The sequence below is a fragment of the Pseudomonas sp. NFACC46-3 genome (assembly GCF_900114515.1).
Classification (GTDB): domain Bacteria; phylum Pseudomonadota; class Gammaproteobacteria; order Pseudomonadales; family Pseudomonadaceae; genus Aquipseudomonas; species Aquipseudomonas fluorescens_Q.
The window spans coordinates 1-57,671 of record NZ_FOTH01000021.1 but is presented as its reverse complement, the minus strand read 5'-3'; the positions used below and the strand labels follow the sequence as shown (position 1 = coordinate 57,671).

50 protein-coding genes are annotated in these 57,671 nt (G+C 61.5%); 30 read left to right on the top strand and 20 right to left on the bottom strand.

Features of this window, described 5'->3' with window-relative positions:
• Positions 1-2: 2 nt before the first annotated feature.
• Both pgl and zwf read right to left on the bottom strand, forming a co-directional pair.
• Complete coding sequence (gene pgl, locus BM300_RS20055) at positions 3-716, bottom strand: 6-phosphogluconolactonase (RefSeq protein ID WP_092346775.1); 714 nt, start codon at positions 714-716, stop codon at positions 3-5.
• Positions 703-2,172, bottom strand: coding sequence for a glucose-6-phosphate dehydrogenase (gene zwf, locus BM300_RS20050; RefSeq protein ID WP_060738865.1), 1,470 nt, complete (start codon positions 2,170-2,172; stop codon positions 703-705). The genes pgl and zwf overlap by 14 nt, the downstream gene beginning before the upstream one ends.
• A 196-nt stretch (positions 2,173-2,368) precedes the next feature.
• On the opposite strand from zwf, the gene BM300_RS20045 reads away from it, so the two are divergent.
• Positions 2,369-3,229 (top strand): MurR/RpiR family transcriptional regulator, encoded by an 861-nt coding sequence (locus tag BM300_RS20045; protein WP_170842276.1) that lies wholly within the window; start codon positions 2,369-2,371, stop codon positions 3,227-3,229.
• 58 nt (positions 3,230-3,287) lie between these two features.
• On the opposite strand, the gene BM300_RS20040 is transcribed toward BM300_RS20045, so the two are convergent.
• The 11 genes from BM300_RS20040 to edd all read right to left on the bottom strand — a co-directional run bounded on the left by BM300_RS20040 (position 3,288) and on the right by edd (position 17,060).
• On the bottom strand, positions 3,288-4,142 hold the full coding sequence (locus BM300_RS20040) for a D-hexose-6-phosphate mutarotase (RefSeq protein ID WP_092223144.1): 855 nt from the start codon (positions 4,140-4,142) through the stop codon (positions 3,288-3,290).
• 278 nt (positions 4,143-4,420) lie between these two features.
• A complete protein-coding gene (locus BM300_RS20035; RefSeq protein WP_092144244.1) occupies positions 4,421-5,767 on the bottom strand; it encodes a carbohydrate porin in 1,347 nt (448 codons plus the stop codon).
• Positions 5,768-5,897: 130 nt separating this feature from the next.
• A complete protein-coding gene (locus tag BM300_RS20030) occupies positions 5,898-7,058 on the bottom strand; it encodes an ABC transporter ATP-binding protein (protein ID WP_072348860.1) in 1,161 nt (386 codons plus the stop codon).
• Positions 7,059-7,060: 2 nt separating this feature from the next.
• Entirely contained in the window at positions 7,061-7,906 is an 846-nt protein-coding gene (locus BM300_RS20025; protein ID WP_003198539.1) for a carbohydrate ABC transporter permease, read from the bottom strand.
• Positions 7,899-8,807, bottom strand: coding sequence for a carbohydrate ABC transporter permease (locus BM300_RS20020; RefSeq protein WP_003198535.1), 909 nt, complete (start codon positions 8,805-8,807; stop codon positions 7,899-7,901). Before BM300_RS20020 ends, BM300_RS20025 begins: the two co-directional genes overlap by 8 nt.
• Positions 8,808-9,014: 207 nt before the next feature.
• A complete protein-coding gene (locus BM300_RS20015) occupies positions 9,015-10,316 on the bottom strand; it encodes an ABC transporter substrate-binding protein (protein ID WP_092223146.1) in 1,302 nt (433 codons plus the stop codon).
• A gap of 116 nt (positions 10,317-10,432) precedes the next feature.
• Positions 10,433-11,692 carry a D-mannose isomerase gene (locus BM300_RS20010; protein WP_092463771.1) on the bottom strand — a complete coding sequence of 420 codons (1,260 nt, stop codon included), beginning with the start codon at positions 11,690-11,692 and terminating at the stop codon, positions 10,433-10,435.
• 210 nt (positions 11,693-11,902) lie between these two features.
• Positions 11,903-13,372: an ATP-binding protein gene (locus tag BM300_RS20005; RefSeq protein WP_092144238.1), complete on the bottom strand. Its 1,470-nt coding sequence runs from the start codon at positions 13,370-13,372 to the stop codon at positions 11,903-11,905.
• A complete protein-coding gene (locus BM300_RS20000) occupies positions 13,362-14,093 on the bottom strand; it encodes a response regulator (RefSeq protein WP_003184616.1) in 732 nt (243 codons plus the stop codon). Before BM300_RS20000 ends, BM300_RS20005 begins: the two co-directional genes overlap by 11 nt.
• A 184-nt stretch (positions 14,094-14,277) precedes the next feature.
• Entirely contained in the window at positions 14,278-15,237 is a 960-nt protein-coding gene (locus tag BM300_RS19995) for a glucokinase (RefSeq protein ID WP_092144235.1), read from the bottom strand.
• Positions 15,234-17,060: a phosphogluconate dehydratase gene (gene edd / locus BM300_RS19990; protein WP_092463768.1), complete on the bottom strand. Its 1,827-nt coding sequence runs from the start codon at positions 17,058-17,060 to the stop codon at positions 15,234-15,236. The genes BM300_RS19995 and edd overlap by 4 nt, the downstream gene beginning before the upstream one ends.
• 218 nt (positions 17,061-17,278) lie before the next feature.
• Here edd and gap point away from each other — a divergent pair, with 218 nt between their 5' ends.
• From gap to BM300_RS19955, 7 genes are all read left to right on the top strand, one after another.
• Positions 17,279-18,280 carry a type I glyceraldehyde-3-phosphate dehydrogenase gene (gene gap, locus BM300_RS19985; protein ID WP_092346763.1) on the top strand — a complete coding sequence of 334 codons (1,002 nt, stop codon included), beginning with the start codon at positions 17,279-17,281 and terminating at the stop codon, positions 18,278-18,280.
• A gap of 247 nt (positions 18,281-18,527) precedes the next feature.
• The gene (locus tag BM300_RS19980) at positions 18,528-19,049 is read left to right on the top strand and encodes an RNA polymerase sigma factor (RefSeq protein ID WP_092223156.1); all 522 of its coding nucleotides are present in this window, start codon (positions 18,528-18,530) and stop codon (positions 19,047-19,049) included.
• 99 nt (positions 19,050-19,148) lie between these two features.
• Positions 19,149-20,111 (top strand): FecR family protein, encoded by a 963-nt coding sequence (locus tag BM300_RS19975; protein WP_092223158.1) that lies wholly within the window; start codon positions 19,149-19,151, stop codon positions 20,109-20,111.
• A gap of 119 nt (positions 20,112-20,230) precedes the next feature.
• Positions 20,231-22,825: a TonB-dependent receptor gene (locus BM300_RS19970; RefSeq protein WP_092463765.1), complete on the top strand. Its 2,595-nt coding sequence runs from the start codon at positions 20,231-20,233 to the stop codon at positions 22,823-22,825.
• A gap of 140 nt (positions 22,826-22,965) precedes the next feature.
• Complete coding sequence (locus tag BM300_RS19965; protein ID WP_092463762.1) at positions 22,966-23,556, top strand: biliverdin-producing heme oxygenase; 591 nt, start codon at positions 22,966-22,968, stop codon at positions 23,554-23,556.
• A gap of 116 nt (positions 23,557-23,672) precedes the next feature.
• A complete protein-coding gene (locus BM300_RS19960; RefSeq protein WP_092144225.1) occupies positions 23,673-24,113 on the top strand; it encodes a YbaN family protein in 441 nt (146 codons plus the stop codon).
• A gap of 34 nt (positions 24,114-24,147) precedes the next feature.
• A complete protein-coding gene (locus tag BM300_RS19955) occupies positions 24,148-25,494 on the top strand; it encodes a CoA transferase (RefSeq protein ID WP_092463759.1) in 1,347 nt (448 codons plus the stop codon).
• Between the two features lie 189 nt (positions 25,495-25,683).
• Here the strand turns inward: BM300_RS19955 and arcD (BM300_RS19950) are convergent, their stop codons facing one another.
• Positions 25,684-27,111 carry an arginine-ornithine antiporter gene (gene arcD / locus BM300_RS19950; protein ID WP_092144221.1) on the bottom strand — a complete coding sequence of 476 codons (1,428 nt, stop codon included), beginning with the start codon at positions 27,109-27,111 and terminating at the stop codon, positions 25,684-25,686.
• A 395-nt stretch (positions 27,112-27,506) separates the two neighbouring features.
• Here arcD (BM300_RS19950) and arcD (BM300_RS19945) point away from each other — a divergent pair, with 395 nt between their 5' ends.
• From arcD (BM300_RS19945) to BM300_RS31070, 6 genes are all read left to right on the top strand, one after another.
• A complete protein-coding gene (gene arcD / locus BM300_RS19945; RefSeq protein ID WP_092463756.1) occupies positions 27,507-28,934 on the top strand; it encodes an arginine-ornithine antiporter in 1,428 nt (475 codons plus the stop codon).
• A gap of 31 nt (positions 28,935-28,965) precedes the next feature.
• Complete coding sequence (arcA, locus tag BM300_RS19940; protein ID WP_092346751.1) at positions 28,966-30,222, top strand: arginine deiminase; 1,257 nt, start codon at positions 28,966-28,968, stop codon at positions 30,220-30,222.
• Positions 30,223-30,293: 71 nt separating this feature from the next.
• Complete coding sequence (locus BM300_RS19935) at positions 30,294-31,304, top strand: ornithine carbamoyltransferase (RefSeq protein WP_092144215.1); 1,011 nt, start codon at positions 30,294-30,296, stop codon at positions 31,302-31,304.
• A gap of 148 nt (positions 31,305-31,452) precedes the next feature.
• Positions 31,453-32,382, top strand: a complete 930-nt coding sequence (gene arcC, locus BM300_RS19930; RefSeq protein ID WP_092463753.1) for a carbamate kinase — start codon at positions 31,453-31,455, stop codon at positions 32,380-32,382.
• Positions 32,383-32,446: 64 nt separating this feature from the next.
• Positions 32,447-32,806 carry a DUF5064 family protein gene (locus BM300_RS19925; protein WP_072349103.1) on the top strand — a complete coding sequence of 120 codons (360 nt, stop codon included), beginning with the start codon at positions 32,447-32,449 and terminating at the stop codon, positions 32,804-32,806.
• A 290-nt stretch (positions 32,807-33,096) separates the two neighbouring features.
• Positions 33,097-33,273, top strand: a complete 177-nt coding sequence (locus BM300_RS31070; RefSeq protein ID WP_162843733.1) for a hypothetical protein — start codon at positions 33,097-33,099, stop codon at positions 33,271-33,273.
• A gap of 7 nt (positions 33,274-33,280) precedes the next feature.
• Here the strand turns inward: BM300_RS31070 and BM300_RS19920 are convergent, their stop codons facing one another.
• The gene (locus BM300_RS19920; RefSeq protein WP_063322654.1) at positions 33,281-34,174 is read right to left on the bottom strand and encodes a helix-turn-helix domain-containing protein; all 894 of its coding nucleotides are present in this window, start codon (positions 34,172-34,174) and stop codon (positions 33,281-33,283) included.
• Positions 34,175-34,349: 175 nt separating this feature from the next.
• Here BM300_RS19920 and pobA point away from each other — a divergent pair, with 175 nt between their 5' ends.
• Complete coding sequence (pobA, locus tag BM300_RS19915; protein ID WP_092346748.1) at positions 34,350-35,540, top strand: 4-hydroxybenzoate 3-monooxygenase; 1,191 nt, start codon at positions 34,350-34,352, stop codon at positions 35,538-35,540.
• Between the two features lie 51 nt (positions 35,541-35,591).
• Positions 35,592-37,127 carry an MDR family MFS transporter gene (locus BM300_RS19910; RefSeq protein WP_092346745.1) on the top strand — a complete coding sequence of 512 codons (1,536 nt, stop codon included), beginning with the start codon at positions 35,592-35,594 and terminating at the stop codon, positions 37,125-37,127.
• A 200-nt stretch (positions 37,128-37,327) separates the two neighbouring features.
• Here the strand turns inward: BM300_RS19910 and BM300_RS19905 are convergent, their stop codons facing one another.
• Positions 37,328-38,677: a spinster family MFS transporter gene (locus BM300_RS19905; protein WP_092346742.1), complete on the bottom strand. Its 1,350-nt coding sequence runs from the start codon at positions 38,675-38,677 to the stop codon at positions 37,328-37,330.
• A gap of 352 nt (positions 38,678-39,029) precedes the next feature.
• Here BM300_RS19905 and BM300_RS19900 point away from each other — a divergent pair, with 352 nt between their 5' ends.
• Entirely contained in the window at positions 39,030-41,207 is a 2,178-nt protein-coding gene (locus tag BM300_RS19900) for a hypothetical protein (RefSeq protein WP_092144205.1), read from the top strand.
• A gap of 298 nt (positions 41,208-41,505) precedes the next feature.
• Here the strand turns inward: BM300_RS19900 and BM300_RS19895 are convergent, their stop codons facing one another.
• Positions 41,506-41,811, bottom strand: a complete 306-nt coding sequence (locus BM300_RS19895; RefSeq protein WP_092223176.1) for a DUF2288 domain-containing protein — start codon at positions 41,809-41,811, stop codon at positions 41,506-41,508.
• 339 nt (positions 41,812-42,150) lie between these two features.
• Between BM300_RS19895 and BM300_RS19890 the strand changes: the two genes are divergently transcribed.
• The 9 genes from BM300_RS19890 to BM300_RS19850 all read left to right on the top strand — a co-directional run bounded on the left by BM300_RS19890 (position 42,151) and on the right by BM300_RS19850 (position 49,861).
• Positions 42,151-43,278: a branched-chain amino acid ABC transporter substrate-binding protein gene (locus BM300_RS19890; protein ID WP_092223178.1), complete on the top strand. Its 1,128-nt coding sequence runs from the start codon at positions 42,151-42,153 to the stop codon at positions 43,276-43,278.
• 229 nt (positions 43,279-43,507) lie between these two features.
• The gene (livH, locus tag BM300_RS19885; protein WP_014336891.1) at positions 43,508-44,431 is read left to right on the top strand and encodes a high-affinity branched-chain amino acid ABC transporter permease LivH; all 924 of its coding nucleotides are present in this window, start codon (positions 43,508-43,510) and stop codon (positions 44,429-44,431) included.
• Entirely contained in the window at positions 44,428-45,684 is a 1,257-nt protein-coding gene (locus BM300_RS19880; RefSeq protein WP_063322661.1) for a high-affinity branched-chain amino acid ABC transporter permease LivM, read from the top strand. The genes livH and BM300_RS19880 overlap by 4 nt, the downstream gene beginning before the upstream one ends.
• Entirely contained in the window at positions 45,681-46,448 is a 768-nt protein-coding gene (gene livG, locus BM300_RS19875; RefSeq protein WP_063322662.1) for a high-affinity branched-chain amino acid ABC transporter ATP-binding protein LivG, read from the top strand. The genes BM300_RS19880 and livG overlap by 4 nt, the downstream gene beginning before the upstream one ends.
• Positions 46,449-47,150 (top strand): ABC transporter ATP-binding protein, encoded by a 702-nt coding sequence (locus BM300_RS19870; protein ID WP_063322663.1) that lies wholly within the window; start codon positions 46,449-46,451, stop codon positions 47,148-47,150.
• 277 nt (positions 47,151-47,427) lie between these two features.
• On the top strand, positions 47,428-47,733 hold the full coding sequence (locus BM300_RS19865; RefSeq protein ID WP_063322664.1) for a BufA1 family periplasmic bufferin-type metallophore: 306 nt from the start codon (positions 47,428-47,430) through the stop codon (positions 47,731-47,733).
• Between the two features lie 27 nt (positions 47,734-47,760).
• Positions 47,761-48,630 carry an MNIO family bufferin maturase gene (locus BM300_RS19860; RefSeq protein ID WP_092144203.1) on the top strand — a complete coding sequence of 290 codons (870 nt, stop codon included), beginning with the start codon at positions 47,761-47,763 and terminating at the stop codon, positions 48,628-48,630.
• Positions 48,627-49,385, top strand: a complete 759-nt coding sequence (locus BM300_RS19855; RefSeq protein ID WP_092223180.1) for an HvfC/BufC N-terminal domain-containing protein — start codon at positions 48,627-48,629, stop codon at positions 49,383-49,385. Before BM300_RS19860 ends, BM300_RS19855 begins: the two co-directional genes overlap by 4 nt.
• Entirely contained in the window at positions 49,382-49,861 is a 480-nt protein-coding gene (locus BM300_RS19850) for a DoxX family protein (RefSeq protein WP_092463751.1), read from the top strand. Before BM300_RS19855 ends, BM300_RS19850 begins: the two co-directional genes overlap by 4 nt.
• 84 nt (positions 49,862-49,945) lie before the next feature.
• Here the strand turns inward: BM300_RS19850 and BM300_RS19845 are convergent, their stop codons facing one another.
• On the bottom strand, positions 49,946-50,860 hold the full coding sequence (locus BM300_RS19845) for a LysR family transcriptional regulator (RefSeq protein WP_063322668.1): 915 nt from the start codon (positions 50,858-50,860) through the stop codon (positions 49,946-49,948).
• Positions 50,861-50,964: 104 nt separating this feature from the next.
• Here BM300_RS19845 and BM300_RS19840 point away from each other — a divergent pair, with 104 nt between their 5' ends.
• Positions 50,965-51,564, top strand: coding sequence for a short chain dehydrogenase (locus BM300_RS19840; protein ID WP_092223184.1), 600 nt, complete (start codon positions 50,965-50,967; stop codon positions 51,562-51,564).
• A gap of 32 nt (positions 51,565-51,596) precedes the next feature.
• Here BM300_RS19840 and BM300_RS19835 read toward each other — a convergent pair whose 3' ends face one another.
• Positions 51,597-51,965 carry a hypothetical protein gene (locus BM300_RS19835; protein ID WP_092144195.1) on the bottom strand — a complete coding sequence of 123 codons (369 nt, stop codon included), beginning with the start codon at positions 51,963-51,965 and terminating at the stop codon, positions 51,597-51,599.
• A 175-nt stretch (positions 51,966-52,140) separates the two neighbouring features.
• On the opposite strand from BM300_RS19835, the gene BM300_RS19830 reads away from it, so the two are divergent.
• Both BM300_RS19830 and BM300_RS19825 read left to right on the top strand, forming a co-directional pair.
• Entirely contained in the window at positions 52,141-52,815 is a 675-nt protein-coding gene (locus tag BM300_RS19830; protein ID WP_092144308.1) for a COG3650 family protein, read from the top strand.
• Between the two features lie 244 nt (positions 52,816-53,059).
• Entirely contained in the window at positions 53,060-54,673 is a 1,614-nt protein-coding gene (locus BM300_RS19825; RefSeq protein WP_092223186.1) for an NAD(P)/FAD-dependent oxidoreductase, read from the top strand.
• A gap of 166 nt (positions 54,674-54,839) precedes the next feature.
• Here the strand turns inward: BM300_RS19825 and BM300_RS19820 are convergent, their stop codons facing one another.
• Positions 54,840-55,934: a PLP-dependent cysteine synthase family protein gene (locus tag BM300_RS19820; RefSeq protein WP_092223188.1), complete on the bottom strand. Its 1,095-nt coding sequence runs from the start codon at positions 55,932-55,934 to the stop codon at positions 54,840-54,842.
• Positions 55,935-56,200: 266 nt separating this feature from the next.
• Here BM300_RS19820 and nhaA point away from each other — a divergent pair, with 266 nt between their 5' ends.
• On the top strand, positions 56,201-57,388 hold the full coding sequence (gene nhaA / locus BM300_RS19815) for a Na+/H+ antiporter NhaA (protein ID WP_092223190.1): 1,188 nt from the start codon (positions 56,201-56,203) through the stop codon (positions 57,386-57,388).
• The last annotated feature ends 283 nt before the right edge of the window (positions 57,389-57,671 follow it).

The following is a 57,671-nucleotide window of genomic DNA, read 5'->3' as shown; positions in this document are numbered from 1 at the left end:
GTTCATGGGCACCAGTAAATCTCTAACGTAGGTTGCAAGAACGCGCGGATCGGCATTTTGGCGACATCGTCACCTGCCACCGCAGCGTTCAAGGTGGTCAATTTCGACTGACCGGAAATCGACAACACTTTGTGTTGCGCCGAAGCCAGCAAGGCGCGGCTCATGGTCAAGCGCTGGTGCGGCACGGTCGGCGCCAGCATCGGCCAGCAGCGACGTGTGCCATTGGCATCCAGTGCCTGGGCCAGGTTCGGGCTGCCAGGGAACAGCGAGGCGGTGTGTCCGTCATCGCCCATGCCCAAGACCAGCACGTCGATGGGCGGCAGCTCGGCCAGCAAGCGATCCGCCTGTTCGGCAGCCGCTTCCAGGTTGCTGCTGGCGCTGTAGAGGCTCAGGAACTGGGCCTTGGCCGCCGCGCCTTGCAGCAGGTAACGCTTGAGCAGGCCGGCGTTGCTGTCGGCGTGTTCAACCGGAACCCAGCGCTCATCGGCCAGGCTGACCACCACTTTGGACCAGTCCAGCGCCTGCTTGGCCAGGTGCTGGAAAAACGCCACCGGGCTGCGGCCACCGGAGACCACCAGGGTCGCCGCACCGCGTGCGTCGATTGCATTGCGCAATTGCTCGGCCACGTTCAGCGCCAGCCCTTCGGCCAGCACCACCGGGTTCTTGAACTCATGGGCGCTAACGCCCTGCGGCAGTTTCACTTCAGATATCGCCATACCATGACCTCCCATCCCGCGTGATCAGTGCAATGGAGCTCATCGGCCCCCAGGACCCAGCCGCATACGGCTTGGGCGCATCGCCGGATTTCTTCCATCCGGCGATCAACTGGTCACACCACGTCCACGCGGCTTCAATTTCATCTTTACGGACAAACAGGTTCTGATTGCCGTTCATGACTTCCAGCAACAACCGCTCGTAGGCATCGGGTATCCGCGCGCTGCGATAGGTATCGGAGAAGTTGAGTTGCAGCGGACCGCTGCGCAATTGCATGCCCTTGTCCAGGCCTTGCTCCTTGGTCATCACGCGCAAGGAAATCCCTTCGTCCGGTTGCAGGCGGATGATCAGCTTGTTGCTGATCTGCAAGCGCTGCTCGGGCGCGAAGATGTAGTGGGACGGTTCCTTGAAGTGAATGACGATCTGCGACAGCTTTTGCGGCATGCGCTTGCCGGTACGCAGGTAAAATGGCACCCCGGCCCAGCGCCAGTTGCGGATGTCGGCGCGCAGGGCGACGAACGTCTCGGTGTCGCTCTGGGTGTTGGAGTTGGGTTCTTCGAGGTAGCCAGGCACCGACTTGCCCTCGCTGTGGCCGGCGATGTACTGGCCGCGCACCACCTGGGTGGTCAGGCCTTCCGGGCTGATCGGCGCCAGTGCCTTGAGCACCTTGACCTTCTCGTCACGGATGCTGTCGGCAGACAAGTCGGCCGGTGGGTCCATGGCGATCAGGCACAGCAACTGCAACAGGTGGTTCTGGATCATGTCCCGCAGTTGGCCAGCCTTGTCGAAATAGCCCCAGCGGCCTTCGATACCGACCTTCTCGGCCACGGTGATTTCCACGTGGGAAATGTAATTCTGGTTCCACTGGGTTTCGAACAGGCTGTTGGCAAACCGCAGCGCGATCAGGTTCTGGACCGTCTCTTTGCCCAGGTAATGGTCGATGCGATAGGTACGGTTTTCCGGGAAGAACTGCGCCACGGCGTCGTTGACCTTGCGCGAAGACTCCAGGTCCGAGCCGATGGGCTTCTCCAGCACGACACGGGTGTTTTCGCTCAAGCCAACCTTCGCCAGGTTCTCGCAGATCGCCCCATACACCGCCGCTGGGGTGGCGAAATAGGCAATGACCTGTTGGGTCGAACCGGCTGCTTCGGCCAAGGCGACGTAATCGTCGGCCTTGAGGAAATCCACGTGCAGGTAGGTCAATCGTGCCAGGAAGCGCTCGAGTACGGCTTCGTCCAGGTCTTTTTCACCGACGTAGCGACGCAGTTCGGCGGCGATGAACGCCAGGTGCTGCTGCTCGCCGCCGGGTTCACGGGCCAGCGCAATGATTCGCGTGTCCTCGTGCAACAATTGGGCGCCATCGAGCTGATACAGGGCAGGAAAGAGCTTGCGCAAGGCCAGATCGCCCAACGCGCCGAACAAGGCAAAGGTGCACGGTTCAACCGTAATCGAAGGCATGATGTTTGTTCTTTTATCAAGTTAAACTACAAATACCTTTTTTCAAGGTATCACTCAAGGAAAAATGTAGTAATAACCACAACATTTTTCGAAAACACCGATTCCGAGTGGTGGTCCGTCGGAGCCATCAGTAGGATAGGCCACCGCAAAGGGTCGTATCAAAGACCCGTCTTCCTAGGAATCTTGTATGGACCGCGTGCGAAATTTACTGGAACAGATCCAGAGTCGCCTTGAAGACCTGAACAAGGCCGAACGCAAGGTGGCCGAGATCATCCTGCTCAACCCGCAGCAGGCGACCCGCTTCAGCATCGCCGCCCTCGCCCAGGCGGCCTCGGTCAGTGAACCGACCGTCAACCGTTTCTGCCGCTCGTTCGGCGTCAGCGGTTACCCGGAACTCAAGCTGCAACTGGCCCAAAGCCTGGCCAGTGGCGCTGCTTATGTGAGCCGTGCGGTGGAAGCCGACGACAACCCGGAAGCCTATACCCGGAAAATCTTTGGCAGTGCCATTGCCTCATTGGACAGCGCCTGCCAGGCCCTTGATCCCAATTTGATCAGTCGCGCCGTGGACCTGCTGATCCAGGCCCGGCAGATCCACTTCTTCGGTCTCGGCGCCTCCGCCCCGGTAGCGTTGGATGCCCAGCACAAGTTTTTCCGCTTCAACCTGGCAGTGACCGCGCACGCCGACGTACTGATGCAGCGCATGATCGCGTCCGTGGCCCATACAGGTGAACTGTTCGTGATCATTTCCTACACCGGTCGTACCCGTGAGCTGGTGGAAGTGGCGCGCATCGCCCGGGAAAACGGCGCGTCGGTGCTGGGCCTGACCGCCGAAGGCTCGCCACTGGCCAAGGCCAGCACCTTGAGCCTGAACATCCCCCTGCCCGAAGACACTGATATCTATATGCCGATGACCTCACGGATCATCCAGCTCACCGTACTGGACGTGCTCGCCACCGGCATGACCCTGCGTCGGGGCGTGGACTTCCAGCCGCATCTGCGCAAGATCAAGGAAAGTCTGAATGCCAGCCGGTATCCGGTGGGGGATGAGTTCAACTGAACCGATCCAGAAGCCTCGCTGCCTGATCGTTCCCACTCCGCGTGGGAACGATCCAGAGTTAAGCCCCCATCCGTGCCTGCAAACTCAGGTGCGCCCGCTCCCCCGGCGCCAGGCACAGGCTGTCGGTGCCGCCACTGGCCGCTTCGACGCAGACGAATTCACTGACCTCATCCCAACTCACCCCCAGCAACGGTCGCGCGCCGGGATGCCAGACCACGGTGTCGGCGCTGTCGCCGGTGTCGATGCGCAGTTCGCGCTGCCAGGCGTGGTCCTTGAGCTGCAATTCCCCCTCATGCTGGAACACCCGCTGGCAACCGCCCTCGACCCGCAACTCGCCTTCCTGCTGGCAAACCGCACGGTTCAACTGGTCGTAGCCCTGTGCGCCCTCCAGGCCAGACAGCGCTACCTCACCGACATCACCAATACGCCAATAGGCGTGCAAGGCCTGGCTCAACTGGCATGGCAGGCTGTCCTGGTGCTCGGTGCTCAAGCGCAGTTCCATCCTTTCACCCAGATCGGCATGCAGGTCCACCTGCCAGTCGCACAGTTGCAACTGCCAATGCAGGTGTACGCCCTCGTCATCACTGCGGCTGTCGAGCAGTTTCCAATCGATCAGCCGCGCCCAACCATGGGACGGCCAGGCATTTTCGCTGGGATGCCGACCATACCAAGGCCAGCACACCGGTACCCCGCCGCGTATCGCACCGACTTGCGGCCACTTGGCCGCGCACCACAACCAGGGCTTCTGGCCTTTGGGCTGAAAATGCAGCAACTGTGCGCCCTGGCGACTGAACACCGCCTGGCACAACGGGTGATCGATCACCAACACATCGCGCTGCCGATAGCGCTCCCACGCGAACACCGGGCGTTCGCGCAAGGATCTGAAAAAGCGTTGTAGCGGATGCTCATGCATGGGCCGCGGTCCTGGAGATCATTGAATACTCAACTATGTACGACACTATTTTGTGGCGAGGGAGCTTGCTCCCGCTCGACTGCGAAGCAGTCGTAAACGAGGCAAATGCGGTCTGGCTGACGCACCGCAGTGAATGGTTTTGGGGTCGCTTCGCAACCCAGCGGGAGCAAGCTCCCTCGCCACAGGCTTCGCACTGACCCTATGCTCCCCAAAAAAAAGCGGACAGCCATGGCCGTCCGCAAATATGCGCACATAGAGAGGAGCTTATCGCAACAGCGTTAGAACACCGACTGAATTTTCAGGCCGGCCACCAGCGCGTTGTCGACTTCATCCACACCGCCCGGGTGAGTGATGTATTGCAGGTTAGGACGCACAGTCAGCCAGTTGGTAACGTGGACACCGTAGTTGAGTTCGTAGTTGTACTCAGTGCTACGCAACGGTGCGAACAGCGGATCGTTGTAATCGGTGACACCATTGGCCGCGTTGGTCAGCTCGGCGTTTTTCTTCACGTCTTCGTTGACATGGATGCGGGAAAAACCGATGCCGATGTCATCTTTTGGACGCGCATCGAAGGGCCCCTTGTACACGAACATCAGCGACTGGTAGTTGTCGACGATGTTGGTGTCCTTATCGTGGAAGGTCGCGTTGGCGGCGATGTTCAGGCCGCGGGACGCGTCACCGTTGTGCGTGGTCAGTTGTTGCTGTGCCACGAACCAGTAGCCGTGCTTGCTATCGTGGCTGCGATAGGCGTTAAGGGTGGTCGCGGCATCGTCACCGTTGTCGTCTTCACGGACGTCATTGGCATCGGCCGTGCTCTTGTAGTAACCCACACGGTACTCACCCGGCAGGTTGTTGACCTTCGGCGACCAGACCAATTCGACCGGAATCACGGTGCCCTTGGTACCACTGCCGCTGAGTTTGAAGCCGTTGCCGTGTTCCAGTTGCGAGGGGTTCTGGTTGTATGCGCCGATCTGCGCATAGAACTCAGGCGTGAGGTTGTACTTCACGCGGATCGCGGCCTGGCTGACGGGCCAGTTGTACCAGATGCCGGTCGCCCAGTTACCCACTTGGGAACCGCAGAAGGCCAGGTTCTGGAATTCACAAGGGAAGGTGTTGAAGTCTTCGCCTTCGCCGAAGTAACCGGCCTTGACGTCCAGCTTGCCGTCGAGGAACTGGTGCTTGATCCACAACTGGGTCAGACGGACCATGTGGCCACGGCCGTAGACTTCCTGGGAAGAACTCAAGGTGCCGGCACGCGGGTCGCCGACACGGTCGTTGGAAATGTTTTCACCGTTACGGTTGGTGAGCTGGATCTTGGCCTGGGTGTTATCCCAACCCCACAGCTTTTCCAGGTCCAGCGCCACGCCCAGGCCAAACTGGTCGGAATAACGCGCGGTCTTGTCGTTGTTGTAGCCGCCATGCAGGTTGCCACCGACTTCACCGACGTAGTCGGCCTTGATGTCGATACCCTGCTCGATCAGCTCGGTACGCTTACCACCCCAGTCACCCGTCATCCACGGCGAATCGGCGCTGAAGGCGTCGGCAGCCTGTGCGCTACCGGCCAGCATCATCGCCGCAACGGCTGACAACTGGCAGATAAGCTGGGCGTTATTTTTCTTCTTCATCCCTACATCCTCGTCTTTATTGTTATTAACTGTTTTTATCTAACGCGGTTTACAACGATTGCGGCGGGTGGTCCCCCACTCACCGCATACTCCTTCTTTGTGGGAGCACGTTGACTCCCTCATTTGTTCTTCATCGGCCTTTGAACTGCGCCACGTTCGCCGACCGAGCATCGGCTTGCGGCTGGCCAGCCACGCCCAGGCGTTCACCGGACTGCGCGTCGAACAGCAGCACCTTCGACGGATCGAATTGCAGCGTCAGGGTTTCCCCCGGCTGCGGTGCCACGTCCGGCGCCAGGCGGCAGCAGACCTTGGTGTCGTTGAGATTGACGAACACCAGGGTGTCCGGCCCGGTGGGCTCGGTGACCTGGACTTCGGCGCGAATGGTCGGCAAACCGTTGGGCTCGCTGCCTGCCAGCATGATCTGCTCCGGACGCATGCCCAGGATCACTTCGCGGTCTTCCAGGCCGGCGTCCTGCATACCCATTGGCAACTCGCAACGGGCCTGGCCGCTGTCGAGCAGCGCCAGCAGGCGACCGTCCTTGCGTTGCAGGCGCAGCGGGATGAAGTTCATCGGTGGCGAACCGATGAAGCTCGCCACGAACAGGTTGGCCGGGTTGGTGTAGATGTCTTTCGGCGTACCGAACTGCTGGATGATCCCGTCCTTCATCACCGCCACTTTGTCGCCCAGGGTCATGGCTTCGATCTGGTCGTGGGTCACGTAGACCGTGGTGGTCTTCAGGCGCTGGTGCATCAGTTTCATTTCGGTGCGCATCTCGACCCGCAGCTTGGCGTCGAGGTTGGACAGTGGTTCGTCGAACAGGTAGATCTTCGGCCGCCGCGCCAGCGCCCGGCCCATGGCCACGCGCTGTTGCTGGCCGCCGGAAAGCTGGCCGGGCTTGCGATTGAGCAGGTGTTCGATCTGCAGCAGCTTGGCCACGCGGGTGACTTCTTCGTCGATGGCGGCCTGGTTCATCTTGCGGATTTTCAGGCCGAACTCGATGTTCTCGCGCACGCTCATGGTCGGGTACAGCGCGTAGGACTGGAACACCATGGCGATGTCGCGATCTTTCGGGCTCATGCCGCTGACATCCTGATCGCCGATCATGATCGCGCCGCCAGTGATGGTCTCGAGGCCGGCGATGCAGTTCATCAGCGTCGACTTGCCACAGCCCGAAGGTCCGACCAGGATCAGGAACTCACCGTCCTTGATCGACAACTCGATGTTCTTCAGGGTGTCCGGCAGGCCGGCACCATAAGTCTTGTTTACGTTGCGAAGTTCAAGCGTTGCCATGATTACCCCTTGACTGCGCCGGCCGTCAGGCCGCGCACGAAATACTTGCCTGCGACCACATAGACCAGCAGGGTCGGCAGCCCGGCGATCATCGCCGCCGCCATGTCCACGTTGTATTCCTTGGCCCCGGTACTGGTGTTGACCAAGTTGTTCAGCGCTACCGTGATGGGTTGCGAATCACCGCTGGAGAACACCACGCCGAACAGGAAGTCGTTCCAGATCTGCGTGAACTGCCAGATCAGGCAGACCATGATGATCGGGGTGGACATTGGCAGGATGATCCGCCGGAAAATGGTGAAGAACCCCGCACCGTCCAACCGCGCAGCCTTGACCAGCGCGTCGGGAATGCTGACGTAGTAGTTGCGGAAGAACAGCGTGGTGAATGCCAGGCCGTAGACCACATGCACGAACACCAGGCCCGTGGTGGTGCTGGCCAGGCCCATCTTGCCGAGGGTGAACGAGGCCGGCAGCAGGACGGTCTGGAACGGCAGGAAGCACCCGAACAGCAACAGACCGAAGAACAACTGCGAACCGCGAAAACGCCACATCGACAACACGTAGCCGTTCAAGGCACCGATGGCGGTGGAGATCAGCACCGCCGGGACGGTGATCTTGATCGAGTTCCAGAAGTAGCCGTCCACCGTGGCCCAGGCCTTGACCCAGCCGATGCCGCTGACCACGGTCGGCCAGCTCAGCAGGTTGCCGGTGCTGATGTCTTCCGGCGTCTTGAAGCTGGTCAACAGCATGACCACCAACGGCACCAGGTAAAGCAATACGGCGAGGATCAGCACCGCGTAGATGGCGATGCGACTCAGGCTGATGGAAGGTTTGGCAGCGAGACTAGTCATGACGCTTGGTCCTCAGCTCGGAGTACAGGTAAGGCACGATGATTGCGAGGATCGCACCAAGCATCAGGATTGCACTGGCCGAGCCCATGCCCATCTGGCCGCGACTGAAGGTGAAGGAGTACATGAACATCGCTGGCAGGTCGGAGGAATAACCCGGGCCACCGGCCGTCATCGCGGCCACCAGGTCGAAGCTCTTGATCGCGATATGCGCCAGGATCATCACGGCACTGAAGAACACCGGGCGCAGGCTCGGTAGCACCACTTTCCAGTAGATGCGCGGCATGCTCGCGCCATCGATCTGCGCGGCACGGATGATCGATTGATCGACACCCCGCAGGCCGGCCAGGAACATCGCCATGATGAAGCCCGAGGCCTGCCACACCGCAGCGATCACCAGGCAGTACACCACGCGATCCGGGTCGATCAGCCAATCCAGGCGGAAGCCTTCCCAACCCCAGTCACGCAACAATTTGTCCAGGCCCATGCCCGGGTTGAGCAGCCATTTCCAGGCTGTACCGGTGACGATCATCGAGAGCGCCATCGGGTAAAGGTAAATCGTGCGGATAAAACCTTCGCGGCGAATGCGCTGGTCAAGGAACACCGCCAGCAACACGCCGATCACCAGGGTGATACCGATGAACAGGCCGCCGAACAATGCCAGGTTCTTGCTCGCCACCCACCAGCGATCGTTGTCCATCAGCCGGGCATATTGCGCCAGGCCTGCCCACTTGTAGTTCGGCAGGAACGTCGAAGTGGTGAACGACAGGACGAACGTCCACAAGATATAGCCATAGAAGCCCACCAGGACGATGAACATACTCGGCGCCAGCACCAGTTTTGGTAGCCAGCGCTGCAATGCATCGAACGGCGAGGCCTTGCTGAACACAGCAACAGAACTCATGGGAAGATCCAAAACAAGGTTACAAGGGCATCCCTTTGTGGGAGCGAGCTCTGTGGCGAGGGGATTTATCCCCGATCGGCTGCGAAGCAGCCGCAAAGCCATTGCATGCGGTGTTTCTGACACTCCGCCATTGCGACTTTTCGGGGCGGTGCGACGTTTCGCTAAATCCCCTCACCACAAAAGCTCCCACAAGGGAAGCGGCGCTAATTACTTCGCAGACTGAACCGCAGCGCCGAGTTTCTTGGCGGCATCGGCCGGGTCGGCTTTCGGGTCGTTGATGTAGTTGGTCACCACGTCAAAGAACGCACCCTGTACCGCCAACGTGGTCGCCATGTTGTGCGCCATGCTCGGTTGCAGGCCGCCAGACTTGGCGTCCGTCAGGAAGTCCTTGGCAGCGGTCTGGGCGCAGGAATCGAAACCGTACTTGGCCATGTCGGCCAGCATGTCGTTACGAACCGGGATCGAGCCTTTGTTGATGCTGAAAACTTTCTGGAAGTTCTCGCCCAATACGACCTTGGCGATATCCTGCTGACCGGCCGCAGTGCCTTTGTCTTTCTGCTTGAACACCGCCAGGGAGTCGATGTTGTAGGTGAAGGCCTTGTCGGTGCCCGGGAAGGCCACGCACTCGTAGTCCTTGCCGGCGACTTTCTTCGCCGCGGTCCACTCGCTCTTGGCCCAGTCACCCATGATCTGCATGCCGGCCTTGCCATTGATGACCTTGGCCGCTTCCAGGTTCCAGTCCTGGCCCTTGCCGTCGGCGTCCATGTAGGTCGCGACTTTCTTCAGCTCGGTCAGTGCCTTGATCATCTCCGGACCGGTCAGGGCCTTGTTGTCCAGGTCGACCAGGGCTTTCTTGTAGCCATCAGCGCCCATGACCGAGAGCACCACGGCTTCGAACACGGTGCTGTCCTGCCAAGGCTGGCCACCGTGGGCGAGCGGAATGAAGCCCGCGGCCTTGAGCTTGTCGCCGGCTGCATAGAATTCTTCGAGGGTGGTCGGGTTCTTGGTGATGCCGGCTTTCTTGAAGACCTCCGGGTTGATCCACAGCCAGTTGACGCGGTGGATGTTCACCGGCACGGCGACGTAGTCACCGTCGTACTTCACGGTATCGGAGACTTTCTTGTCGAGCAGGCTGTCCCACTTCTCGGCCTTGGCAACATCTTTCAGGATGTCGGTGTCGAGCAGCCCGGTGGACGCCCATTCCTGGATGTCCGGGCCCTTGATCTGGGCGACGCCAGGCGGGTTACCAGCCACGGCACGGCTCTTGAGCACGGTCATGGCAGTGGAACCGCCACCACCGGCGACAGCGCCGTCCTTCCAGGTAAAGCCGTCTTTTTCTACCTGGGCCTTGAGCACATCGACCGCGGCTTTTTCACCACCCGACGTCCACCAGTGGACGACTTCCACGGAACCTTTGGATTCGGCGGCAAGGGTGCTGACAGGGAAGGCTGCGACGGGAAGCAGGGAAGCAAGAGAAATGACAGTAGCGAGGCGAGAAATCGCATTCATCTAGAATTACCTTTCTTGTTGTTATGCATGCAAGTCTGGTGCTTGCGCTGCATGGATTCTAATCAGAGGGAATCCCTTCGCAGGTAACGAAGGGACGTGCAAATGTCACGACATGGTTACACAGGCGAAGGACTGGATAACCGCGCCAGGGCTGACGCCATGCTCGGTGCCAAGGGCAGGCGCGGAATCAACACCGCCTGCCAGGCGTGATACAGGTCCGGCTTGCCTGGCCAGATGTCGGCGCTGGGGCGGTTTTGCGGATCGAGTTCGTGATGCCAGCTGCCGTTGCAGCGGTCGATGAAATGTTTGTCACAGAACTCCCAGAAGCGCCGGTACCAGGCTTCGTACTTCGCCTCGTCGGTGCGCTTGAGCAAGGCGCTGGCAGCGGCCGCCGCTTCGGCGTGGACCCAATGCAGTCGATGGCGAACCACCGCGCGGTTGTCCCAATCCAGGGTGTAGACAATGCCCGGCGCACCGTCGACGCCCCAACCGTGGCGGCAGTTCTGATCGAAGAGTTTTTGTGCGTCCTGGGCCAGCCAACCCGGGGTCAGCATGCCGATCTGGACGCGCGCCGCCTCAAGGTGCAGCAGCAGTCGCGCCCATTCGAAACCGTGGCCAGGGGTGGTGCCGTAGGGACGGAAACCATCGGCAGGATTGTCCTGGTTATATTCGCGCAGCGGCTGCCAGTGGCGATCGAAATGCTCCACCACCAGGTAGTCGTTGGCGGCGGCATGGCCGTGGATCACCCGTTCGACGATGTGCAGGGCGCGAGCCAGCCAGCGCGGGTCGTCGGTGGCATCGGCCAGGGCCAGGAACGCTTCGGTGGCGTGCATGTTGCTGTTGGCGCCGCGATAGGCCTCTTCCTCAGTCCAGTCGCGGTTGAAGGATTCGCGCAGTGCCCCCTCTTCTTCGCTCCAGAAATGCTCATCGATGATTCGCACCGCTTCGTCCAGCAACGCCGCAGCGCCGGGCCGCTGGGCCACCACCGCGGAACTGGCCGCCAGGGCAACGAATGCATGCAAGTAGGCCGCCTTGCCCGCGCCATCTTCATCAGGCCGTGTCGTGGCAAACCAGCCACCGTGCTCGGCGTCGCGCAAGGGGCCGCTCAGCGCCTGGACACCGTGATCCACCAGCTCGGCAAACCCCGGCAGACCCTGGATGTGGGCCATGGCAAAGCTGTGGGTCATGCGCGCGGTGTTCATGGTTTCGGCCCGTGCATTGGCCGGCAGGCGCCCCAGCTCGTCCAGGTTGCCAAAGCCGTCCGGCAGCTTCGATGCCTTGGCGAACGCCAGCAGCCGCAAGCCTTCGTCGGCAAGCCATTGCTGGTGGGCAGGGGCGTTCAGCCAATTGCTGAAGGCCGGTTGGAAGGTGTCCATTGGGTGGTACCTTTTTTGTTGTTTTGACGCAGGGAGTCTAAACAAGGGATGAGGAGTGGCAGGTAACGAAAGACGCGAGTTATGTCACCGACTTGTGACATTGATGATCGTTCCCCCCGCGTGGGAATGCCGCCCGGGACGCTCTGCATCCCCTTTAAAGCCGAACGCAGAGCGTCCGTTGAGGCATCCCCACGCAGAGCGTGGGAACGATCAGTCAGTTGAACGAGGCAATTGCAGGGTCACCCGCAACCCCCCTTCACGCAGGTTCTGCAGGCTCACTTCGCCGCCATGGCTGTGGGCGATATTGCGGGCGATGCCCAGGCCCAGGCCATAGCCCTGCTGTTGCCCGGCCAGGCGAAAGTGCGGTTCGAAGACTTGCTCCAGGCGCTGTTCCGGCACGCCGGGGCCTTCATCGTCGACGTGCAGGATGAAGGCGGTTTCATCGTCATCGATGTGCAGGTGGGCGTTCTGCCCGTATTTCAAGGCATTGTCGATCAGGTTGCCGATGCAGCGCTTGAGCGCCAGTGGCTTGCCCGGATACGGCGCCAGCGCCCGGCCATCCTGGGTCACCCGACCGTTGCCGTTGGGCGCCAGGTAAGGTTCGACCAGGCAATCGAGCACATGATTGAGGTCCACCGGCTCGATGTTTTCGTGGATGTCGGTGTCCTTGACGCATTGCAGCGCGCCTTTGACCAACAACTCCAACTCATCCAGGTCACGACCAAACTTGGCCTGCAGGTTTTCGTCTTCCAACAGCTCGACCCGCAAGCGCAAGCGGGTGATCGGTGTGCGCAAGTCGTGGGAAATCGCGCTGAATAACTGGCTGCGTTCGGTCAGGTAACGGCTGATGCGTTCGCGCATGGCATTGAACGCCCGCCCCACTTCCACCACTTCGCTGCCGCCGCCCTCGGCCACCGGCTCCACTTCGGCACCCAGGGACATGTCCCGCGCGGCCCGGGCCAAACGCTTGAGCGGTCGGCTCTGCCAGTGCACCAGCAAGCCGATGAACAGCAATAACAAGCTGCTGGTAAGCACGATGAAACCCACCTGTTGCGTAGGCAGGTCCTGCTCTTCGAGGCTGGTGTAAGGTTCGGGCAGCAGCGAGGCGATGTACAACCACTCCCCCGGCGCCATCTGGATCTGCGTGACCAGCACCGGCGGGTTCACCGGTTCCAGGGTCAAGGCGTAGTGAGCCCACGAACGGGGCAGTTCATCGAGTTTGAGCCCAGCGTTGAAAATTCGCAGGTCGTCGGGGCTGACAAAATTCACCGATATGTCGGCGTTACTGCCCAACGACCGGCGCAACACATCGTCCACCGCCTTGAGCACCGCCAGTTTGCGCGGCGTGATCGGCAACACGTCCATGCCCAGGGGCTTGTCGTTGAGCGTGACGACAAATCGCGTACCGCCCATGCTGCGCAACTGATCCAGCACCAGCGGCCGGTAAGCCACCGGCAGCGAACGCAAATAACTGACGCTGGCGGTCATCGAATGGGCCAGGCTGCGGGCACTGGTGACCAGGCCTTCGAGCTGGGTGGCGCGCAACTGCGAGACCCAGATCAGGCTGGACAAGGTCTGGGCGAACAGCACCACCAGCAAGGTCAGCAGCAGCATCCGTCCCAGCAGCGAGCGCGGTACCGGCACCCGTCGGGCGACTTTTTTGATCCAGTCAATGACCATTGCTGGCAACCACACTGGCCGCCAGCTGATAACCGCTGCCACGCACCGTGCGAATCAGCCGCGGCGGCTTATCGGTGTCACGCAAGCGCTGACGCAGACGACTGACCGCCATGTCGACGATCCGGTCCAGGGGCATCAGCTCACGACCGCGGGTCGCATTGCCGATGGTGTCGCGGTCGAGGATTTCCTGGGGATGGTCGAGAAACAACTTGAGCAGGGCGAAGTCGGCGCCGGAGAGAATCACTTCTTCACCGTCGGTGTGGAACAGCCGATGGCTGACCATGTCCAGCCGCCATTCATCGAAGGCCAGCACTTCACCGCCGGAGCGTTCCTGGCCGAATTGCGCCCGGCGCAGCAGTGCCTTGATGCGCGCCTGCAATTCACGCGGGCTGAAAGGCTTGCCCAGGTAATCATCGGCGCCCAGCTCAAGGCCGATGACCCGGTCGGCTTCGTCGGAACTGGCGGTGAGCATGATGATGGGCACATGAGCCTGGCGTGGGTGTTGGCGAACCCAGCGGCAAAGGCTGAAGCCGTCTTCATCGGGCAGCATCACATCGAGGATCACCAGGTCGCTCGGCGCATCGTTCAGCGCCTGGCGAAACCCGGCGCCATCAGGCGTGGTCCGCACCTGGAACCCCGCACGGCTGAGGTAGGTGTCCAGCAGTTCGCGAATCTCCTGGTCGTCGTCGACCAACAAAATCGATTTGTTTACTGAACTCACGGGCCTCGTCCTTGTTGTTTGGATTGGGGCGATTATGCCTGATGGACAAGGCCTACAAATACACTGCAAAAACTCTGTGGGAGCGGGCTTGCTCGCGATAGCGGTGCAACAGCCAACCTCAATGGCGACTGACACTCCGTCATCGCGAGCAAGCTCGCTCCCACAGTACAGTACCTACCGAACCTTAAGCGGCGGCGGATTGCTCCAACGCCACACCCGCACCCATCAGGCCGGGGTACGGCGCGGTCACCAGCCAGACCGGAATGCCCTTGAAGTAATCGCTCATGCAGCCCTTGTCGGCGAAGCAACGGGCGAAACCGCTTTCGAGGAAGAAATCGGCAAACCGCGGGACCACGCCACCGACGATGTAGACACCGCCGCGCCCGCCCAACGTCAACACATTGTTGCCGGCCACGCGCCCCAGCCAGCGGCAGAACTGCTCGAGCACTTCCAGGGCAATGGGGTCGCCAGCCAGGCCGGCGGCGGTGATGGATTCGGGGGTGTCGAGCACCGGCACATGGCCGTCCACCGCGCAAATGGCCCGGTACACCCGAGGCAAACCGCTGCCGCTCAGGGCGGTTTCGGCGCTGACGTGGCCGATCTCGTTGTAGATGTGCTGCCACAGTTGGGTTTCCCGCGGGCTGCTCAGGGGCAGGTCGACATGGCCGCCCTCCCCCGGCAACGCGGCGAAACGGCCTTCGCCCAAGTCCAGCAACGTACCAACGCCCAGCCCGGTACCCGGGCCGATCACCACTGCCGGGCGCAACGGCTCCGGAGTGCCTTCGCATACGACCCGGTACTCATCGGGACGCAAGCAAGTCATGCCCAGGGCCATGGCCGAGAAATCGTTGACCAGCAACAGCTTCTCCACCTGCAAGGTCTGGCAGAACGCCAGGTTGCTCAGGCGCCAGTGATTGTTGGTAAAGCGAAACTCATCGCCGCTCACGGGACCGGCCACCGACAGGCACACCGAACCGATGGCGCCCGGTTTCAGGCCCAGGCCACTCAGGTACACCTGGATGGCATCTTCCGGGCAGGCATAATCCGCTGTTGCCAGCACCTGGATGTTTTCCAGGGCGTGGTTTTTCCACAGCGCAAAGCGTGCGTTGGTCCCACCGATGTCACCGACCAAAGCCAGTTTCAATTAAGCGTCTCCAGGGCAGAAGTGAAGGCGCTGGCGCCCTGCTCCGCCGAGCTGAAGGCCATGCGCATGAAACCGAACAGCTCGCGGCCGGTGCCGATGTTGTTGCCCAACAGGCCCTTGGCCGGCGTGCGCGCGGCGAATTCCTCGGCGTCCACCTTCAATTCCAAGGTGCCTTTGACGCCATCGACGCGGATGATATCGCCCTCCTGCACCCGGGCCAACGCACCACCGACATAAGCTTCGGGGCTGACATGAATGGCCGCCGGGATTTTCCCCGACGCACCGGACATGCGCCCGTCGGTCACCAGCGCCACTTTGAAGCCACGGTCCTGCAATACGCCGAGGAACGGCGTCATCTTGTGCAGCTCGGGCATGCCGTTGGAGCGCGGGCCCTGGAAGCGCATCACCGCGACGAAGTCTTTCTCCAGCAGACCGGCCTTGAATGCATCAGCCAGGTCCTGCTGATCCTGGAAGACCATGGCCGGAGCTTCGACGACCTGGTTTTCCAGGGCCACAGCCGAGACTTTCATCACGCCACGGCCCAGGTTGCCTTCCATCACCCGCAGGCCGCCTTCCGGCGAGAACGCGCGGGCCACCGGGCGCAGGATGTTTTCGTCGAGGCTTTCGATCGGGCCGTCGCGCCACACCAGCTCGCCGTCCTCGAGGAACGGCTCCTGGGTGTAACGGCTCAGGCCGTGACCGAGCACGGTGTTGACGTTTTCGTGGAGCAAACCGGCTTCCAGCAATTCACGGATCAGGAACGACATGCCGCCCGCCGCCTGGAAGTGGTTGATGTCGGCCTTGCCGTTCGGGTAGACATGACTCAGGGTCGGCACCACCTCGGAGAGGTCGGCCATGTCCTGCCAGGTCAGCTGGATACCCGCCGCCATGGCGATGGCCGGCATGTGCAGGGTGTGGTTGGTGGAGCCGCCGGTGGCGTGCAGCGCAACGATGGAGTTGACCAGCGAGCGTTCGTCGACGATCTCGCCGATGGGCATGAAGTTGCCGCTCTGCTTGGTCATGCGCGTGACCTGGAACGCCGCTTCACGGGTCAGGGCATCGCGCAGTGGAGTGTTCGGGTTGACGAACGAGGCGCCCGGCAAATGCAGGCCCATCACTTCCATCAGCAACTGGTTGGTATTGGCCGTGCCGTAGAAGGTGCAGGTGCCCGGGCTGTGGTAGGACTTCATCTCCGATTCCAGCAGCTCTTCGCGGGTGGCCTTGCCTTCGGCGTAGCGCTGGCGAACGTCGGCTTTTTCCTTGTTGGAGATGCCGGACACCATCGGTCCGCCGGGTACAAAGATCGTCGGCAAGTGACCGAAGCGCAGCGCGCCCATCATCAGGCCCGGGACGATCTTGTCGCAGATACCGAGCATCAGCGCGCCATCGAACATGTTGTGGGACAACGCCACCGCCGTGGACAGCGCGATCACTTCGCGACTCGGCAGGCTCAGTTCCATCCCCGCCTCGCCCTGGGTCACGCCGTCGCACATCGCTGGCGTGCCACCGGCGAACTGGCCGACCGAGCCGATCTCGCGCAGGGCTTTCTTGATCTGTTCCGGGAAGGTTTCGTAAGGCTGGTGGGCCGAGAGCATGTCGTTATAGGAAGACACGATGGCGATGTTGGCGGCGTTCATCATCCGCAGGTGATGCTTGTCTTCGGTGCCGCAACCGGCCACGCCGTGGGCGAAGTTGGCGCATTGCAGCTTGCCGCGCGTCGGCCCGTCGCTGGCTGCATCACGGATCAATGCAAGGTAAGCCTGACGCGTGGCGCGACTGCGGGCGATAAGCCGTTCGGTGACCTCAAGGACGCGGGGATGCATGTGTAGAACTCCAGGCTAACGGGTGTGGCGACCTGATTGTCTATGCTGGTCAAAAGCCCCCTGGCGTTGGGCGACAGGCGGTTTATTGACCATTCGGACCAGTTGATTCAGGTCACTCGTTGTAGATAAAACAAAATATTGCCACTAAAAAGGCTTGTTTTCTATTTTTATGCGAATAATCTTGTAATTCCAACAACAAATCGATGGCGGCGCCGTTAATGACTCTTCGAATCGCAATCAATGGTTTTGGCCGCATCGGCCGCAACGTTCTTCGTGCACTGTATACCCAAGGCTATCGTCGCGACCTGCAGATCGTCGCCATCAATGACCTGGGCGACAGTGCGATCAACGCTCATCTGCTCAAGTTCGACACGGTCCACGGCACCTTCGATGCCCACGTGCAACACGATCACGAAAGCCTGACGGTCAATGGCGACCGCATCTCGGTCAGCGCCATCCGCAACCCGGCCGAACTGCCTTGGGCCGCTGAAAAAATCGACGTCGTGTTCGAATGCACCGGCCTGTTCACCGACCGTGCCAAGGCAGCCGCGCATATCAGCGCCGGCGCCCGCAAGGTGATCATCTCGGCCCCGGCCAAGGGCGCCGACGCCACCGTGGTGTATGGCGTGAACCACGACATCCTGCGCCAGTCCCACCAGATCATCTCCAACGCTTCGTGCACCACCAACTGCCTGGCCCCGGTGGCCCAGGTGCTGCACCGCGAGCTGGGCATCGAAAGCGGCCTGATGACCACCATCCATGCCTACACCAACGACCAGAACCTGACCGACGTCTACCACAGCGATCCGTACCGCGCCCGCTCGGCCACCCAGAACATGATCCCGAGCAAGACCGGCGCCGCCGAAGCGGTGGGCCTGGTGCTGCCGGAACTGGCAGGCAAGCTGACCGGCATGGCGGTGCGCGTACCGGTGATCAACGTGTCCCTGGTGGACCTGACCGTGCAACTCAAGCGCGAAGCGTCGGCCGAAGAAGTCAACGAACTGCTGCGCCACGCCAGCCAGCATTCGAAGATCCTCGGCTACAACACCCTGCCGCTGGTCTCCAGCGATTTCAACCACAACCCGCTGTCGTCGATCTTCGACGCCAACCACACCAAGGCCAGCGGCAAGCTGCTCAAGGTGCTGGCCTGGTATGACAACGAATGGGGCTTCTCCAACCGTATGCTGGATAACTGCCTGGCGTTGTGTAACGCCGAGTAACTCATTGCTGGCCAATGTGGAGCGGGCCTGTAAGAGCAAACCTTGGGAGCAGGCCTGTGGGAGCAAAGCCTGCTCGCGATGACACCGTCGCATGCAGCACCTGTGCAGGCTTTGAGAACGCTATCGCGAGCAAGCTTTGCTCCCACAGGTTGCGCTCCCCGCATGGCTTGGCGTGATGAAATGAAGGCTTGACCCGCAACGTAGATGATAAGCATTATCATCAACTCGAACCGGATCGGGCCCTACCGTGAGTCAATCGCGCTTTCATCACGTTTTCCTCGCCCAACGCACACCGCTGCTGCGCACTCTCGAGCGCATGGTCAGCAACCCCAGTACCGCCGAAGACCTGCTCCAGGAAACCTACCTGCGTGTCACCCGTGCATTGGCCGAACGCACGGTCGAGCACCTCGAACCCTTTGTTTTCCAGACCGCCCGCAACCTGGCGCTGGACCATCTGCGTGCCCGGCGCATCCAGTCGCGGACCTTGCTGGATGACGTACCGCCGGAAGTCGTCCACAACGTCGTCGCCCCCCAGAGCAGTGCCGAGGACGCCGCCCATGCCCAGCAACTGCTCGAGCGCCTGAACGTCAGCCTCCAGGCCCTGACTTCGCGCCAACAGCAGATCTTCATTCTCAGCCGCCTGCATGGCCACAGTTACCAGCAGATCGCCGAACGCCTGGGCGTCTCCCTGAGCACCGTGCAAAAGGAACTGAAACTGATCATGGCGATCTGTGTGGGTGTGGCTGAACGTAGCCACGGCGAGCAGTGACCCGCCCCCACGCGTCAGGCCATAAGCTGCGTACACGCTTGCCACTTGCTGCGTACAGCTTGTAGCTTGAGCCCATGCCGCTAATACCGAGACCCCACTGTGACGGACAATCTCCGCTCTGCCGAGCCCACTGCGACGCCGGAAACCGCCCATGCCATGGAGCAGGCGCTGGACTGGCTGATCCTGCTGGACACCCCCAGCGAGGAACAGACGCGGCAGTTCCACGCCTGGCTGGCGGCCGATTCGCGCCACGGCGAGGCGTTCGCCCGAGCCCAGGCGATCTGGAACGGCCCGCAGGTGATGGAAAGTGCCCGCCAGCTTGAAGCCGCGCCCAAGGTTACCGCGCTGTCGCGCCTGCGCGCCCACTGGAAACCCCTGGCCACTGCCGCCGTGCTGTTTCTCGGTCTGTTCAACTTCAGCGACCTGCCCCTGCGCCTGCAGGCCGACCACCTGACCGTGGTCGGTGAGCGCCAGCGCCTGCAGTTGGAGGACGGCTCCAAGGTCTTGCTCAACACCGATTCGGCCTTCTCCAGCACGTTCAACGAGCAGCGACATGTGGCGCGCCTGTACAAGGGCGAGGCGTTTTTCGAAGTCCCGGGCAACCGTAACCTGCCGCTGGAAATCGATGCCGGCCCGGTCATGGCCAGCGTCAGCGACACCGCGTTCGCCGTGCGCTACCTCGACGGCGTGGCCCAGGTCCAGGTGCAGCGTGGCGACGTGGACCTGCGGGCCACCCGCAACGACACCCATGTGCGGCTGTCGGCTGGCGAAAGCATCCGCATCGGCCCCAACGGCTTCGACCGCCCGGCCCGGCTCGATGCCAACACCGACCTGGCCTGGGTCCAGGGTCGGCTGGTGTTCGAAAACCGGCCCCTGAGCCAGGTACTGGCCGAGCTGCGACGCTATTACCCCGGCTGGATCATCAACAGTAACGAACAATTGGCCAACGTGGCTGTGACCGGCAACTACCGCCTAGACCAGCCGCTGGACGTGGTCCGTTCGCTGGCCCATATCACCTCGGCGCGGCTTCAGGAGTTCCCGGCGCTGGTGATCCTGAACTAAATGAGAATTATTTTTACTCGATAGGCTCCGCTGATTCGTCTCGTTATAGCCAATGCAATTGATTCGCATCCAACGATGTGGATCTGCACCTATAACAGATGCGACACGGAGCGCTATCGATGTCCTCTCGCCTTACTTGCCGGTTTCTTGCCCCCTCTTGCACGCTGTCACTGCTCACCGCCGCCCTCCTGATGGCCGGCACAGCGCCGCTCGCCCTGGCCGCCACCGCCGTGCAACCCGCTGCACGCAACATGGGCGACTACACCTTTGCCATCGCCCGGCAGCCCCTGGTTTCGGCCCTGAATGCATTCACTGCGGTCACCGGCTGGCAAATCGGGATGCCCGCGGAACTGGCCGCAGGCGTCGCCTCGCCAGGGGTGAACGGCTCGCTGTCACCTGAAAAAGCCCTGGAGCGCCTGTTGGTGGGGACCCACCTGAGCTATCGCAAGCTGGGCGACAACAGCATCGTCCTGGAAAAACGCAGTGCCGGCGGCGCGCTGGAGTTGCAACAGGTAACCATCAGCGCCACCCGCCAGGAACAGGACATCACCAGCGTACCGAGCACGGTCACGGTCCACGACCGCCAGGAACTGGATCGCAACAACGTCAATACCCTCAAGGATCTGGTGCGCTATGAACCAGGCGTATCGGTGGGCGGCGCGGGCCAGCGCGGCGATATCAGCGGCTACAACATCCGCGGCATCGACGGCAACCGTATCCTGACCCAGGTCGACGGCGTGGAAATTCCCGGCGGCTTCTTCAATGGCCCCTACGCCAAGACCCAGCGCAACTACGTCGACCCGGAAATCATCAAGCGCGCGGAAATCCTGCGCGGTCCGGCCTCGGTGTTGTATGGCAGCAATGCCATCGGCGGTGCCGTCAGCTACTTCACCCTGGATCCGGACGACATCATCAAGCCAGGCGAGGATGTTGGCGCCCGCCTGAAGACCGGCTACAGCTCCGCCGACGAGAGCTGGCTCAAGTCCGCCACCGTCGCTGGCCGTAGCGGGCAGTTCGACGGCCTGTTGCACTACAGCCAGCGCGACGGTCATGAAACCGAATCCTACGGCAGCCACAACGGCACCGGCCTGGACCGCACCGCGGCCAACCCAGAAGACGTGCGCGCCAACAACGTGCTGGCCAAGCTCGGCTGGAACTACAGCGATGACGCACGCCTTGGCCTGGTCTACGAGAAGTACAAGGACGACCGCGACAGCGACCTGAAAAGCGCCTACGGCGGCCCCTACGCCAACGGCCAGCCGGCGATCCCCGACTTTGTACTGCCCGGCGGCATGTACCAGTGGCGCACCGGCAACGACACCATCAGCCGCGAGCGTTTCGGCCTGGAACACAGCTTCGCCCTCGACAGCCTGCTGGCCGATCACATGAAGTGGAGCCTGAATCACCAGGTTGCCAAGACCGACCAGAGCACCGCCGAATTCTACTTCCCCATCACCCGCCAGGTCCTGCGCACCCGGGAGACCCTCTATGAAGAGAAACAGTGGGTCTTCGACGCGCAACTGGAAAAGGCCTTCAGTGTCGCCGACACCGATCACGCGCTGACTTACGGCACCACCCTCAAGCAACAGAAAGTCACCGGCTCGCGCAGCGGCAATGGTGTGTGCCTGGCGGTTGGCGTCGGTTGCTCCGCGGTAGGCGCCATCAGCACCCGGGACGTGTTGGCAAAAGCCAGCGACTTCCCGGACCCGACCATCAACACCTACAGCCTGTTCGCCCAGGACCAGATCAGTTGGGACCGCTGGACCTTCATGCCAGGCCTGCGCTACGACTACACCCGGCTCAAACCGCACCTGACCGAGGAATTCCTCAACACCGTGGACCCTACCGGCGGCGGTACAGTCAGCGGCAAGAACAAGACCTGGCATCGCGTCTCACCGAAGTTCGGCCTGACCTACGCCCTGAGCGATGAGTACACCTGGTACGGCCAGTACGCCGAAGGTTTCCGCACCCCGACCGCCAAGGCCCTGTACGGTCGTTTCGAGAACACCGACGCCGGCTATAGCGTAGAACCCAACCCCGATCTGGAACCGGAAAAAAGCAAGAGCTACGAGACCGGCCTGCGCGGCCGTTTCGATTCCGGCTCGTTCGACGTGGCGGTGTTCTACAACAAGTACCGCGACTTCATCAACGAAGACGCCATCACCCCTGGCGCCGATCAGTTGACCTTCCGGAGCAACAACATCAAGCACGCCACCATCAAGGGTGCCGAGGCCAGGGGACGCTTGGAGCTGGAGGTGTTTGGCGCACCGAAGGGCTTGTACACCCAAGGCTCGGTGGCCTACGCGTACGGTCGCAACAACGACACGGGCGAGCCGCTCAACAGCATCAACCCGCTGACCGGAGTGTTCGGCCTGGGCTACGACCAGGACCGCTACGGCACTTTGCTCAGTTGGACCTTGGTCAAGAAAAAGGACCGGGTCGACGACAGCAACTTCAACTCGCCTGATGGCGTGAGCAGCCAGTTCAAGACACCAGGCTTCGGCATCCTCGACCTGAGCGGTTTCTACAAGGTGACCGACGACGTCACCGTCAGTGGCGGCCTCTACAACCTCACCGACAAGAAGTACTGGCTGTGGGACGACGTGCGCGGCTACGACAGCGTCGGCGAAGCGGCGGTATTGAGCCCCGCCAACCTCGATCGTCTGACGGCGCCGGGGCGTAACTTCGCGGTGAACCTGATCTGGGATATCTGACCCAGGCCCAAGGATTTCCCCTGTGGCGAGGGAGCTCGCTCCCGCTGGGCTGCGCAGCAGGCCCATTTTTGTGAGTGCTTCGCACTCAAGCGGGAGCAAGCTCCCTCGCCACACAATGTGCTCACTCAAAGGACTTTTTCATGAATACCCTGCGCCCCACTTCACGCTCCCAACGCCTGAACCAGATCACCCACGAGCCTCACAGCAAGCTCGACGCCCTGGTCAAGGCCCACGCCCCGTTCGAAACCCCGGCCAGCTTCGCCCGTTTCGTCGTTGCCCAGTACCTGTTCCAGTCGGAACTGGTGGCGCTGTACAACGACGCCGAACTGTCCGCCCTGATTCCCGACCTCCCGGCCCGATGCAGGGCGGAAGCGGCCAAGGCGGATCTGGCAGACCTGGACACCGAAATCCCTGCGCCAGTGGCCGGTGCGGTGAAAAAACCGACCCGGGCCGAAGCCCTGGGCTGGCTGTTCGTCTCCGAAGGCTCCAAGCTCGGCGCCGCGTTCTTGATCAAGCGTGCCGTGGGCCTGGGGTTGAGCGAGACCTTCGGCGCCCGGCACCTGGCAGAACCTGCCGGTGGGCGCGCCGAAGGCTGGAAAACCTTCACCCGCACCCTCGACAGCCTGGCCTTTACCGAACAGCAGGAAGCCGAGGCGGACAAAGGTGCGCTGGATGCGTTCAACCGGTTTACGGTGTTGCTGGAACAAGCTTATGCAGCCGACCTGGCCTGACTCATACAGCTCCCGCAGGAGATTTAGGGTGGATGCCTATCTTCAGCCCCCCAGAAACCAGTGTGGGAGCGGGCTTGCTCGCTCCCACAGAGATTGTGCATGACTGAAAAACGCTGATGAACCGCCCCTCGAAACTCACCCAACTGCTCTTCGCCCTGCTCGCCTACGCTAGCCTGGGCATTGGCCTGGTCGCCATCGTCGTGCCTGGCTTGCCGACGACCGAGTTCATCCTGCTGGCCGCCTGGGCCGCGACCCGCAGTTCGCCGCGCCTGAGCGCCTGGCTGGAGAACCATCGTCTGTTCGGGCCGATTCTGCACAACTGGCGCAACGGCAAGGTTATCCCACGCCGGGCCAAGGTCGGTGCCACTACCAGCATGCTGCTCTGCGCAGGCTTGATGCTGGTGCTGCTCGACCACGCCTGGCCGCTTTACCTCGCGCTCGCCGGCATGGGCCTGGGCAATCTGTGGATCTGGTCGCGCCCGGAACAGGCACGGGGCTCTTGTGGCGAGGGAGCTTGTTCCCGCTGGGCCGCAAAGCGGCCCCCAACGGATTTTTGATCTATGATCGCCCTCTCGTACTGGAGGGCTTTCGATGTCAGATCTGCTCACGTCCATGCAAACCGCACTCGGCTTGCCCACGACCCCGATCACCTTCGCTGGCGATGGCGCGCTGCCCTCGGCCTTCGCCGTCACGGAGCTGGCCAGCGCCAGCATCGCCGTGGCCGGCCAGGCGACCGCCGAACTCATCCAGCAACAAACCACTCGCCTGCCACCTGTCGAGGTCGACCGACGCCTGGCGTCGTTCTGGTTCTCCACCTCCCTGCGCCCCATCGGCTGGAGCGTGCCGCCGATGTGGGACCCGGTGGCCGGCGACTACGCCAGCGCCGACGGCTGGATTCGCCTGCACACCAACGCACCGCATCATCGCCTTGCGGCGGAAAAAGTCCTCGGCACCTGCACCGACCGCGCCGACATGGCGGCCAGGGTGGCCCGATGGAACAAGGCCGAGCTGGAACAGGCCGTGGTCGACGCAGGCGGTTGTGCCGCCGAGATGCGTTCATGGCAAGCGTGGCAGGCCCATCCCCAAGGGCTGGCGGTGAACGCCGAGCCGCTGGTGCACCTGAGTGAAACGACTGGAGAGCGGCGCAAACCCTGGCTCGGCTCCGTGACCCAGCCACTGGCGGGCCTCAAGGTGCTGGATTTGACCCGCGTGCTGGCCGGCCCCGTCGCCAGCCGCTTCCTCGCCGGCCTGGGGGCCGACGTGCTGCGCATCGACCCGCCGACCTGGAACGAACCCGGCGTGGTGCCGGAAGTCACCCTGGGCAAACGCTGCGCCCGCCTCGACCTGCATCGGGCCGATGATCGCGCGGCATTCGAGGCACTGCTCAAGGACACCGACATCCTTTTGCACGGCTACCGTGCCGACGCCCTGGAACGCCTGGGCTACGGCGCCGAGCAGCGCCGGCAGATGGCCCCGGGCCTGATCGACGTCAGCCTCAATGCCTATGGCTGGAGCGGCCCGTGGCAGAACCGGCGCGGCTTCGACAGCCTGGTGCAAATGAGCAGCGGCATTGCCGAAGCCGGCATGGGCTGGAAACACACCGACAAACCGACACCGCTGCCGGTGCAGGCGCTGGATCATGGCACCGGCTATCTGCTGGCGGCCAGCGCCCTGGTGCTGTTGTCCCGGCGCCTGGCAAGCGGTCAGGGCGGCTCGGCACGCCTGTCACTGGCACGCACGGCGAAGCTGTTGATCGAACGTGGCGCAGGGGATTCGACCCTATTGCGAGCCGAGGCTGAGGATGATCAGGGCCTGGTGGTCGAACAGACGCCATGGGGACCGGCCCATCGCCTGCACGTGCCCTTGAAAATCACCGGGACGCCGCTGCAATGGACCTTGCCAGCGGCGGAACTGGGCGCGCATCGGGCACGGTGGTGACGCTCACTACCGGTTAAAAAATGCCCTTTGTGGCGAGGGAGCTTGCTCCCGCTGGGCTGCGCAGCAGCCCCCTCCAAAAGCCACTACAATCAGCTTGAAACACCGCGTCGTCGGGCCTCGGGGCCGCTGCGCGCCCCAGCGGGAGCAAGCTCCCTCGCCACAAGAGTCCGCCTCGACAACGTGGTAGCCTCACAACTCCAAAAACCCACTGTACAACCCATAAGCCGCGATGCCCGCCCCTGACATCACGCAAGCAAATATTCCCTTTTCCACATGGGTGAACAAGGGCTGCCCCTGCTCGCGCTTGGCCTGGGCAAACAGGATCACCCCGGGCGCATACAACAGCGCCGACAGCAGCAGGTATTTCACGCCTCCGGCATACAGCAGCCACACCGCGTAGCACAGCGCGACACCACCGATGCACAGGTCTTTCATGCGCCGTGCCGAGCCCTGTTCGTAGGTTTCCCCCCGGGCGCAAAGCAGCACCGCATAAGCCGCCGACCACAGGTACGGCACCAGGATCATCGACGAGGCGAGGTAGATCAGGCTGGTGTAGGTGCCTGCGGAAAACAGAGTGATCAGCAAAAACAGCTGGATCATGCCACTGGTCAGCCACAGCGCGTTGACCGGCGCACGGTTGGCATTCTCCTTGGTCAGGAACGCCGGCATGGTCTTGTCCCGGGCGGTGGCGTAGAGGATTTCAGCGCACAACAGCGCCCAGGACAGCAGGGCTCCCAACAGTGAAACCGCCAGCCCCAGGCTGATCAGCAACGCGCCCCAGGGCCCGACAATGTGCTCCAGCACACCGGCCAAGGATGGGTTCTGCAACTGTGCCAGTTCCCGCTGGCTCATGACCCCCAGGGACAACACATTCACCAGCACCAGCAGCGCCAATACCCCGAGAAACCCGATCACCGTCGCACGCCCTACATCCGCACGTCTTTCTGCCCGTGCCGAATAGACGCTGGCGCCTTCGATGCCGATAAACACGAACACCGTCACCAGCATCATGTTGCGCACCTGGTCCATCACACTGCCCAGGTCCGGATTCATCGCGCCCCAGATATCGCGGGTGAAAACCTCGGCCTTGAAGGCCACGGCGGCCATGACGACGAACATCAACAGCGGCACGACCTTGGCCACGGTGGTCACTAGATTGATGAAGGCCGCCTCCTGGATCCCGCGCAGCACCAGGAAATGCACCGCCCACAGCAACAACGACGCACAGCCGATGGCCACCGGCGTATTGCCTTGGCCGAACACCGGGAAGAAGTAGCCCAAGGTACTGAACAGCAGCACGAAGTAACCGACATTGCCCAGCCAGGCACTGATCCAGTAGCCCCAGGCAGACGAGAAGCCCATATAGTCACCGAAGCCGGCCTTGGCATAGGCGTACACGCCCGAATTCAATTCCGGCTTGCGATTGGCCAGGGTCTGGAACACGAAGGCCAGGGTCAGCATACCGATGGCGGTGATGGCCCAGCCGATCAGCACCGCTCCGACATCGGCCCGGGCCGCCATGTTTTGCGGCAGGGAAAAAATCCCGCCGCCGATCATTGACCCCACCACCAGTGCGATCAGTGCGCCCAGTGGCAACTTTTCAATCGGCTGCGGCATCTTCTCTCACTATTAAATTAAGTAAATAAAGCGACATAACGTTTTTGAATAACGTCATCCACACAAAGTCCAAAGACTTATGACCCGGCCATTCTTCAAGCCCCTAATTAAAAAGACCATGACACTCCATCATTATTGTCACGAACGCAGCCTACAAAATAGTTGCGACTCAGTGGAAATCAACTAGCGTGAATAATCCTGCGGCAAGAAAACCTTCACAAAGCCTTTGCCAAAGGCCCTGAAACGGGCCTTTCGAGCAACTTCAAGACGCCAACGGACGGTGTTAACTCCTTCATTAACAATGGAATGTTGCCATGCACTGATCCAGATCAGCTATTCAACTTTCAAATCGACTTAGTCTGTTGGCTCTCTTCTCCTGCACTGGAGTCTCGCAAATGTCTGATACGCCCGGAAAACTTCGATTAGGTGCGTTGGTTGCACTGGTTGTCGGCTCCATGATCGGCGGCGGGATCTTTTCCCTGCCACAAAACATGGCCGCCAGCGCCGACGTCGGTGCGGTGCTGATCGGCTGGGCCATCACCGCCGTCGGCATGCTGACCCTGGCCTTCGTGTTCCAGACCCTGGCCAACCGCAAACCCGATCTGGACGGCGGGGTGTATGCCTACGCCAAGGCCGGCTTCGGCGACTACATGGGTTTCTCCTCTGCCTGGGGTTACTGGATCAGCGCCTGGCTGGGCAACGTCGGCTACTTCGTGCTGCTGTTCAGCACCCTGGGCTACTTCTTCCCAATCTTTGGTGAAGGCAACACCGTTGCGGCGGTAATCGGCGCCTCGGTGTTGTTGTGGGCAGTGCACTGGCTGGTGCTGCGCGGCATCAAGGAAGCCGCGTTCATCAACCTCGTCACCACCGTGGCCAAGGTCGTGCCGCTGGTGTTGTTCGTGCTGATCGCGGTGTTCGCCTTCAAGCTCGATATCTTCACCGCCGACATCTGGGGCTTGAAGAATCCGGACCTGGGCAGCGTGATGAACCAGGTGCGGCACATGATGCTGGTCACCGTGTGGGTGTTCATCGGCATCGAGGGCGCGAGTATTTTTTCCGCCCGCGCAGAGAAACGTACCGACGTGGGCAAGGCCACCGTCATCGGCTTCATCACCGTACTGCTGTTCCTGGTACTGGTGAACGTGCTGTCCCTGGGCATCATGACACAGCCTGAACTGGCGAAGTTGCAGAACCCGTCCATGGCCGCCGTGCTGGAGCATGTCGTGGGGCACTGGGGCGCGGTGCTGATCAGCGTCGGCCTGATCATCTCGCTGCTCGGCGCCCTGCTGTCCTGGGTATTGCTGTGCGCCGAGATCATGTTCGCCGCTGCCAAAGATCACACCATGCCCGAGTTCCTGCGCCGGGAAAACGCCAACCACGTACCGGCCAATGCCCTATGGCTGACCAACGCAATGGTCCAGCTGTTTCTGATCATCACCCTGTTCTCGGCCAGTACTTACCTGTCACTGATCTACCTCGCCACTTCGATGATCCTGGTGCCGTACCTGTGGTCGGCGGCCTACGCCGTGCTGCTGGCGGTGCGCGGCGAGACCTACGAAGGCTTCGCGGCCGAGCGGCGCAAGGACCTGATCATCGGCGCTGTCGCCCTGATCTACGCCGTATGGCTGCTGTACGCCGGCGGGATCAAGTACCTGCTGCTCTCGGCCCTGCTCTATGCCCCCGGCGCGATCCTGTTCGCCAAGGCCAAGCGCGAGTTGGGCAAACCAATTTTCACCTCTGTCGAGAAGCTGATTTTCGCCGCAGTGATCGCAGGCGCCCTGGTGGCGGCCTACGGGCTCTACGACGGCTTCCTGACCTTGTAGTTGGCTGATTGTTCTAACTGGAGGATTTGTAATGACCACGGAAAAAGTGAAATACGGCGTGCATTCCGAAGCCGGCAAATTACGTAAAGTCATGGTGTGTTCCCCAGGCCTGGCCCACCAGCGGCTGACCCCGAACAACTGCGACGAGCTGCTGTTCGACGATGTGATCTGGGTCAACCAGGCCAAGCGCGATCATTTCGATTTCGTCACCAAGATGCGCGAGCGCGACATCGACGTGCTGGAAATGCACAACCTGCTGACCGACATCGTCGCCATCCCCGAAGCCCTGGACTGGATCCTGCAGCGCAAGATCACCGCCAACTCGGTGGGCCTGGGCCTGGTGAATGAAGTCGGTTCGTGGCTGCGCAGCCTGGAGCCACGCCATATCGCCGAATTCCTGATTGGCGGCGTCTCGGCCGATGACCTGCCGGACAGCTTCGGTGGCAAGACCATTCAGATGTTCCGCGACTTCCTCGGGCACTCCAGCTTCATCCTGCCGCCGTTGCCCAACACCCAGTTCACCCGCGACACCACCTGCTGGATCTACGGCGGCGTGACCCTGAACCCGATGTATTGGCCGGCGCGGCGCCAGGAAACCCTGCTGGCCAGCGCCATCTACAAATTCCATCCCGAGTTCACGAACGCCGACTTCCAGATCTGGTACGGCGACCCGGACCAGGATCACGGCAACGCCACCCTTGAAGGCGGCGACGTGATGCCCATCGGCAACGGCGTGGTGCTGATCGGCATGGGCGAACGTTCGTCCCGCCAGGCCATCGGCCAACTGGCGCTGAACCTGTTCAAGCACAAGGCCGTGGAACGGGTGATCGTCGCCGGCTTGCCGAAATCCCGCGCGGCCATGCACCTGGACACCGTGTTCAGCTTCTGCGACCGCGACCTGGTCACGATTTTCCCCGAAGTGGTGAGCCAGATCGTCGCCTTCTCCCTGCGCCCTGACGAGAGCAAGCCCGGCGGCATCGATGTGCGTCGCGAGGACGGCAGCTTCCTCGATACCGTGGCCGCGGCCCTCAAGCTGCCGGCGCTGCGGGTGGTGGAAACCGGCGGCAACAGCTTCGCCGCCGAACGCGAACAATGGGACGACGGTAACAACGTAGTGGCCGTGGAGCCGGGCGTAGTGATCGGCTACGACCGAAACACCTACACCAACACCCTGCTGCGCAAGGCCGGTGTGGAAGTCATCACCATCAGCGCCAGCGAACTGGGCCGGGGCCGTGGCGGTGGTCACTGCATGACCTGCCCGATCATCCGCGACCCGATCGATTACTGACCTTTGAGCCTGGGCCGGTATCGATCCGATACCCGCCCAGGGGATAACCTACACCTGAGGAGATCCACATCATGGCGTTCAACATGCGCAACCGCAGCCTGCTGAGCTTGATGCACCACACCAACCGCGAGCTGCACTTTCTGCTGGACCTGTCCCGCGACCTCAAGCGTGCCAAGTACACCGGCACCGAACAACCGCACCTCAAGGGCAAGAACATCGCGCTGATCTTCGAAAAGACCTCCACCCGCACCCGCTGCGCCTTTGAAGTGGCAGCCCATGACCAGGGCGCCCACGTCACCTACATCGACCCGGTGTCATCGCAGATCGGTCACAAGGAAAGCATGAAAGACACCGCCCGGGTCCTGGGGCGGATGTTCGACGCCATCGAGTACCGGGGCTTCGAACAGGAGATCGTCGAGGAACTGGCCAAGTTCGCCGGCGTGCCGGTGTTCAACGGCCTGACCGCCGAATTCCACCCCACCCAGATGATCGCCGACACCCTGACCATGCGCGAACACAGTGACAAGCCGCTGCATGACATCAGCTACGCCTACCTGGGCGATGCCCGCTACAACATGGGCAATTCGCTGCTGATGATCGGCGCCAAACTGGGCATGGACGTGCGCATCGGCGCGCCGAAAGCCTTGTGGCCGCATCAGGACTTCATCGACCAGTGCCAGGCCTTCGCCGCCGAAAGTGGCGCGCGCATCACCATCACTGAAGACCCGAAGGAAGCCGTCAAGGGCGTGGACTTCATCCACACCGACATCTGGGTGTCCATGGGCGAGCCGGTGGAAGCCTGGGATGAGCGCATCGAGCAATTGCTGCCCTACCAGGTCAATGCGCAAATGATGAAAGCCTCGGGCAACCCGCGGGTGAAATTCATGCACTGCCTGCCAGCGTTCCATAACAGCGAAACCAAGGTCGGCAAGGACATCGCCGCCCGTTACCCGAACCTGGCCAATGGCGTGGAAGTGACCGAGGAGGTCTTCGAATCGCCGGCCAACATCGCCTTCGAGCAAGCGGAAAACCGCATGCACACCATCAAGGCGATCCTGGTCTCGGCGTTGGCGGATATCTGAAACCAACGCAGTTCCCTTGTGGGAGCGAGCTTGCTCGCGATGGCGCAGGAACAGGCAACATTGATGTCGACTGACACACCGCTATCGCGAGCAAGCTCGCTCCCACAAGGGACCGCGTTGTTCGTCCATTTTCTAGAAGGACAACACCATGCGTATCGTCGTTGCCCTGGGCGGTAACGCCCTCCTGCGTCGGGGTGAACCCATGACCGCAGACAATCAACGCATCAACATCCGCACCGCGACCGAACAGATCGCGAAAATCCACCCCGGCAACCAACTGGTCATCGCCCACGGCAACGGCCCGCAGGTCGGCCTGCTGTCGTTGCAGGCGGCGGCCTACACCTCGGTGACGCCGTATCCGCTGGACGTGCTCGGCGCCGAAACCGAAGGCATGATCGGCTACATCATTGAACAGGAACTGGGCAATCTGCTGGACTTCGAAGTCCCCTTCGCCACGCTCCTGACCCAGGTTGAAGTGGACGGCAACGACCCGGCCTTCCAAAAACCCACCAAACCCATCGGCCCGGTCTACAGCCAGGAAGAGGCGCAGGAACTGGCCGCCGAAAAAGGCTGGGCCATCGCCCCGGACGGCGACAAGTTCCGTCGCGTGGTCGCAAGCCCCAGGCCCAAGCGCATCTTTGAAATCCGCCCGATCAAATGGCTGCTGGAAAAGGGCAGTATCGTGATCTGTGCCGGCGGTGGCGGCATCCCGACGATGTACGACGCCGACGGCAAGCTGCAAGGCGTGGAAGCGGTCATCGACAAGGACCTGTGCTCGGCGCTGCTGGCCGAACAGCTGGAAAGTGATCTGCTGGTGATCGCCACCGACGTCAACGCCGCGTTCATCGACTTCGGCAAGCCGACCCAGAAAGCCATCGCCCAGGCCCACCCCGACGAAATGGAAAAGCTCGGCTTCGCCGCCGGCTCCATGGGGCCGAAGGTGCAGGCCGCCTGCGAATTCGCGCGCAACACTGGCAAGGTCGCGGTGATCGGTTCACTCTCGGACATCGACGCGATCGTCCTGGGCAAGGCCGGCACCCGTATCAGCACGGCGACACCTGGCATCGCTTATCGATAACAGGAAACTTGGGGGCGGATCCAGGGTCTGCCCTACTCCCCATGCCTTCAAAGGAGAGTTGCTTATGGCCATGTTCGAACCCGGACACCTGCACATGGAGCGCCATGCGCTGAACAAGGATGATTTCAGCTACAACCTGTGCATCGACTACAAGGTCGACCAGGACGGCAAGGAAGGCACGGGCATGTCGTTCCGGGTGCATGGCACCGTCGAAGACAAGTCACTGGACGAGACATTCTTCCTGGCCAAGGACCAGGCCTTCGACTTCGCCCGCCACGCCACGCGCATCGCCCAGAAGTATGGCTTGCCCAAGACAGCGAGCATCGGCTCGATGCACAAGTACTACGACGAAATGTTCGAAGACGTGCGCAAGCAACTGGACGTCAAGCCGGGCGATCCGATGAAGCCAGAACACCTGGAATAACAGGTTCAGAACACCTGTGATCCTGGAATGAAATGAACCTGTGGCGAGGGAGCTTGCTCCCGCTCGGTTGCGCAGCGACCGCAACATCTTGGGGCCGCTGCGCAGCCCAGCGGGAGCAAGCTCCCTCGCCACAAAAAAGCACTGCATTCATCCCCAAGGAACTGGGTTCCCACCGGGTTATCAGTGCTCTGAATATCGGGTTAAACATACTCGCTGCCTGACTGGCAACTCGCCACAGCTGACCTATTCTGAAAGTAGTACCCCCGGGTATTCGTTCAGAGGTCACCGCCATGAACATTAAAACAAGAAGACGCCTCGCCATTTTTGTCACCTGCGCCGCCACGCTCGCGCTGTACGGCACTGCGGCCTACCGGGTCGAGCAGGCCAGGCAACTGCCCCGTGAATACGCCAGTTGCAACTTCGAACGGTGCATCCCCCACAGCGCAACCCTGAACGCCCTGCGCTGAGGCGTGGTCAGTCGTCCTGTTGATCGGTCTTGAGCCGGTCCCGGAACGTCTTGGGCGAGATGCCGACGCGTCGGCGAAACAGCCGGGTGAAGTTGGTCGGATCGGAAAACCCGAGCATTTCGGAAATCTCGTAGATGGTCATGCCGGTGTAGGTCAGCAGGCGCTTGGCTTCCAGCAACTGGCGCTCATGCATGATCTGCAGCGCCGGTTGCCCCGCCAGTTCCCGGCAGGTGCCGTTGAGGTGCGACACGGAAATGCCCAAGCGGTGGGCCAGGTCTTCGACCTTGACGTGCTCGCGATAGGTTTCTTCCACCAACTGGATGAAGCCATTGAGGTATTCCCGGGCCCGTTGCGGGCGCTGGGCCTGGGTGTGTCGCTGCATCACCTGGCGGCTGACCCAGACCATGATCACGCTGACCAGCGCATGCATCAGCATTTCCCGCGCCGGTTGATGCCCCACGTATTCATTCTGCAAGGCGCTGAACAGGCTGTTGAGGTACTCGGCATTCTCGAGGGCGGGGTAGCTTTCGGCCTGGGCCAGGACGTTGACCGAATGCCCCAGTTGCGCTTGCAGGTGCGTGACCAGCGGCGCTGCCAGGGTCACCACGTAACCTTCCACATCCTCGGAAAAACGAAAACCATGGACCGACAGCGGCGGCAGGATCTGCACGGCTGGCTCGGTGAGTAGCGTACGCCGACCCTCGATTTCCAGTTCCGCCTGGCCCTTGAAGACAAACAACAACTGGCACAGATCGGCATGGCGATGGGGCTTGATTTCCCATTGATGCTCGCGGCTGCGCTTGGAGATGGTCTCGCAGTGCAACAAGTCCGGCGTCGGCCATTCCTGGCTCTCGCCATAGAGCTTGAACACCGGGATCGAAGGCAGGTCAGGTTTTTTCATAACGTGGATCCGGGCCTGGGGTTGCGGGCGATAATCGCACCAATTGGCAAAAAGAACAGGTATCGGCTCAGTTTTCCCCTTCAACTGACAGGTCCGCAAGCGAAAAATGTAGGCACTCGATTTCTAATAATCAACACCGACCCTGGTCGCGTGCTTCGTGCGAGTCATAACAACAATGAAAACCCTCAAGACCCAAGTCGCTATTATCGGTGCCGGCCCCTCTGGCCTGCTACTCGGCCAGTTGCTGCACAACGCCGGGATCGACACTGTCATCCTCGAACGCCAGCCCCCGGAATACGTACTGAGCCGCATCCGCGCCGGCGTGCTGGAGCAAGGTATGGTCGAACTGCTGCGCCAGGCCGGCGTTGGCCAGCGCATGGACGCCGAAGGCCTGCCCCATGATGGTTTTGAACTGGTGCTCAACGATCGACGGGTGCACATCGATCTCAAGGGCCTGACCGGTGGTAAAAACGTCATGGTCTACGGTCAGACCGAAGTGACCCGTGACTTGATGGCCGCCCGCGAAGCCGCCGGCGCCCGGACCCTGTACCTGGCCAGCAACGCCCAACCCCACGACATGCAAACCCAAACCCCTTTCGTGACCTTCGAGCATGAAGGAGAAACCTGGCGCCTGGACTGCGATTACATTGCCGGTTGCGACGGTTTCCACGGTGTGGCGCGACAGTCCATTCCTGCGGATAAACTCAAGGTCTTCGAACGCGTCTACCCGTTTGGCTGGCTCGGCGTGCTGGCCGATACCCCGCCGGTCCACGAAGAACTGGTCTACGCTCGCCACGCGCGCGGTTTTGCCTTGTGCAGCATGCGCTCCAAGACCCGCACCCGTTATTACCTGCAAGTGCCCGCCGAGGAACAAGTGACCGACTGGCCGGACGAGCGTTTCTGGGGCGAACTGAAAAACCGCCTGCCCGCCGACCTGGCCGCAGCCCTGGTGACCGGCCCGTCCATCGAGAAAAGCATCGCCCCGCTGCGCAGCTTCGTGGTCGAGCCGATGCAGTATGGGCGGATGTTCCTGGTGGGCGATGCGGCCCACATCGTCCCGCCCACTGGCGCCAAAGGGCTGAACCTGGCGGCCAGCGATGTCAGCACGCTGTTCAACATCCTGCTCAAGGTCTATCGCGACGGCCGTGTGGATCTGCTGCAGAAGTATTCGGCCATCTGCCTGCGGCGCGTCTGGAAAGCCGAACGGTTCTCCTGGTGGATGACCTCGATGCTGCACCGCTTTGACGACGACGCCTTCAACCAGCGTATCAGCGAAGCGGAGCTGGAGTATTTCGTCGACTCCGAGGCCGGCCGAAAAACCATCGCGGAAAATTACGTCGGACTTCCTTACGAGGCTATCGAATAGTCGCCTATCGACTTAAACTGCGGGTTTCGTCCATTTTGCCTCTCCGGCGCGATGCCCGCAGGTTCTGCCTTGACTCGGTTCAATACGCTCCAAGCCCCAAAACCGGCCATCCACAGCGTGCTGGTAGCCCTGATGCTGGCGATTTTCCTGGGGGCGCTGGACCAGACCATCGTCGCCGTCTCGATGCCGGCCATCTCCGCACAGTTTGCCGACGTCAGCCTGCTGGCCTGGGTGATTTCCGGCTACATGGTCGCCATGACCGTGGCGGTGCCGATCTACGGCAAGCTCGGTGACCTCTACGGTCGCCGGCCGCTGATGCTGTTCGGCATGGGCTTGTTCACCCTGGCCTCGCTGTTCTGCGGCCTGGCACAAGACATGGAGCAATTGGTGCTGGCGCGGATTTTCCAGGGCATCGGCGCCGGCGGGATGATTTCGGTGAGCCAGGCGATCATCGGCGACATCATCCCGCCCCGCGAACGCGGTCGCTACCAGGGTTATTTCAGCAGCATGTACGCGGTGGCCAGCGTGGCCGGGCCGGTGCTCGGCGGCTACATGACCGAGTACCTGTCGTGGCGCTGGGTGTTCTGGATCAACCTGCCGCTGGGCCTGGTGGCCTGGTGGGTCGCCCGACGCAGCCTGGTCGGGCTGCCGTTGCCGCAACGCACGCCGATCATTGATTACCTGGGCACCGTGTTGCTGATCATCGGCCTGACGGCGCTGCTGCTGGGGATTACCCAGGTCGGCCAGGGTCATGCCTGGCACAGCCGTGAAGTGTTGGGGTTGCTGGGTTGCGCAGGCGCAGCGCTGGGGGTGTTCGCCTGGCACGAGCGCCGGGCGCGGGAGCCGTTGTTGCCGATGCACCTGTTCGCCAACCGCGATGCGGTGCTGTGCTGGTGTACGGTGTTCTTCACCAGCTTCCAGGCGATTTCCCTGACGGTGCTGGTGCCGTTGCGCTTCCAGAGCGTGACCGGCGCCGGTGCCGACGGTGCGGCGTTGCACTTGTTGCCGCTGGCGATAGGGCTGCCGGTCGGCGCGTATTTCGCCGGACGCCGGACCTCGGTCACGGGGCGCTACAAGCCGATGATCCTGGGCGGCGCCCTGCTCTTCCCGTTCGCTATCCTCGGCATGGCCTTCACCCCGCCCGCCGCGCTCTGGCTGAGCAGCCTGTTCATGCTGCTCAGCGGCATCGCCTCCGGCATGCAGTTTCCCACGTCACTGGTGGGTGCGCAGAACGCCGTACACCAACAGGACATCGGCGTCGCCACCAGCACCACCAACCTGTTCCGCGCCCTTGGCGGCGCGGTGGGCGTGGCACTGATGTCAGCGTTGCTGCTGGCCTTGCTGCATAATTCCAGCTTCGCCCAGCTCGCCAGCTCGTCGTTGATCGGTGAAGGGCATTCCGGCAGCGTCTTGCTGGACGGCCTGAACGCCGCCCCGGGCGAGGCGCAGAACGCCTTGCGCCAGGAATTGCAGGCGACGTTCCGCCATTTGCTGGTGATCAGCGCGGCGGTGTCGTTGCTGGGGCTGGCGGCGGCGGTGGTGATGCCCAATCAACTGCTGCGTGGGCGAGAGGATAAGGTTCACTAGGCAGATAGAGCCGCAGCCCCACAGGCCTGTGATCGAACCAGCCCCGTGGTTCAACACAGAACCCTGTGGCGAGGGAGCTTGCTCCCGCTGGGCTGCGCAGCAGACCCAAAAATTCAGTGTCCGCCGGTACAGTAGAGGGCCGCTTCGCGCCCCAGCGGGAGCAAGCTCCCTCGCCACAGGGGAACGGTGTATGGCTTTAGTCAAACCGTCGCCGCCACACTTCCCGGCACCACCACCACACTCATCCCCTCCTTCATCCGCTTGGCATCGCGCACAAAACAACGTGACGCCAGGAACAGGAACACCATGGTCAGGAACAGCGCCACCGGGATCAGGTACATCGCGTCATGCAGGCCGATGGCCTTGAACGCTTCTGTCATCTGGTCGACTCCGGCTGCGGCCATGGCCGTGCGGGCGAAGTAGTCGGACAAGCCGCCCACCACCACCGGCCCCAGGCCGCCGCCAAGCAAATACAGCCCCGCAAAGTACAACGCCATCGCCGTGGCGCGCAGGCGCGGCTCCACCACGTCCTGGATCGCGGTGTAGACGCAGGTGTAGAAGTTATAGGCAAACAGCCAACCCACGCTGAACACCGCCACGAACACGCCGATTTCAATGCGCCCGGCATGCAGGGCCCATGCTGTGGTGACCGTCGAAATCGCCAGGCTGAACGCTGCAAACAGCAGGCGGCCGTTGGGCACGCGCTGGTGGATCTTGTCCGCGACCCAGCCGCCCAGGGTGAGCCCGAACAACCCCGTCACGCCCACCATGATCCCGGTGGCCACCGCCGCCTCGTGCAACGGCATCAGGAAATAGCGTTGCAGCATCGGCACCAGGAAGGAGTTGCAGGCATAGGTGGCGAAGTTGAAGCACAACCCAGCCAACACCAACCACAGGAACGTGGGAATCGCCAGCACCCGACGGATCGGCCGGTCGATCTTTTCCTGGGACACCTGCACGGTTTCCGCCGCGCCGCGCTTGGGTTCCTTGATGAAGAACATGAATAGCGCCAGCACCAAGCCTGGCACAGCCGCGATAAAGAACGGCGCGCGCCAACTGTCGAACGCCTTGACCATCGCCCCGATGGTGAAGAACGCCAGCAGCAAGCCAATCGGCAGGCCCAGCATGAAGATGCCCATGGCCCGCGCCCGGCGATGGGCCGGGAACAGATCGCCAATCAGTGAGTTGGCCGCTGGGGCATAACTCGCCTCGCCGATCCCGACGCCCATGCGCACCACCAGGAACGCCCAGAAACTGCCCACCAGGCCGTTGACCGCCGTCAGCGCGCTCCAGGTCGCCAGGCCCCAGCCCATCAACTTGCTGCGCGAACCGGTATCGGCCAAGCGTCCCAATGGCAACCCGGCAATGGCGTAGACGATGGTGAAAGCGGTGCCGATGATGCCGATCTGGAAGTCGCTGAGACTCCACTCCATGCGGATCGGCTCGATGATGATCGCCGGGATGGTGCGGTCGAAGAAGTTGAACAGGTTGGCCAAAAACAACAGGAACAGAATGCGCCAGGCATTCGCCGCTTGGGTCGAGTTCTGCATGGGTCCGTCTCTTTTATTGTTATGGAGCATTAGCGGAATCTGCAATCTAGACAGCGGCGCGCGGGCTGTCTCCAATCATTCGCAAGGCTGATACCCACCCATGGCAAGCGGCGCGTTTCTTGATAACGGTCAATTTCCTGTAACAATTGCCATCATTTCGCCCATTCTTGATTAAAGATCGTCTGCCGGTGGCCGATTCAACCTATCAGGAAAGAATCTCTCGAGCTGCCCCCCAGGCTATAGCCCTGGACGCTCGGGGCCGACCTTCGCGCCATCCAGGACGCGAGCTCCCATCCGCGATGGTTCGATGACAGCGCTCGTCGAGCCAACCAGTTCAGGCAAATGGCGCACAATGACTTCCAAAAAAACAGCCACTGCGGTATCCGATCTGACCCTGAGCCCAGCCGCCAATGGCCCTGAAGCCTCGAAACCATCGAGCAGCTCGCGTCCCCTGTCGACTCAGCAGTATCTGTATTTCACCGAAACCAACACCGACCGCATCCTCGACAACCTCGACGGCCTGCGCGACGCGGTGTTCCCACGACCGCCCCATCTGGTAGAGGACGAGAGCGACCGCACTCAGCAGGAGTTCCCCTCGGTCTGCCTGATCGGCCTGGGCCGCTGCGGCTCCAACATCGCCCTCGACGTGGCGGAGCTGGTGTACAACGCCCGCAAGTTCTACCTCAACGAATTCAATGCTGAAGACAAGGCCTACAGCGACAAGGGCTACAGCCCCGCGCAGTGGATCCGCAACAATCTGCGCCTGGGCACCAGCAAGGCCAGCAAACCGGTGTTCCTGGTGGAACCGCTGGTGATGCTCGGCGACCTGGACAAGGACATCGCCGGGCGCATCCGTTTCTCGCGCAAGGGTGAGAAAAGCGGCTTTTTGCGCGACTACAGCAAGATGAAAATCATGGACCTCTCGGAAGTCCACGCCGGTGGCGCCGGTAACGCGCCGATCCTGGGCCAATACCTGGCCAAGATCATCCTGAACAAGGACACCCAGCGCTTCTCCAGCCCCGACTGGAAAATGATCCACTCGTACCTGATCGACAGCTGCGGCATCAAGGCCAACCAGTCGCGCCTGTACTTCTCGATCTTCAGTGCCGGCGGCGGTACCGGCTCGGGCATGGCCTCGGAATTCGGCCTGGCCCAGCAGTACTCGTACATGAACAAGACGTTCGACACCAAGCCGATGGACGAACACGACAGCAAAAGCGGTCATTCCTTCGTCTTCGAGCCGATCTTCACCAGCGGCATCTGCGTGCTGCCGAACATCTCCGATCACCGTAGCGAAATGTCCGAGGCTTTGCACATCAACGCCGGGCGCCTGCTGTGCAAGTACCTGTCGGAAGAATGGGATTTCTCGTACAACTTCGCCAATGAAGACAGCAGCGAAGCCAGCGTGATGGGGCGTATCCGCCCCTGGAACGCGATGATGCTGATCTCCAACGACATCATGCGCTACGCCGAAGAAAGCGATGACGGCAACATCCAGAACATTGACGTCAATGCCATGGAGAAGCACGCCAACCAGTACATCTCCCAGCAGATCTTCAACATCCTGACGGCCCAGGCCGTGACCACCGACTACGACCAGAACTATTTCCGTCGTGCCGGCATCGACATCGGCGAAACCATTCGCCTGGACGCCAACGACCTGTTCATGAGCCTGGCCGGCCCGGTGGCGATTGCCTACGCCGAATCCGTCGTCCCGGAAACCCCGGCGCCCAGCGGCGACAAGTTCAAGGTGTTCGAGAAAGAACCGCCGCGCCTGAACATCGACGACCTGTTCTTCCGCTCCATCGACCTGCCGCACTTCAACAAAGTCACCCAGGCCATCGAAGGCATCAGCCTGCTGCCGATCGAATCCAAGCGCTACCGCGCCTCGCTGGAGCAGTACAAGAATTCCGGCTACGACGCCGCGGCCCTGCATGACCTGCACTTCTTCAAGAATTGCTCGTCGGTGGTGTCCATCGTCTCCCTGCCCAAGGACTACAAGCTGTCCTACATGGACCTGAACCGGCTCAAGACCCACCTCAACAGCCTGTTCCCCAACACCACCCTCAAGCGTTACGCGTTGGTGATCGGCGCGTCGGCCAACCTGTCGTTGACCACCCTGATCGCCAAGAGCCCGTGCCTGTCGGATGATTTCCTGACCCTGATCGTGGCCTTCATCAAACGTTGCTTCGCCCGCACGCCATACCGCTTCGACGACACCCTGGACAACTCGATCCTGGACTTCATCATCAATGAAGATTTCGACGAAGAACGGATCGACGACCTGCTCAACGAATTCGAAAACCCGGCGAAGATCCTCGACACCAACTGGTACGCGATCAAGCCGATGTACGAGAAGAAGTACCGCGAGCTGATCAGTGACAAGGACAAGTTCGTCTCGATCAACGATATCCGCCTGTCCCGCGACTGCGTGAAAAAGGCCATCAAGTACCTGCGCGAGATCTACCGTCACCGCATTGGCAAGACCAAGGTCATTTCCTTGAATAACCATACTGGCAGGACTTACTGAGGCCAGGCGCAGCACTGCGTCGCGCCTTTCGCGAGCAGGCTCGTTCCCACATGGAACCGCGTTTTTTCAGAAGGAATGCGGCCCACTGTGGGGGCGAGCCTGCTCGCGAAGGCGGCCTTGAACACACACTGGGACAACATCCAGAAACAATTGAGCAGCCCAAAGGCTGCTCTATGAACTGTTCCCGTTACGTATACGTCACCCTGCCATGTGGCGTTTCGCCACGGCAGGAAGCCATCACGCTACTCACCTACACACTTTATTGCTTACCCGAACACGAACCAACCTGGTGCATTGATCAGTTCGATGCCCTTTCCTGGATCATAATCCAGGGCGAAACCACCACCGCCCAAAGCTGCGGATCGCGTTCCAGAAAATCCAGCGCCCGCGTTTCAGACAGCTTGGCGAGCTGGTCGGCGGCCAGCCAGGCGGCGACTTTAGTACCTTCGTCCCGGGCGACGGCCTCGGCGGCGGCGATCAAATCCAGTGCCGGATCGACCCACAATAGGGCACCCTTGGCAAAGAACGGCTCCAGCTCTTTCCAGGTGATGGATGCGGTTTCACCAAGCAGCTTGGCATAGAGGGTGCTAGGTTCTTGATTCATGGGACCTGTCCGGAAAAGAAATCGGCGCGAATGATAACGTCGGTGGTCTGGCAGAAAAACCCGGTAGCAATTGCAGTACCGATTGAAAAGCGCAGGAAAGCCAAGGATTGCCGATATGACCGGACAAACCCCGCCGCCATTCTGTCTTTTTCTTTCAATTAAGCGACACCCTCAGGTTTTGCCCCCAAGCGCCAGCTTCCCTTGCCAACAATCGGCGCTCTACACTGTACCGGTACAGTTGCCGGGGGCATTTTCCGCGAGGGTATCCAAGATATCTGACCCGGTTCTGCTGCTACGGCGCCAGGACTATAAAAACTACAACAGCATGAGTGGAGCACTATGACTAAGGCTACTAAGCAGATTTCCAAACTGTTTGCCGCTATGGTTCTGGCCGGGGTTGCCAGCCATTCGTTCGCCGCCGACACCATCAAGATCGGCATCGCCGGCCCAAAAACCGGCCCTGTAGCCCAATACGGCGACATGCAATTCAGTGGCTCCAAAATGGCCATCGAGCAGATCAACGCCAAGGGTGGCGTCAACGGCAAGCAACTCGTCGCCGTTGAGTACGATGACGCCTGCGATCCAAAACAAGCGGTCGCGGTCGCGAACAAAGTCGTCAACGACGGCATCAAGTTCGTGGTCGGCCACCTGTGCTCCAGCTCCACCCAGCCGGCTTCGGACATCTATGAAGACGAAGGCGTGGTCATGATCACCCCGGCCGCTACCAGCCCGGACATCACCGCTCGCGGCTACAAGATGATCTTCCGCACCATCGGCCTGGACAGCGCCCAAGGCCCTGCGGCCGGCAACTACATCGCCGACCACGTCAAGCCGAAGATCGTTGCGGTCCTGCACGACAAGCAGCAGTACGGTGAAGGCATCGCCAGCGCCGTGAAGAAAACCCTCGAAGACAAAGGCGTGAAAGTGGCCGTCTTCGAAGGCGTGAACGCCGGCGACAAAGACTTCTCCTCGATGATCGCCAAGCTCAAGCAAGCCAACGTCGACTTCGTCTACTACGGCGGCTACCACCCGGAACTGGGCCTGATCCTGCGTCAATCCCAGGAAAAAGGCCTGAAAGCCAAGTTCATGGGTCCGGAAGGCGTGGGTAACGACTCCATCTCGCAGATCGCCAAGGAATCTTCCGAAGGCTTGCTGGTAACCCTGCCGAAATCTTTCGACCAGGACCCTGCCAACGTCGCCCTGGCTGACGCGTTCAAGGCCAAGAAAGAAGACCCAAGCGGTCCGTTCGTGTTCCCGTCCTACTCTGCAGTGACCGTGATCGCCGACGCCATCAAGGCCGCCAAGAGTGAAGACGCGGCCAAAGTGGCTGAAGCCATCCATGCCGGCACCTTCAAGACCCCAACCGGTGACCTGAGCTTCGACGCGAAGGGCGACCTGAAGGACTTCAAGTTCGTGGTCTACGAGTGGCATTTCGGCAAACCTAAAACCGAAGCTTCGCCTCAGTAAGGCCTGGCCTGACTGACTGCCAATAAAGCCCACGGCGTGCCGTGGGCTTTGTTTTAAATGTATTGGGCCGCGCTGGCGTGATCCGCCAGTCTCCCCACCTGAAAATCTCAAAACCGTCATCAGCGGTTCGCTGGCAAACCTCGTGCTCGAAGTGGATGCAGATCCACGGGGCCGGGCGGGAAAATGACTCCACCAGTGAAATGCGTATCAGGTTTTTAGGAGCGCTGTAATGCCTGACATCTATCACTTCTTCCAGCAGCTGGTTAACGGCCTGACCGTTGGCAGCACGTATGCCCTGATCGCCATCGGCTATACGATGGTCTACGGCATCATTGGAATGATCAACTTCGCCCACGGCGAGGTGTACATGATCGGCTCCTACGTGGCGTTCATCGCCATCGCCGGGCTGGCCATGATGGGACTCGACAGTGTCCCGCTGTTGATGACCGCGGCTTTCATCGCGAGCATCGTCGTCACCAGCTCCTATGGCTACAGCATCGAACGGATCGCCTACCGCCCCCTGCGCGGCAGCAACCGTCTGATCCCGTTGATTTCCGCCATCGGCATGTCGATCTTCCTGCAGAACACGGTACTGCTTTCGCAAGACTCCAAGGACAAATCCATACCCAACCTGATTCCCGGCAACTTTGCCATCGGGCCAGGTGGGGCACATGAAGTGCTGATTTCCTACATGCAAATCGTGGTGTTCGTGGTGACCCTGGTCGCCATGCTCGGCCTGACGCTGTTCATCTCCCGTTCCCGCCTGGGCCGCGCCTGTCGCGCCTGTGCCGAGGACATCAAGATGGCCAACCTGCTGGGCATCAACACCAACAACATCATCGCCCTGACCTTCGTCATCGGTGCGGCCCTGGCGGCCATCGCCGCGGTGCTGTTGAGCATGCAATACGGCGTGATCAACCCCAACGCCGGCTTCCTCGTCGGCCTGAAAGCCTTCACCGCCGCGGTACTGGGCGGCATCGGCAGCATTCCCGGCGCGATGCTCGGCGGGCTGGTACTGGGCGTGGCGGAAGCCTTTGGCGCCGACATCTTCGGCGACCAGTACAAGGACGTCGTGGCATTCGGCTTGTTGGTTCTGGTTCTGTTATTCCGGCCGACCGGCATCCTGGGCCGTCCGGAGGTTGAGAAAGTATGACTAGGCATCTCAAATCGGCGCTCTTCAGCGCCCTGCTGGTCTGGGCCGTGGCCTACCCGGTACTGGGTCTTAAACTGACCATCGTCGGTATCAACCTGGAAGTGCACGGCACCAGCCCGGCCATCCTGGCGACCATCGCCGTGTGTTCGCTGCTGATGTTCCTGCGGGTGCTGTTCAGCACACAGATCAGCGCCATGTGGAAGTCGTCGCCCGGCCTGCCGGTGATCCCGGCCAAGGCCAGCAACTTCCTGACCCTGCCGACCACCCAGCGCTGGATCGTCCTGGCCCTGATCGTTGGCGCACTGGTGTGGCCGTTCTTCGGCTCCCGTGGCGCGGTGGACATCGCCACGCTGATCCTGATCTACGTGATGCTCGGCCTTGGCCTGAACATCGTGGTAGGCCTGGCCGGCCTGCTGGACCTGGGTTATGTCGGCTTCTACGCCGTCGGTGCCTACAGCTATGCGCTGCTGTCCCACTACTTCGGCCTGAGCTTCTGGATCTGCCTGCCGATCGCCGGGATGATGGCCGCCACCTTCGGTTTCCTGCTGGGGTTCCCGGTCCTGCGCTTGCGCGGTGACTACCTGGCCATCGTGACCCTGGGTTTTGGCGAGATCATCCGTCTGTTCCTGCGCAACCTGACCGACATCACCGGTGGCCCGAACGGCATCAGCAACATCGAGAAACCGACGTTCTTCGGCCTGACCTTCGAACGTAAAGCCGCCGAAGGCCTGCAAACCTTCCACGAGTACTTCGGCCTGGAATACAACTCGATCAACAAGGTGATTTTCCTCTACCTGGTTGCCCTGTTGCTGGCCCTGGCCGCGCTGTTCGTCATCAACCGGCTGCTGCGCATGCCGATCGGTCGCGCCTGGGAGGCACTGCGTGAAGACGAAATCGCTTGCCGCGCCCTGGGTCTCAACCCAACCGTGATCAAACTGTCGGCGTTTACCCTCGGCGCTGCGTTCGCCGGTTTTGCCGGCAGTTTCTTCGCCGCCCGCCAGGGCCTGGTGACGCCGGAATCCTTCACCTTCATCGAGTCGGCGATCATCCTCGCCATCGTGGTGCTGGGTGGGATGGGCTCGCAGTTGGGCGTGATCCTGGCGGCCATCGTGATGATCCTGCTGCCTGAAATGATGCGTGAATTCAGCGAATACCGCATGTTGATGTTCGGTGCCCTGATGGTGCTGATGATGATCTGGCGTCCTCAAGGTCTGCTGCCTATGCAACGCCCCCACATGGAGCTGCGCAAATGAGCCGCGAGATCCTGAAAGTCGAAAACTTGAGCATGCGCTTCGGCGGTTTGCTGGCGGTCAACGGCGTGGCCCTGACCGTGAAAGAGAAGCAAGTGGTTGCCCTGATCGGGCCGAACGGCGCGGGCAAGACCACCGTGTTCAACTGCCTGACCGGCTTCTACCAGCCCACCGGCGGCACCATCCTGCTGGACGGCGAGCCGATCCAGGGCCTGCCCGGCCACCACATCGCCCGCAAGGGTGTGGTACGCACCTTCCAGAACGTGCGGCTGTTCAAGGACATGACGGCGGTCGAGAACCTACTGATCGCCCAACATCGTCATTTGAACACCAACTTCTTTGCCGGCCTGTTCAAGACCCCGGCGTTCCGCAAAAGCGAACGCGAGGCCATGGAGTACGCCGAGTACTGGCTGGACAAGGTCAACCTCACCGAGTTTGCCAACCGTCCCGCCGGCACCCTGGCCTACGGTCAGCAACGGCGCCTGGAAATCGCCCGCTGCATGATGACCCGTCCGCGGATCCTCATGCTCGACGAGCCGGCCGCCGGCCTGAACCCCAAGGAAACCGAAGACCTGAAAGCCCTGATCGGCGTGCTGCGTGAAGAGCACAACGTCACCGTGCTGCTGATCGAGCACGACATGAAGCTGGTCATGAGCATTTCCGACCACATCGTCGTGATCAACCAGGGCACGCCCCTGGCCGACGGTACGCCGGAACAGATCCGCGACAATCCTGAAGTGATCAAAGCCTACCTGGGGGAAGCGTAAATGCTGCAATTCGAAAACGTTTCCACCTTCTACGGCAAGATCCAGGCCTTGCACAGCGTCAACGTCGAAGTCCGCCAGGGCGAAATCGTCACGCTGATCGGTGCCAACGGTGCCGGCAAATCCACCCTGCTGATGACGCTCTGCGGTTCGCCCCAGGCCCACAGCGGCAGCATCCGCTACATGGGTGAGGAACTGGTGGGCCAGGACTCGTCGCACATCATGCGCAAGAGCATCGCGGTGGTGCCGGAAGGTCGTCGGGTATTTGCCCGGCTGACGGTGGAAGAAAACCTCGCCATGGGCGGATTCTTCACCGACAAGGGCGACTATCAGGAACAGATGGACAAGGTCCTGCACCTTTTCCCACGCCTGAAAGAACGCTTCACCCAGCGCGGCGGCACCATGTCCGGCGGTGAACAGCAAATGCTCGCCATCGGTCGTGCGCTGATGAGCAAACCCAAGCTGCTGCTGCTCGACGAACCGTCCCTGGGTCTGGCACCGATCATCATCCAGCAGATCTTCGACATCATCGAACAACTGCGCAAGGACGGCGTAACGGTGTTCCTGGTGGAGCAGAACGCCAACCAGGCGCTGAAAATCGCCGACCGGGCGTACGTGCTGGAAAACGGTCGCGTGGTGATGCAAGGCACCGGTGAGGCCCTGCTGACCGACCCGAAAGTGCGTGAGGCGTACCTGGGCGGTTGAGTCTGTCGCAGTAAAAAAACGGCCTTCGGGCCGTTTTTTTTCGCCCGGGCCAGCCGCAATCCCCTGTGGCGAGGGAGCTTGCTCCCGCTGGGTCGCGCAGCGGCCCCAAGATTTTACGGTCGCTGCGCAACCGAGCGGGAGCAAGCTCCCTCGCCACAGTTTTGGGGACAACCGAAAAAAATTCTACAGCCGCTGTAACACTCCCCCACCTCCCTTCTCTAGTACAGCAGACCGGCGCTGACGCCGGTTCATTTCCCTGAATGACTGGAGAATCATCATGACTGCTTCGACCCGCACCCTGTCCGCCACCGCCCTGATCCTGGCCCTGGGTTCTGCCCTGAGCATGACAGCCGTCTCGACCGTCCACGCAGCCGACGACACCATGGAAAAATGCTTCGGCGTTGCCCTCAAAGGCAAGAACGACTGCGCCGCCGGCGCCGGCACCACCTGCGCCGGTACGGCAAAAATGGACTATCAGGGCAACGCCTGGAAATCGGTCCCCAAAGGCACTTGCACCACCACCAAAAGCGAAACCTCCCCGACTGGTTTCGGCCAGCTTGAAGCGTTCAAAGCCAAGTCCTGATCGCATCTGCCTGAGGCCTCTGCCACCATGTTGAATACCCCATCCCTCGCCACTGATAACCGGCTGCCGCCAAGGGCAGGGCTGGGGCTCAAGAGCGAGCATTTTCGCGAGATACTCCAGGCCCGACCGGACCTGGGCTTTTTCGAAGTGCACGCGGAAAACTACATGGTGGCCGGCGGGCCGCTTCATCACTTCCTGGGGCGGATACGCGAACAGTACCCGCTGTCGCTGCACGGTGTCGGCCTGTCGATCGGTGGGGAGGGGCCGCTGGATATCGCGCATTTGCAGCGCCTGGCTGCATTGATCGACCGCTATCAGCCCCAATCCTTTTCCGAACACCTGGCCTGGTCCAGCCACGGCCCGGTGTTCCTCAATGACCTGCTCCCCCTGGCCTACGACGAAGCGACCCTCGACCGCGTCTGCGAACACGTCGACCAGGTGCAATCCAGCCTCAAACGTACGCTGCTGCTGGAGAATCCGGCGACCTATCTGGCATTCGAAGCCTCGACACTCGACGAGCCGCACTTCATGAGCGAAGTCATTCGTCGCACCGGCTGCGGCCTGCTGCTGGATGTGAACAACGTCTACGTTTCGTGCGTCAACCACTGCCGCGATCCACTGGCCTACCTCGACGCCCTGCCCCTGCAAGCGACCGGCGAAATCCACCTGGCCGGTTTTGCCGAAGACACCGACAGCCTTGGCGAGCGCCTGTTGATAGACGACCACGGCGCGCCAATCGATAACGCAGTCTGGCAACTGTACCTCAAGGTTCTGGCGCAGACCGGGCCGGTAGCCACCTTGATCGAGCGCGACAACCACATCCCCCCATGGGAAGTGCTGCTGGCCGAAGCGCGCCAGGCCGATCAGCTTTTAAATGCCGTTGGAGCCCGATCATGAGCGACCAGTGCACATTCGCCGCCGCCCTGCTCGACCCGCGCAAGGCTTGCCCCTCCGGCCTGCTCAGCGCCAATGGCGCCGACCCGCAGAGTCGCTTCGCGGTGTACCGCAACAACGTGCTCAGCTCATTGATCAACGCCCTGGCCGACAATTACCCGGTGGTGGCGCAACTGGTGGGCGAGGAATTTTTCCGAGGCATGGCTGGGGTCTACGTCCAGTCGGCGCCACCGCGAAGCCCGGTGATGAACGACTACGGGGATGATTTCGCCGGCTTCATCGAACGCTTCGAACCCGCCGCCTGCGTACCGTACCTGGCGGATGTCGCCCGACTGGAGCGACTGCACGTGCAGGCCTGGCATGCCGCCGACGCCGAGCCCATGGCCGCAGAACGGATCGTCGAGGTGCTGTCATCCGCCACACAGACAAAGCACCTGAAGATCGGTCTGCACCCGTCACTGCGGCTGCTGCACTCGCCCTTCGCCGTGGTGACGATCTGGGCCGCCCATCAGCACGAGACACCCGTGCCGTTCGAGGCGTTTTCTGCGCAAAACGCCTTGGTGCTGCGCAACGGCCTCGAGGTGCAAGTGTTCGCGATCAATCACGCGGCCCACGGGTTCATCACCGCCCTGCAACAGGGGCTGTCCCTGGCCGCTGCCATTGAAGCCTCAATCGACCTCGACCTGGAACCGACCCTGGCGGGGCTCATTCGTCACAGCGCTATCACTCACCTCCTAGCTGAACAGGTATCCCCATGAACGCCCTGATTGCCGGTTTCATTCAATGGCTGGAGAAAATCCCCCACAGCCTGATCGCCTTCATCGCGCGATTCTCGATTGCCGCGGTGTTCTGGAAATCTGGCCAGACCAAAATCGAAGGATTGGCCATCGACCTGGTCGACGGCACCTTCCAGGTCGGTCTGCCGCGGCTGGCGGACTCGACCATTCCCCTGTTCAAAAGCGAATACGCCCTGCCGCTGCTGTCGCCGGAACTGGCTGCGCACTTGGCGGCCTCTGCCGAGCATGTATTTCCGTTGCTGATCCTGCTTGGCCTGGCGACGCGCTTTTCAGCGCTGGCCTTGCTGGGCATGACCTTGACCATCCAACTGTTCGTCTACCCGGACGCCTACCCGACCCATGGTACCTGGGCGGCGGTATTGCTCTACCTGATGGCCCGTGGGCCTGGGGTGTTGTCGATCGATCACTTGATAGCCAAGCGTTACACCCACGGCTGAACACAGATCCTCTTACAGATCCCACAGGGGATCTGGACAGGTCGAAACATCCAAGCCACCCACAGGGGTTGTCCAACGGATGGACTATCGCTGCAGCCGATCCAACGCCTCGCCACTGCGCTTGAACCAGTCGATCAAATAGTCGGCCAGCACCTGGGTGCGCTTGGGCAGGCCGCCCTGGTAGGGATGCACCAGGTACATTGGCATGCGCCGGGTCTGGTAATCGCGCAGCAGCCAATGCAGGCGTCCGTCAGCCAACTCTTCATGCAGCAGATACGACGGCAGACGGGCGATTCCGGCACCGGCCAGGGCGGCTTTTTTCAGCAGGCTGTAGTGATTACTGGCGAACGGCCCCGACACTCGGACCCGCAGCAGTTCGTGTTGCTGGTGATACAGCCATTCTTCCCGCCCGCTGTAATGGCTATTGAGCAGGCAACGGTGTTCGGCCAGGGCCTGGGGCGTCTCGGGTTCGCCATAGTGTTCGAGGTAGGCCGGGCTGGCGCAGGTCATTTCGTGCCACGCCAGCAGTGGCCGGGCCACCAATCGCTCATCGATGGCGGCGTCGGAACGGATCGCCAGGTCGAAGCCATCGCGGCTCAGGTCACGGTAACCGTTGTTGAGCTCCAGCTCGATCTGCACGTTGGGATACGTACGAGCGAACTCCATCAGCAAGCCTTCGAAGAACGTTTCGCCCAACGAAACCGGCACCGTCATACGCACCGGCCCGGAAATATCGTCCTTCAACCGAGCCAATGCCTGACGGGCCCTTTCCACCTGCACCAGCAACGCCTGAGCCTGGGGCAGCAACGCCGCCCCTGCCGCCGTCAGGCTCAAGCGCCGCGTGGTGCGTTGCAGCAACACCACCGAAAACCGCTTCTCCAGCAGGCTGATGCGCTTGGACAACTGGCCCTTGCTGCACCCCAACTGCTGGGCCGCCAGGGTGAAACTGCCGGCCTCCATCAATACGGCAAACGCCGCCAGGTCATCCATTTCGCTCATTGGATTGTTTCCAATTGAAAACCAAAGGTTGCCTATTAGCATGATTATCCATGGAAAGAACCCCTCTAGACTGAAAACTCATTCAACCCATTGAGGAACAGCTCATGAAAATCCTGTTGATCGGCGCCAACGGCACCATCGGCTCGGCCATCGATAACGAACTGTCGCCGCGCCACGAAATCATTCGGATCGGCCGCCACAGCGGTGAACTGCAGGTCGATATCAGCGACAGCACCTCGATTCGCGCCCTGTTCGAGAAGACTGGCCGTTTTGATGCCCTGGTCTGCGCCGCTGGCAACGTCACCTTTGCGCCCCTGGCTGACATGACCGAAGACAGTTTTGCCCTGGGCTTGAAAGACAAGCTGATGGGCCAGGTCAACCTGCTGCTGATCGGTCGTGAATTCGCCAACGACGGTGCCTCCTTCACTTTCACCACCGGCGTACTCAGCCACGACCCGATCAAGAGCGGTGCTTCGGCGGCCCTGGTCAACGGCGCCCTGGACAGTTTCGTGCGCGCCGCGGCCATCGAGTTGCCCCGGGGGCTGCGGGTCAATTCGGTCAGCCCGAACGTGCTGGTGGAGGCCATGGACAAGTACGCACCTTACTTCCGGGGCTACAAGCCGGTGCCGGCCGTCGATGTTGCATTGGCCTACGCCAAGAGCGTCGAAGGCCTGCAGACCGGCCAGACCTATCACGTGGGTTGAGAAACGGACGCCCGCAGGCGCGCCTGATTTCATCAGGGCGCCGACGGCTCGAGCAATGTGGGTATCAATGAAGAGGCGACCTCACGCGGCACGCCTATCACGACCTCGGGACTTTCAATCACCCCTTTGATTGTCGCGGTACTGACCAACACACCATTGATGTACAAGCGCAGGGGCTTGTTCATTTCCTCTCGAGTAACCCTTGCCATGCGGCGCTGGGCGTCGGGGGCAAGCGCCACCTTCAACGTCACGTTTCTCAGGTCGATGCCATCCGCACGCTTGAGATTCAAATCGATTTCCGTGAAATCCGAAGCGGACGAAAAATGGATATCAGCCGCCATGCATTGCAACGCCGCGGTCATCCCCAAGGTTATGAACATGAATCGCTGTGTCTTTTTCATATGCCACCCCTAGGCCAGGAACCCGCGAAGCCTACTGCATCCGCCCCCTGCCCAGGCCATCGGTATGATTCGCAATGTAACCGCGAAGACCTTGCTGGCCCGCCAGGTTTGCCTGATGGCTTGTGCTGTAGAATCAGTCTGAGTAACGTGGCGGCACTTGTCTGGAGACCCAATGATGCGTGCCGCCCGTTCCCTGTTGCTTGTCGCCCTCCTCTCCATCTTCACCGGCTGCCAATTGCTCGAAGCCCCACGGCAGAGCGCGTCCCATGCGGGCCAGACTCGCATGCAGGGTGAGCTCACCGCAGCTGATGGCAAACTGGTGTTCCAGCCATGCCAGGAACAGCGCCGCTACATCGTCAACGACAGCGGCGGCACCAGCGTGCTGCAGCAGGCCGCCAGCCTGGCCGATGACCAGGGCAAACTGTTTGCCGATGTGCGCGGTCGCATCGTCTCCAGCGCAGCGGCCGGCACCGACAGTCAGTTGGACGTTGAACAGCTGTATCGCCTGGAACGCTCGGGAACGGCTTGCGAAGACATTGACTTCAAACGAGTGATCCTGCGCGCCGCAGGACACAGCCCGGAATGGACCCTCAAGGCCAGTGGCAAGGGCCTGGTGCTGGACCGCGAAGGCCAGCCGCCGCTGGCGGTGCCTTACGTCGAGGAGCAATTGGGCGATGGCCGCTTCAACCTGGGCACCGAGGCCAACGGCCAGAAAGTCGAACTCTGGGTCACACCTGCGCGTTGTGTCGACAGTGTCAGCAACAGCGTGCAACACATGAGCGCCGAGTTGCGGGTCAACGGCCAGGTCCAACGCGGCTGCGCCTACTTCGGCGGCGCGCGCGACGACTGACTGCGTGGCGTCACCGCAGCTTCACGTCGTCCAGAAGCGGAACGCGGAGCGTCCCTGGCGACATTCCCATGCGGAGCGTGGGAATGATCGATCCGCGGCAGCATACCGTCCCCGCTCCCTCGCCACGAAAGCGTCACAGCCGCTTTAAGTGAACAGCGTTATAGGGGAACCGGCGATTGCGGCTTATAATCGCCCGCTTCAAACGCCTTGGCGCAGTTGTGCGCCCCGCGAACCGGACCCCGCCATGTTACGAATCACCGAACTCAAGCTGCCGATCGACCACCCCGAAGAAGACCTGCGTCCTGCCATCGTGCAGCGCCTGGGCATCGCCAGCGATGACCTGCTCGACTTCACCCTGTTCAAGCGCAGCTACGACGCACGTAAGAAATCTTCCGAACTGTGCTTCATCTACACCATCGACCTGACGGTGCGCGATGAAGCCAGCCTGCTGCGCAAGTTCGCCGATGACCGTAACGTCAACGAAGCGCCGGATATCAGTTACAAAGTGGTAGGCCAGGCACCGGCCGACCTGAGCGAGCGACCGATCGTGGTCGGCTTCGGCCCGTGCGGGATCTTCGCCGCCCTGTTGCTGGCGCAGATGGGCTTCAAACCGATCATCCTCGAACGCGGCCCGGAAGTGCGCCAGCGCACCAAGGACACCTGGGGCCTGTGGCGCAAAAGCGTGCTCAACCCCGAATCCAACGTGCAGTTCGGTGAAGGCGGCGCCGGGACGTTTTCCGACGGCAAGCTCTACAGTCAGATCAAGGACCCGAAATTCCTTGGCCGCAAGGTCCTGCACGAATTCGTCAAGGCCGGGGCTCCGGAAGAAATCCTCTATGTCAGCAAGCCGCACATCGGCACGTTCCGCCTGACAGGCGTGGTGGAAACCATGCGCGAGCAGATTCGTGCCCTGGGCGGCGAAGTACGTTTCCAGCAGCGGGTCACGGATGTGCTGATCGAGGACGGCCAACTGGTCGGCGTCGAACTGGCCAGCGGCGAACAGATTCATTCCAAACATGTGATCCTTGCCCTGGGCCACAGCGCCCGGGACACCTTCCGCATGCTCCACAGCCGCGGCGTGTACATGGAAGCCAAGCCGTTCTCGGTGGGTTTCCGTATCGAACACCCGCAGTCGCTGATCGACAGCGCGCGCCTGGGCAAGTACGCCGGTCACCCGAAACTTGGCGCCGCCGACTACAAACTTGTGCACCACGCCAAGAATGGTCGTTCGGTGTACAGTTTCTGCATGTGCCCGGGCGGCACCGTGGTAGCCGCGACGTCCGAGCCGAACCGCGTCGTGACCAACGGCATGAGCCAGTATTCACGCAACGAGCGCAACGCCAACTCCGGCATCGTCGTCGGGATCACTCCGGAAGTGGATTATCCGGGTGGCCCGCTTGCCGGCATCGAGTTGCAGGAACGCCTGGAATCTCACGCCTTCGTCCTCGGCGGCAGTAACTATGAAGCCCCGGCGCAGTTGGTGGGCGACTTCATTGCCGGCAAACCGTCTACGGCACTGGGCAGCGTCGAACCTTCCTACAAACCAGGGGTATCCCTGGGCGACTTGGCCCTGGCCCTGCCGGACTTTGCCATCGAAGCCATCCGCGAGGCCCTGCCAGCGTTCGAGAAACAGATTCGCGGTTACTCGCTGCACGACGCCGTGCTGACCGGCATCGAAACCCGCACCTCGTCGCCACTGCGCATTACCCGCAACGAATCGCTGCAGAGCCTGAACGTCAAGGGCCTGTTCCCGGCCGGTGAAGGCGCCGGTTATGCCGGGGGGATCCTGTCGGCGGGGGTGGACGGGATCCGGATTGCCGAGGCCGTAGCGCGGGATATCCTCGGTCTCGAGGCCTGAGGGGACAATGCTGTTCACTCAAGAGCCACAGGCCCAAGTAAACAGCATTACCCGGTGGGAGCGAGCTTGCTCGCGATGGCGGACTGGCATTCAACACAGATGTTGACTGATCCACCGTTATCGCGAGCAAGCTCGCTCCCACAAGGGGTCTCAGGTTTTTCACGTTTCAGATATTCGCTCGCAACACGCTCTCCGGCAGCGCCACCCCTCGCTCCACACTCGCCGCCACGGCGTCTATCAGCCCACTCAACTCATAGCCTTGGGCCTTGAGCCACGCCGGATCGTAATAGGTCGTGGCATAGCGTTCGCCGCCGTCACACAGAATCGCCACGATCGACCCTGACTCCCCCGCCTCAACCATCTGCCTCGCGGCGATCAGCGCGCCGATCAGGTTGGTACCGCTGGATCCGCCGACCCGTCGCCCCAAGCGCTGGGCCAGGTAGTGCATGGCCGCCAGTGACAAGGCGTCCGGGACCTTGACCATTGCATCGATGACTTTGGGCAAAAACGACGCCTCGACCCGTGGCCGGCCAATGCCCTCGATGCGTGAGCCGCAATCCAGACGCAGGCTGGCATCGCCGCTGCAGTAATAATCGAAGAACACCGAACGCTCGGCGTCGGCACACAGCACGCGAGTGCCGTGCTGGCGATAACGGACGTAGCGCCCCAGGGTGGCGGTGGTGCCCCCGGTGCCGGGGCTTGAAATCAACCAGCTCGGCTCCGGGTGCCGCTCAAAGCGCATCTGCTGGAAGATCGACTCGGCAATGTTGTTATTGGCCCGCCAGTCCGTGGCGCGCTCGGCGTAGGTGAACTGGTCGATGAAGTGCCCATCATGCTCACGGGCCAGGCGCTCGGATTCGGCGTAGATCTGCGTAGGGTCGTCCACCAGATGGCTCTGGCCACCGTAGAAAGCGATCTGTGCGATTTTTTCCCGGGAAGTGGTCGCCGGCATCACCGCGATAAAGGGCAGGCCGAGCAGCCTTGCAAAGTACGCTTCCGAAATGGCTGTCGAGCCGCTGGAAGCCTCTATCACCGGCGCACCGGGCTTGAGCCAGCCGTTACACAACGCGTAAAGAAACAGCGAACGAGCCAGCCGATGCTTGAGACTGCCGGTGGGATGACTGGACTCATCCTTGAAATACAGCTCGATTCCCGGCAGGCCTGGCAGCGGCAGGGGAATCAGATGTGTATCGGCACTGCGCTGGAAGTCAGCCTCAATGATGCGAATCGCTTCGCGCGCCCACTGGCGGTGGTCGTTCATGGTGTCCTCTCACTGGCTCGGTTCGACGCGGGGAAACCTGGCGGTCATGCAGGCGCGACGTGGTCTCGGAAAAACCAGGCGCAAGCTTAGGAAAAAACCGACATCACGCACAGGTACAGCTAAGGTCCAATATGCGCCGCAACTGCCCGACTGTGCGGCGCACGCGTCGTAACGACATATAACAAAAAAGAATATAACTTTTGTTTTAACAACTAACAGTACGGGTTAGGGTGTGCCATCTTTTTGATTCGATAGGGAGAGCGATCATGCCTCTACGTAATTCCTTGACGCGTTTCTTCCAACTGGAAGCGGCCAGCGGCCTGCTGTTGATCGCCGCCGCCGTGTTGGCCCTGGCCATCAATAATTCGCCGCTCTCCTGGTTGTACAACGGCTTGCTGGACACGCCGGTAGTGGCCCAGGTCGGGGCGCTAAAGATCGCCAAACCGCTGTTGTTGTGGATCAACGACGGCCTGATGGCGATGTTCTTTCTGCTCATCGGCCTCGAAGTCAAACGTGAGGTACTCGATGGGCAACTGTCCAAACCCTCGCAAATCGTCCTGCCGGGTGCGGCGGCGATTGGCGGCATGGTCGTGCCGGCGCTGATCTACTGGTTCCTCAACCGCGACAACCCGGCCGCCCTCGCCGGCTGGGCGATTCCGACGGCCACCGACATCGCGTTCGCCCTCGGCGTGCTGGCCTTGCTGGGCAAGCGGGTGCCGGTGTCGCTCAAGCTGTTCCTGATGACCCTGGCGATCATCGACGACCTGGGCGCCATTATCATCATCGCGATCTTTTACTCCGGCGCCCTGTCCAGCCTGTCGCTCATACTGGCGGCAACCTGCATCGCCGCCCTGGTGGCGATGAACCGGATGGGCGTGGTCAAGCTCGGACCCTACATGGTTGTCGGCCTGATTCTGTGGGTCTGCGTGCTCAAGAGCGGTGTCCATGCCACCCTGGCCGGGGTGACCCTGGCGTTCTGCATCCCGCTGCGCACGAAAAACGCCGAGACTTCGCCGCTGCTAACCCTGGAACATGCCCTGCATCCCTGGGTGGCCTATGGCATCCTGCCGCTGTTCGCCTTCGCCAACGCCGGCTTGTCCCTGAGCGGCGTCACCGTCGAAAGCTTCACCCATCATGTGCCAATGGGTATCGCCATTGGCCTGTTGCTGGGCAAGACCGTCGGCGTCTTCGGCCTGACCTGGCTGGCGGTGAAAATCGGCATCGCCAGCCTGCCCCTTGGCGCTAACTGGGGCCAGGTATTGGGGGTGGCGATCCTGTGCGGTATCGGGTTCACCATGAGCCTGTTCGTTGGCTCCCTCGCGTTTGAGCCGGGTGTCAGCGACTATGCGGGCATGGACCGGATGGGGATTCTCACTGGTTCGATACTGGCGGCGTTGTTGGGTTATGCGGTGACGGCGGCGGCCAGTCGTAAGCGCGCTGCGTTGTCTTCCTGAAACTTTCCAACACGTCTTCAAGTCGTTTCGGGTCCTCAATATCCGGCCCTAACAGTAACAATTGATGGACAAGTAGAAGTATGGTTGGTGTGAATATCCGTTTCTGCGGTAACGGCTACTTAGGGTTCCGCCCTTACGGCGGGTCACTTTTGGAAGAGAGCGCCAAAAGTAACCAAAAACGCTTTGCCCCACCACTCGGTGCCTCGCCTAGGCTCGGCATGCCCGAACGCAGGCATTGCTCCGTGGGCCGCCGCGAAGGGCCATCCATGGCCCAGCGCGGCTA

Coding starts and splice junctions, on each gene's coding strand:
- arcD (WP_092463756.1), top strand. CDS start 27,507: ATGTCTGATACGCCCGGAAAACTTCGATTAGGTGCGTTGGTTGCACTG.
- BM300_RS19855 (WP_092223180.1), top strand. CDS start 48,627: ATGAGCGACCAGTGCACATTCGCCGCCGCCCTGCTCGACCCGCGCAAG.
- BM300_RS20005 (WP_092144238.1), bottom strand. CDS start 13,372: ATGGTCATTGACTGGATCAAAAAAGTCGCCCGACGGGTGCCGGTACCG.
- BM300_RS20030 (WP_072348860.1), bottom strand. CDS start 7,058: ATGGCAACGCTTGAACTTCGCAACGTAAACAAGACTTATGGTGCCGGC.
- BM300_RS19890 (WP_092223178.1), top strand. CDS start 42,151: ATGACTAAGGCTACTAAGCAGATTTCCAAACTGTTTGCCGCTATGGTT.
- nhaA (WP_092223190.1), top strand. CDS start 56,201: ATGCCTCTACGTAATTCCTTGACGCGTTTCTTCCAACTGGAAGCGGCC.
- BM300_RS19825 (WP_092223186.1), top strand. CDS start 53,060: ATGTTACGAATCACCGAACTCAAGCTGCCGATCGACCACCCCGAAGAA.
- BM300_RS19865 (WP_063322664.1), top strand. CDS start 47,428: ATGACTGCTTCGACCCGCACCCTGTCCGCCACCGCCCTGATCCTGGCC.
- BM300_RS31070 (WP_162843733.1), top strand. CDS start 33,097: ATGAACATTAAAACAAGAAGACGCCTCGCCATTTTTGTCACCTGCGCC.
- BM300_RS20040 (WP_092223144.1), bottom strand. CDS start 4,142: ATGCATGAGCATCCGCTACAACGCTTTTTCAGATCCTTGCGCGAACGC.
- BM300_RS19880 (WP_063322661.1), top strand. CDS start 44,428: ATGACTAGGCATCTCAAATCGGCGCTCTTCAGCGCCCTGCTGGTCTGG.
- BM300_RS19905 (WP_092346742.1), bottom strand. CDS start 38,677: ATGCAGAACTCGACCCAAGCGGCGAATGCCTGGCGCATTCTGTTCCTG.
- zwf (WP_060738865.1), bottom strand. CDS start 2,172: ATGCCTTCGATTACGGTTGAACCGTGCACCTTTGCCTTGTTCGGCGCG.
- BM300_RS19900 (WP_092144205.1), top strand. CDS start 39,030: ATGACTTCCAAAAAAACAGCCACTGCGGTATCCGATCTGACCCTGAGC.
- BM300_RS19955 (WP_092463759.1), top strand. CDS start 24,148: ATGTCAGATCTGCTCACGTCCATGCAAACCGCACTCGGCTTGCCCACG.
- BM300_RS19970 (WP_092463765.1), top strand. CDS start 20,231: ATGTCCTCTCGCCTTACTTGCCGGTTTCTTGCCCCCTCTTGCACGCTG.
- BM300_RS19860 (WP_092144203.1), top strand. CDS start 47,761: ATGTTGAATACCCCATCCCTCGCCACTGATAACCGGCTGCCGCCAAGG.
- livH (WP_014336891.1), top strand. CDS start 43,508: ATGCCTGACATCTATCACTTCTTCCAGCAGCTGGTTAACGGCCTGACC.
- BM300_RS19895 (WP_092223176.1), bottom strand. CDS start 41,811: ATGAATCAAGAACCTAGCACCCTCTATGCCAAGCTGCTTGGTGAAACC.
- BM300_RS20035 (WP_092144244.1), bottom strand. CDS start 5,767: ATGAAGAAGAAAAATAACGCCCAGCTTATCTGCCAGTTGTCAGCCGTT.
- pgl (WP_092346775.1), bottom strand. CDS start 716: ATGGCGATATCTGAAGTGAAACTGCCGCAGGGCGTTAGCGCCCATGAG.
- BM300_RS20015 (WP_092223146.1), bottom strand. CDS start 10,316: ATGAATGCGATTTCTCGCCTCGCTACTGTCATTTCTCTTGCTTCCCTG.
- livG (WP_063322662.1), top strand. CDS start 45,681: ATGAGCCGCGAGATCCTGAAAGTCGAAAACTTGAGCATGCGCTTCGGC.
- BM300_RS19935 (WP_092144215.1), top strand. CDS start 30,294: ATGGCGTTCAACATGCGCAACCGCAGCCTGCTGAGCTTGATGCACCAC.
- arcD (WP_092144221.1), bottom strand. CDS start 27,111: ATGCCGCAGCCGATTGAAAAGTTGCCACTGGGCGCACTGATCGCACTG.
- BM300_RS19850 (WP_092463751.1), top strand. CDS start 49,382: ATGAACGCCCTGATTGCCGGTTTCATTCAATGGCTGGAGAAAATCCCC.
- BM300_RS19870 (WP_063322663.1), top strand. CDS start 46,449: ATGCTGCAATTCGAAAACGTTTCCACCTTCTACGGCAAGATCCAGGCC.
- gap (WP_092346763.1), top strand. CDS start 17,279: ATGACTCTTCGAATCGCAATCAATGGTTTTGGCCGCATCGGCCGCAAC.
- BM300_RS19910 (WP_092346745.1), top strand. CDS start 35,592: ATGCCCGCAGGTTCTGCCTTGACTCGGTTCAATACGCTCCAAGCCCCA.
- BM300_RS19965 (WP_092463762.1), top strand. CDS start 22,966: ATGAATACCCTGCGCCCCACTTCACGCTCCCAACGCCTGAACCAGATC.
- BM300_RS20020 (WP_003198535.1), bottom strand. CDS start 8,807: ATGAGTTCTGTTGCTGTGTTCAGCAAGGCCTCGCCGTTCGATGCATTG.
- BM300_RS19845 (WP_063322668.1), bottom strand. CDS start 50,860: ATGAGCGAAATGGATGACCTGGCGGCGTTTGCCGTATTGATGGAGGCC.
- pobA (WP_092346748.1), top strand. CDS start 34,350: ATGAAAACCCTCAAGACCCAAGTCGCTATTATCGGTGCCGGCCCCTCT.
- edd (WP_092463768.1), bottom strand. CDS start 17,060: ATGCATCCCCGCGTCCTTGAGGTCACCGAACGGCTTATCGCCCGCAGT.
- BM300_RS20010 (WP_092463771.1), bottom strand. CDS start 11,692: ATGGACACCTTCCAACCGGCCTTCAGCAATTGGCTGAACGCCCCTGCC.
- BM300_RS19920 (WP_063322654.1), bottom strand. CDS start 34,174: ATGAAAAAACCTGACCTGCCTTCGATCCCGGTGTTCAAGCTCTATGGC.
- BM300_RS19960 (WP_092144225.1), top strand. CDS start 23,673: ATGAACCGCCCCTCGAAACTCACCCAACTGCTCTTCGCCCTGCTCGCC.
- arcA (WP_092346751.1), top strand. CDS start 28,966: ATGACCACGGAAAAAGTGAAATACGGCGTGCATTCCGAAGCCGGCAAA.
- BM300_RS20025 (WP_003198539.1), bottom strand. CDS start 7,906: ATGACTAGTCTCGCTGCCAAACCTTCCATCAGCCTGAGTCGCATCGCC.
- BM300_RS19835 (WP_092144195.1), bottom strand. CDS start 51,965: ATGAAAAAGACACAGCGATTCATGTTCATAACCTTGGGGATGACCGCG.
- BM300_RS19925 (WP_072349103.1), top strand. CDS start 32,447: ATGGCCATGTTCGAACCCGGACACCTGCACATGGAGCGCCATGCGCTG.
- arcC (WP_092463753.1), top strand. CDS start 31,453: ATGCGTATCGTCGTTGCCCTGGGCGGTAACGCCCTCCTGCGTCGGGGT.
- BM300_RS19820 (WP_092223188.1), bottom strand. CDS start 55,934: ATGAACGACCACCGCCAGTGGGCGCGCGAAGCGATTCGCATCATTGAG.
- BM300_RS19840 (WP_092223184.1), top strand. CDS start 50,965: ATGAAAATCCTGTTGATCGGCGCCAACGGCACCATCGGCTCGGCCATC.
- BM300_RS19830 (WP_092144308.1), top strand. CDS start 52,141: ATGCGTGCCGCCCGTTCCCTGTTGCTTGTCGCCCTCCTCTCCATCTTC.